At 64.7% G+C, this 57,671-nt stretch carries 50 protein-coding genes (2 of these 50 running past the window's edge); 35 read left to right on the top strand and 15 right to left on the bottom strand.

What is annotated here, in order from left to right; translation table 11 throughout:
• From J2X56_RS11350 to J2X56_RS11340, 3 genes are all read left to right on the top strand, one after another.
• Window positions 1-396, top strand: the 3' portion of a protein-coding gene (locus tag J2X56_RS11350) for a TetR/AcrR family transcriptional regulator (protein ID WP_039787399.1). It extends 204 nt beyond the left edge of the window; 396 of the gene's 600 nt are visible here — the last part of the coding sequence; the start codon falls outside the window, past its left edge; the stop codon is at window positions 394-396.
• Window positions 397-470: 74 nt separating this feature from the next.
• A complete protein-coding gene (locus tag J2X56_RS11345; RefSeq protein WP_039786989.1) occupies window positions 471-1,499 on the top strand; it encodes an NADP-dependent oxidoreductase in 1,029 nt (342 codons plus the stop codon).
• A 95-nt stretch (window positions 1,500-1,594) separates the two neighbouring features.
• On the top strand, window positions 1,595-2,605 hold the full coding sequence (locus tag J2X56_RS11340; RefSeq protein ID WP_134136597.1) for an LLM class flavin-dependent oxidoreductase: 1,011 nt from the start codon (window positions 1,595-1,597) through the stop codon (window positions 2,603-2,605).
• Between the two features lie 97 nt (window positions 2,606-2,702).
• Here J2X56_RS11340 and J2X56_RS11335 read toward each other — a convergent pair whose 3' ends face one another.
• The 4 genes from J2X56_RS11335 to J2X56_RS11320 are packed head-to-tail and all read right to left on the bottom strand — an operon-like array spanning window position 2,703 to window position 6,267.
• Window positions 2,703-3,545 carry a GntR family transcriptional regulator gene (locus J2X56_RS11335; protein WP_310160330.1) on the bottom strand — a complete coding sequence of 281 codons (843 nt, stop codon included), beginning with the start codon at window positions 3,543-3,545 and terminating at the stop codon, window positions 2,703-2,705.
• A gap of 31 nt (window positions 3,546-3,576) precedes the next feature.
• Window positions 3,577-4,809, bottom strand: a complete 1,233-nt coding sequence (locus tag J2X56_RS11330) for an amidase (RefSeq protein WP_310160327.1) — start codon at window positions 4,807-4,809, stop codon at window positions 3,577-3,579.
• A 27-nt stretch (window positions 4,810-4,836) separates the two neighbouring features.
• Entirely contained in the window at window positions 4,837-5,805 is a 969-nt protein-coding gene (locus tag J2X56_RS11325) for a polysaccharide deacetylase family protein (RefSeq protein WP_310160324.1), read from the bottom strand.
• Window positions 5,806-5,814: 9 nt separating this feature from the next.
• Window positions 5,815-6,267, bottom strand: coding sequence for a hypothetical protein (locus tag J2X56_RS11320; protein WP_051156467.1), 453 nt, complete (start codon window positions 6,265-6,267; stop codon window positions 5,815-5,817).
• 212 nt (window positions 6,268-6,479) lie between these two features.
• On the opposite strand from J2X56_RS11320, the gene J2X56_RS11315 reads away from it, so the two are divergent.
• The 12 genes from J2X56_RS11315 (at window position 6,480) to J2X56_RS11260 (ending at window position 24,439) form a co-directional block, all read left to right on the top strand.
• Window positions 6,480-7,664, top strand: coding sequence for an ABC transporter substrate-binding protein (locus J2X56_RS11315; RefSeq protein ID WP_034332429.1), 1,185 nt, complete (start codon window positions 6,480-6,482; stop codon window positions 7,662-7,664).
• A 68-nt stretch (window positions 7,665-7,732) separates the two neighbouring features.
• Window positions 7,733-8,611 (top strand): branched-chain amino acid ABC transporter permease, encoded by an 879-nt coding sequence (locus J2X56_RS11310; protein ID WP_034332430.1) that lies wholly within the window; start codon window positions 7,733-7,735, stop codon window positions 8,609-8,611.
• Window positions 8,608-11,187: a branched-chain amino acid ABC transporter ATP-binding protein/permease gene (locus J2X56_RS11305; RefSeq protein ID WP_209567567.1), complete on the top strand. Its 2,580-nt coding sequence runs from the start codon at window positions 8,608-8,610 to the stop codon at window positions 11,185-11,187. The genes J2X56_RS11310 and J2X56_RS11305 overlap by 4 nt, the downstream gene beginning before the upstream one ends.
• A 25-nt stretch (window positions 11,188-11,212) precedes the next feature.
• Window positions 11,213-11,626, top strand: coding sequence for an oxalurate catabolism protein HpxZ (gene hpxZ, locus J2X56_RS11300; protein ID WP_121043726.1), 414 nt, complete (start codon window positions 11,213-11,215; stop codon window positions 11,624-11,626).
• 71 nt (window positions 11,627-11,697) lie between these two features.
• Entirely contained in the window at window positions 11,698-13,281 is a 1,584-nt protein-coding gene (locus tag J2X56_RS11295; protein WP_310160312.1) for a gamma-glutamyltransferase, read from the top strand.
• A 340-nt stretch (window positions 13,282-13,621) separates the two neighbouring features.
• Window positions 13,622-15,772, top strand: coding sequence for a diguanylate cyclase domain-containing protein (locus J2X56_RS11290; protein WP_227022734.1), 2,151 nt, complete (start codon window positions 13,622-13,624; stop codon window positions 15,770-15,772).
• A 328-nt stretch (window positions 15,773-16,100) separates the two neighbouring features.
• Window positions 16,101-16,190: a K(+)-transporting ATPase subunit F gene (kdpF, locus tag J2X56_RS11285; RefSeq protein WP_017452361.1), complete on the top strand. Its 90-nt coding sequence runs from the start codon at window positions 16,101-16,103 to the stop codon at window positions 16,188-16,190.
• A 1-nt stretch (window position 16,191) separates the two neighbouring features.
• On the top strand, window positions 16,192-17,973 hold the full coding sequence (kdpA, locus tag J2X56_RS11280) for a potassium-transporting ATPase subunit KdpA (protein WP_039787004.1): 1,782 nt from the start codon (window positions 16,192-16,194) through the stop codon (window positions 17,971-17,973).
• Window positions 17,974-18,034: 61 nt separating this feature from the next.
• Window positions 18,035-20,230 (top strand): potassium-transporting ATPase subunit KdpB, encoded by a 2,196-nt coding sequence (kdpB, locus tag J2X56_RS11275; protein WP_310160305.1) that lies wholly within the window; start codon window positions 18,035-18,037, stop codon window positions 20,228-20,230.
• A 29-nt stretch (window positions 20,231-20,259) separates the two neighbouring features.
• Window positions 20,260-20,871 (top strand): potassium-transporting ATPase subunit KdpC, encoded by a 612-nt coding sequence (gene kdpC, locus J2X56_RS11270; RefSeq protein WP_121043713.1) that lies wholly within the window; start codon window positions 20,260-20,262, stop codon window positions 20,869-20,871.
• A 91-nt stretch (window positions 20,872-20,962) separates the two neighbouring features.
• Window positions 20,963-23,719: a sensor histidine kinase KdpD gene (locus tag J2X56_RS11265; RefSeq protein ID WP_310160301.1), complete on the top strand. Its 2,757-nt coding sequence runs from the start codon at window positions 20,963-20,965 to the stop codon at window positions 23,717-23,719.
• 9 nt (window positions 23,720-23,728) lie between these two features.
• Entirely contained in the window at window positions 23,729-24,439 is a 711-nt protein-coding gene (locus J2X56_RS11260) for a response regulator (protein ID WP_039787013.1), read from the top strand.
• Window positions 24,440-24,457: 18 nt separating this feature from the next.
• Here the strand turns inward: J2X56_RS11260 and J2X56_RS11255 are convergent, their stop codons facing one another.
• The 5 genes from J2X56_RS11255 to J2X56_RS11235 all read right to left on the bottom strand — a co-directional run bounded on the left by J2X56_RS11255 (window position 24,458) and on the right by J2X56_RS11235 (window position 28,174).
• Window positions 24,458-25,054, bottom strand: a complete 597-nt coding sequence (locus J2X56_RS11255) for a hypothetical protein (protein ID WP_227022735.1) — start codon at window positions 25,052-25,054, stop codon at window positions 24,458-24,460.
• A gap of 105 nt (window positions 25,055-25,159) precedes the next feature.
• Entirely contained in the window at window positions 25,160-25,567 is a 408-nt protein-coding gene (locus tag J2X56_RS11250) for a hypothetical protein (protein WP_310160296.1), read from the bottom strand.
• A 48-nt stretch (window positions 25,568-25,615) separates the two neighbouring features.
• Window positions 25,616-26,479, bottom strand: a complete 864-nt coding sequence (locus J2X56_RS11245; RefSeq protein ID WP_134136612.1) for a TorF family putative porin — start codon at window positions 26,477-26,479, stop codon at window positions 25,616-25,618.
• A gap of 109 nt (window positions 26,480-26,588) precedes the next feature.
• Window positions 26,589-27,371: an enoyl-CoA hydratase gene (locus J2X56_RS11240; protein ID WP_310160290.1), complete on the bottom strand. Its 783-nt coding sequence runs from the start codon at window positions 27,369-27,371 to the stop codon at window positions 26,589-26,591.
• A 38-nt stretch (window positions 27,372-27,409) separates the two neighbouring features.
• Entirely contained in the window at window positions 27,410-28,174 is a 765-nt protein-coding gene (locus J2X56_RS11235) for a GntR family transcriptional regulator (RefSeq protein WP_310160288.1), read from the bottom strand.
• Window positions 28,175-28,513: 339 nt separating this feature from the next.
• Here J2X56_RS11235 and J2X56_RS11230 point away from each other — a divergent pair, with 339 nt between their 5' ends.
• The 7 genes from J2X56_RS11230 to J2X56_RS11200 all read left to right on the top strand — a co-directional run bounded on the left by J2X56_RS11230 (window position 28,514) and on the right by J2X56_RS11200 (window position 36,556).
• Entirely contained in the window at window positions 28,514-29,554 is a 1,041-nt protein-coding gene (locus J2X56_RS11230; protein WP_051057365.1) for an ABC transporter substrate-binding protein, read from the top strand.
• A 32-nt stretch (window positions 29,555-29,586) separates the two neighbouring features.
• On the top strand, window positions 29,587-30,402 hold the full coding sequence (locus J2X56_RS11225; protein WP_034330553.1) for an ABC transporter permease: 816 nt from the start codon (window positions 29,587-29,589) through the stop codon (window positions 30,400-30,402).
• Window positions 30,403-30,433: 31 nt separating this feature from the next.
• Window positions 30,434-31,225 carry an ABC transporter ATP-binding protein gene (locus J2X56_RS11220; protein ID WP_310160284.1) on the top strand — a complete coding sequence of 264 codons (792 nt, stop codon included), beginning with the start codon at window positions 30,434-30,436 and terminating at the stop codon, window positions 31,223-31,225.
• Between the two features lie 11 nt (window positions 31,226-31,236).
• Entirely contained in the window at window positions 31,237-31,965 is a 729-nt protein-coding gene (locus tag J2X56_RS11215; protein WP_039787027.1) for an aspartate/glutamate racemase family protein, read from the top strand.
• Between the two features lie 126 nt (window positions 31,966-32,091).
• Window positions 32,092-33,516, top strand: coding sequence for a dihydropyrimidinase (hydA, locus tag J2X56_RS11210; protein ID WP_310160281.1), 1,425 nt, complete (start codon window positions 32,092-32,094; stop codon window positions 33,514-33,516).
• A gap of 192 nt (window positions 33,517-33,708) precedes the next feature.
• The gene (locus J2X56_RS11205; protein ID WP_134224171.1) at window positions 33,709-35,289 is read left to right on the top strand and encodes a methyl-accepting chemotaxis protein; all 1,581 of its coding nucleotides are present in this window, start codon (window positions 33,709-33,711) and stop codon (window positions 35,287-35,289) included.
• A gap of 307 nt (window positions 35,290-35,596) precedes the next feature.
• Entirely contained in the window at window positions 35,597-36,556 is a 960-nt protein-coding gene (locus J2X56_RS11200) for a DMT family transporter (protein ID WP_121043695.1), read from the top strand.
• Between the two features lie 10 nt (window positions 36,557-36,566).
• On the opposite strand, the gene J2X56_RS11195 is transcribed toward J2X56_RS11200, so the two are convergent.
• A complete protein-coding gene (locus J2X56_RS11195; RefSeq protein WP_134136618.1) occupies window positions 36,567-37,472 on the bottom strand; it encodes a LysR family transcriptional regulator in 906 nt (301 codons plus the stop codon).
• Window positions 37,473-37,678: 206 nt separating this feature from the next.
• On the opposite strand from J2X56_RS11195, the gene J2X56_RS11190 reads away from it, so the two are divergent.
• Window positions 37,679-38,332: an oxygen-insensitive NAD(P)H-dependent nitroreductase NfsB gene (locus tag J2X56_RS11190; protein WP_039787033.1), complete on the top strand. Its 654-nt coding sequence runs from the start codon at window positions 37,679-37,681 to the stop codon at window positions 38,330-38,332.
• Between the two features lie 21 nt (window positions 38,333-38,353).
• Here J2X56_RS11190 and J2X56_RS11185 read toward each other — a convergent pair whose 3' ends face one another.
• Window positions 38,354-39,166 (bottom strand): IclR family transcriptional regulator C-terminal domain-containing protein, encoded by an 813-nt coding sequence (locus tag J2X56_RS11185; protein WP_051156421.1) that lies wholly within the window; start codon window positions 39,164-39,166, stop codon window positions 38,354-38,356.
• Between the two features lie 25 nt (window positions 39,167-39,191).
• Window positions 39,192-39,974, bottom strand: a complete 783-nt coding sequence (locus tag J2X56_RS11180; protein ID WP_039787035.1) for an IclR family transcriptional regulator C-terminal domain-containing protein — start codon at window positions 39,972-39,974, stop codon at window positions 39,192-39,194.
• Window positions 39,975-40,103: 129 nt separating this feature from the next.
• On the opposite strand from J2X56_RS11180, the gene J2X56_RS11175 reads away from it, so the two are divergent.
• From J2X56_RS11175 to J2X56_RS11155, 5 genes are all read left to right on the top strand, one after another.
• Window positions 40,104-40,985 (top strand): 4-hydroxyphenylpyruvate dioxygenase, encoded by an 882-nt coding sequence (locus J2X56_RS11175; RefSeq protein WP_088755638.1) that lies wholly within the window; start codon window positions 40,104-40,106, stop codon window positions 40,983-40,985.
• Window positions 40,986-40,989: 4 nt separating this feature from the next.
• Window positions 40,990-41,835: a shikimate dehydrogenase gene (locus J2X56_RS11170; RefSeq protein WP_134136621.1), complete on the top strand. Its 846-nt coding sequence runs from the start codon at window positions 40,990-40,992 to the stop codon at window positions 41,833-41,835.
• A complete protein-coding gene (locus J2X56_RS11165) occupies window positions 41,832-42,704 on the top strand; it encodes a sugar phosphate isomerase/epimerase (protein WP_034330567.1) in 873 nt (290 codons plus the stop codon). Before J2X56_RS11170 ends, J2X56_RS11165 begins: the two co-directional genes overlap by 4 nt.
• Before the next feature lie 413 nt (window positions 42,705-43,117).
• Window positions 43,118-44,227, top strand: a complete 1,110-nt coding sequence (locus tag J2X56_RS11160; RefSeq protein WP_199725110.1) for a porin — start codon at window positions 43,118-43,120, stop codon at window positions 44,225-44,227.
• An 88-nt stretch (window positions 44,228-44,315) separates the two neighbouring features.
• Window positions 44,316-45,713: an MFS transporter gene (locus J2X56_RS11155; RefSeq protein WP_134136622.1), complete on the top strand. Its 1,398-nt coding sequence runs from the start codon at window positions 44,316-44,318 to the stop codon at window positions 45,711-45,713.
• A 79-nt stretch (window positions 45,714-45,792) separates the two neighbouring features.
• Here the strand turns inward: J2X56_RS11155 and J2X56_RS11150 are convergent, their stop codons facing one another.
• From J2X56_RS11150 to J2X56_RS11140, 3 genes are read right to left on the bottom strand one after another with little or no spacing between them, the layout of a single operon-like run.
• Window positions 45,793-47,286 carry a cytochrome c gene (locus J2X56_RS11150; RefSeq protein ID WP_310160263.1) on the bottom strand — a complete coding sequence of 498 codons (1,494 nt, stop codon included), beginning with the start codon at window positions 47,284-47,286 and terminating at the stop codon, window positions 45,793-45,795.
• 8 nt (window positions 47,287-47,294) lie between these two features.
• The gene (locus J2X56_RS11145) at window positions 47,295-48,926 is read right to left on the bottom strand and encodes a GMC family oxidoreductase (RefSeq protein ID WP_134136625.1); all 1,632 of its coding nucleotides are present in this window, start codon (window positions 48,924-48,926) and stop codon (window positions 47,295-47,297) included.
• A 27-nt stretch (window positions 48,927-48,953) separates the two neighbouring features.
• The gene (locus J2X56_RS11140; RefSeq protein WP_232729669.1) at window positions 48,954-49,457 is read right to left on the bottom strand and encodes a sorbitol dehydrogenase family protein; all 504 of its coding nucleotides are present in this window, start codon (window positions 49,455-49,457) and stop codon (window positions 48,954-48,956) included.
• A gap of 445 nt (window positions 49,458-49,902) precedes the next feature.
• Here J2X56_RS11140 and J2X56_RS11135 point away from each other — a divergent pair, with 445 nt between their 5' ends.
• The 7 genes from J2X56_RS11135 to J2X56_RS11105 form a co-directional block, all read left to right on the top strand.
• Window positions 49,903-51,453 carry a methyl-accepting chemotaxis protein gene (locus J2X56_RS11135; protein ID WP_121043994.1) on the top strand — a complete coding sequence of 517 codons (1,551 nt, stop codon included), beginning with the start codon at window positions 49,903-49,905 and terminating at the stop codon, window positions 51,451-51,453.
• Between the two features lie 254 nt (window positions 51,454-51,707).
• Window positions 51,708-53,183 (top strand): ATPase domain-containing protein, encoded by a 1,476-nt coding sequence (locus tag J2X56_RS11130; RefSeq protein ID WP_310160261.1) that lies wholly within the window; start codon window positions 51,708-51,710, stop codon window positions 53,181-53,183.
• A gap of 2 nt (window positions 53,184-53,185) precedes the next feature.
• Entirely contained in the window at window positions 53,186-53,581 is a 396-nt protein-coding gene (locus J2X56_RS11125; protein WP_134136627.1) for a response regulator, read from the top strand.
• A 248-nt stretch (window positions 53,582-53,829) separates the two neighbouring features.
• Entirely contained in the window at window positions 53,830-54,243 is a 414-nt protein-coding gene (locus J2X56_RS11120) for a response regulator (RefSeq protein WP_232729682.1), read from the top strand.
• Between the two features lie 166 nt (window positions 54,244-54,409).
• Window positions 54,410-55,120 (top strand): response regulator transcription factor, encoded by a 711-nt coding sequence (locus J2X56_RS11115; protein ID WP_034331370.1) that lies wholly within the window; start codon window positions 54,410-54,412, stop codon window positions 55,118-55,120.
• Window positions 55,121-55,583: 463 nt separating this feature from the next.
• Window positions 55,584-56,903 (top strand): MFS transporter, encoded by a 1,320-nt coding sequence (locus J2X56_RS11110; RefSeq protein WP_121043664.1) that lies wholly within the window; start codon window positions 55,584-55,586, stop codon window positions 56,901-56,903.
• Window positions 56,904-57,021: 118 nt separating this feature from the next.
• Window positions 57,022-57,671: the 5' portion of a DUF3142 domain-containing protein gene (locus J2X56_RS11105; protein ID WP_310160248.1), read on the top strand. 625 nt of this gene lie beyond the right edge of the window; the window shows 650 of its 1,275 coding nt (coding positions 1-650); its start codon is at window positions 57,022-57,024; its stop codon lies off the right edge, out of view.

Here is a 57,671-nt window from a genome sequence, read left to right as displayed (position 1 = left end):
CGGCTGGATCACGTCCTGTCCGACCGCAGCCAGGGCGGCAGCGCCCGCGAGCGCCTGCTGACCTACTGGGGATACTGGCTGGAAAGCCAGTGCTGCGAAGAAGCCGAGCAGCGTTGCCTGGTGGTCAAGCTCTCCGCCGAAGTGGCGGATCTCTCCGACGACATGCGCCAGGTATTGCACGGCGGCACGCAGCGTTTCATCGAACGCATCGCCGCCTGCATCGAGGAAGGCATCGCCGAAGGCTCGCTGCACACTGTGCTGCAACCGCTGGCCACGGCCACCATGCTGTACCAGCAGTGGCTGGGTGCCAGCCTGCTGTCCAAGCTGGGCCGAGACCGCGCACCGATGGAAGCGGCCATGCTGGTCACGCGGCACGTGCTGGTCGCACCGCAGTAATCAAGCCATATCAGGCCAGAAGGATTCGATGGCGCGCCGCGCCTCTCAATGAACCGAATACGGAAAGGATTTCCATGACTCAATTGCCCAAGACCAACCGCCGCATCGTCCTCGCTTCGCGTCCCGCTGCCGCTCCCACTGCAGAAAATTTCCGCCTGGAAGAAGTGGCCATTCCGGAAGTACAGGAAGGCCAGATGCTGCTGCGCGGTGAATGGCTCTCGCTGGACCCCTACATGCGCGGCCGCATGAGTGATGCGCCTTCCTACGCACCGCCGGTGGAAATCGATGGCGTCATGACCGGCGGCGTGGTGTCGCGCGTGGTCAGCTCGCGCCATCCCGATTTCAAGGAAGGCGACTTGGTCATGGCCTATACCGGCTGGCAGGAATACGCCATCTCCGACGGCAGCGGTGCCAACAAGCTGCCCGCCGATTTCGCCCATCCCTCGCATGCGCTGGGCGTGCTGGGCATGCCCGGCTACACCGCCTACGCCGGGCTGATCGACATCGGCCAGCCGCGCGCCGGCGAAACCGTGGTCGTGGCCGCCGCTACCGGTGCGGTCGGTTCGCTGGTCGGCCAGATCGCCAAGCAGCGCGGCTGCCACGTGGTCGGTATTGCGGGCGGCGCACAGAAGTGCGAATCGGCAGTCAAGGAACTGGGCTTCGATGCCTGTATCGACCACCGTGCACCTGACTTTGCCGAGCAATTGAAAGCGGCTTGCCCGCGCGGCATCGACGTGTATTTCGAAAACGTTGGCGGCGCCGTCCTCGATGCGGTTATCCCGCTGCTCAACATTCACGCCCGCGTACCGGTGTGCGGCCTGATCGCCCACTACAACGGCGGCGGCCTGGCCACCGAGAGCAGCGCCATCCTGCGCCGCTTGCTGACGCAGCGCATCCGCGTGCAGGGCTTCATCATCTTCGATTACTACGTCAATCGTCCCGACCTGTATGCGGCCTTCCAGAAGGAAGTCGGCACCTGGCTCAAGGAAGGCAAGCTGCACTACCGCGAAGACGTGGTGCAAGGCCTGGAGAAGGCCCCTGAAGCCTTCATGGGCCTGCTGCAAGGCAAGAACTTCGGCAAGCTGGTGGTGAAGCTGGACTGAGTCCGCGCACCGTCCACCGCACGCCTTTTCCGGGGAAGCTACCCGGCCACCGGCACGGCCTGCGAAGGCCGTGCCGACTCGACAAGGATTCCTGCATGATTCCGTTTTCCGTCCTAGATCTGTCGCCGATCAACCAGGGCAGCACCGCCGCCCAGGCCTTCAACAACAGCAAGGAACTGGCACAGCGCGCCGAAGCCCTGGGCTACAAACGCTACTGGCTGGCCGAGCACCACAACATGCCCGGCATCGCCAGCGCGGCCACGTCCCTGGTGATTTCGCACGTGGCAGCCAACACCAAAACCATCCGCGTCGGCTCGGGCGGCATCATGCTGCCCAACCACTCGCCGCTGGTCATCGCCGAGCAGTTCGGCACGCTGGAGTCGCTCTATCCCGGCCGCATCGACCTGGGCCTGGGCCGCGCGCCGGGTTCCGACCAGCGCACCGCGCGCGCCCTGCGCCGCCACATGGGCGGGGATACGGCAGACAACTTCCCGCAGGACGTCATCGAGCTGCAGGAATATTTCGACGAACCCTCGGACTACCAGAACCTGCGTGCCGTCCCGGGCAGCGGTCTCAAAGTGCCGATCTGGCTGCTGGGTTCCAGCATGTTCAGCGCCCAGTTGGCGGCCGAACTCGGTTTGCCGTTCGCCTTCGCGTCGCACTTTGCGCCGGGCTTCATGAAGTCGGCCGTGCAGATCTACCGCGAGCGCTTCAAGCCGTCGGCGACCTTGAAGAAGCCTTACGTGATGCTGGCCTTGAACGTCTTCGCCGCCGATACCCAGCGCGAAGCCGAGCGTCTCTTCACCTCGCTGCAGCAGCAGTTCCTCAATCTCATCCGGGGCACGCCCGGCCAGCTGCGCCCGCCGGTGGATGACATCGATGCGCTGTGGCAGCCGGGAGAACAGGCCCATGTCGAGCGCTCGCTCTCCTGCGCCGTGGTCGGTGACCGCGAAACCGTGGAAGAAGGCCTGCAAGCCTTCATCGATGAACATGCGCCCGATGAGCTCATCATCACCGCGCAGATCTACGATCACGCGGCGCGCCTGCACTCCTTCGAGATTGCAGCGCAAGCGCGCGAGGCATTGAAGGAATCGGTCACGATCTGATTGACGGTTTGCACGTAAAAATGGCGGCAGGGACTTCAGTCCTTGCCGCCATTTTTTTCATCCCTACAAAGCGACGCAGGTGATGCGGGTGATGACTTTATTCCATCCCCAGCATCCGCGCCAGGCTGTTGCCGCTCTTTTCGCTGACCAGGTGAATGTGTTCCTCCAGCGAGACCAGATGCGCTTCCATGGCGGCCACCGCACCCTCGCTGTCGCCGCGCTCGATCAGGTCGACGATATGCGTATGTTCATCGTGCTCGCAGGCCGCATACCCGGCCGGCTCATGCAGCGCCACGATCAGCGAGCAGCGTGAGACCAGTTCGCCCAGATAGCGCTGCAGCGTGGCATTGCGCGACAGCTCGGCCACCCGCATGTGGAAGGACGAGGCCAGGCGCGCCCAGTGGGTCTGCGCATAGCTGTGCATGACCTGGTGCTCTTCCTTGAGCTGGCGGCGCAGCTTGGCCAGGTCGGCGCGCGTCGCATTGCGCGCGGCCAGCCGCATGATGGCGCCTTCCAGTGCGCGCCGCGCCTCGAAGATCTCGCGGGTCTCTTCCGGTGTCGGCATGGCCACCACGGCACCGCGATTGGGCCGCAACTCGACGATGTGTTCGTGCGCCAGTTTCTGCAGCGCCTTCTGCACCACCGTGCGCCCCACGCCGAACAGTTCGCACAGCGCCGCCTCCGGCAGCTTGGTGCCAGGGGTGAGGCGCTGGCTCATCACGCTGTCGAAGACGGTCTGGTAGATGCGCACGATGATGTCCTCGCCCGCTTCGCCTTCCAGACCCAGGGGCGCGGTATCGGCCAGGTCGTCGTGCCGCACGCGCGGACGGCCGGCGCGGCTCTGGCGGGCCGGTGCCGGTGCGGGTTTGGTGGCGTGCTCCTGGGACTTGCCAGTGCGGGAAGTCGGCTTGGCCGTCTTGCGGGGAGAGAGGTCGCTCATCGTCTAGTCATGGGGTGGATCATGCCCGGTCTTACTGCGCTGCCTGCAGGCTGCGCCACAGGCGCGTCGCCAGCCCGATCAGGGCCAGGTCGCTGCCGGCCGGGCCGAGCAATGATACGCCGATCGGCAGCCCGGCGGGAGTGGTGAAGGGCATGCTCACCTGCGGCAAGCCCGCCAGTCCGGCCACGCAGGTCAGGCGGAAGGTGCGCGCACGCACCTGGTCGATCTCGGCGGCGCTGGCATCGCGCAAGGGCGCCACGCTGGATGCGGACGGCATCACCGCCACTCCGTCGGCGCCCAGCAGCGAGCGTACACGATGCCGCACCAGATCCTGTTTCTCGCGTGCCGCGCGGGCGGTCTCGGCGCTGATGTTCTGCGCCATGTCCCAGCGCGCCTGCACCGCAGGACCGAACACCGGACGCGCCGAACTGATCCACGCTCCGTGGCATTGCCAGGCATCGAAGGCCGAGGCATGGGTGTAGGCCTGACGCCATCGTTCCAGTTCGCCTTCGTCGCCCGACAGCCGCATGTGCTCGCCGGGCAGCTCGCTGCGCAGTGCGTCATAGACCCGCTGCACGACCGGATTGAAGTCGGCCTCGGCCAGTTCCAGCAGATCGAACGGCAGCAAGACCTTGCGCAGTTGCGCGGATCCGGTCTTGGGCAGCAGCACCTGTCCGACCCGTTCGAAGGTCCCCGCATCATGCGCCAGCCAGGTGGCCGTATCGAAGCTGGGGCACAGCGGCGCCATGCTGGCCGTGGAGAGCAAGCCGAAGCTGGTACGCAGGCCCCACACGCCGCAATAGCTGGCCGGTACGCGGGTCGAGCCGCCGGTGTCGGTGCCCAGCGCGAAGTCGCACAGGCGCGCCGCCACCGCTGCGGCCGAGCCGCTGGAGGAGCCGCCCGGCACGCGCTCCGGTGCGGCGCTGTTGACCGGCGTGCCGTAATGATGGTTGTCGCCGTGAATGCTGTAGGCCAGTTCATCGGTCAGGGTCTTGCCGACCAGCGTGGCGCCGGCCTGCAGCAACTGCTCCACCAGCGCATTGCTGCGCGTGGGGATGGGATGGCTGCGCAGCCAGTCCGGATTGCCGGCGCCGGTCGGGTGGCCAGCCACGTCGAACAAGTCCTTGGCAGCGAAGTGCAACCCGGCCAGCGGGCCGCTGGCAGCGCCCGGCAGGGTGAAGCGGCCATGCGGCACGAAGGCACCTACATGGTCATTGATTTCGAAGGCATTAGTGCGGGTGGCCGTGGCCTGGGCAGTGCTCAATTCATTCTCCTGGTGCGTCATGCCGGCTCAGAACGGCTGGCGTAATTGTTCGAGGCTGTCCACGTGGTCGCAGATCGCGCCGGGGGTGGTGAACCAGATCTCGCCGCGATCGCGCGCCGCCGCCAGGTGCTGCAGGGCGGTGCGCAGATGGCGCAGGCGATAAGGCTGGCCGACCAGGTAGGGATGCAGGGCAATGCCCATCACCAGTGGCTGGCGCAACGCCTGTTCGCGCATCTCGTCGAAGTTGTCCACGATCATGCGGGCGAAGTCGCGGCCATCCATCTGGCGCGCCACGATCATGGGGATGTCGTTCAATTCCTGCGGATAGGGAATCGACCACAGCGTCTCGCCGGTGCGGGTGCGCATGCGTACCGGCTGGTCGTCATGGGCCCAGTTCAGGTTGTAGCGATAGCCGGTTTCCTGCAGCAGGTCGGGCGTGACCAGGCTCTCCGAAATCCAGGGCGAGAGCCAGCCCGTGGGCTCTATCCCGCTCTCAGCCTGGATGCGGGTGCGGCAGTGGCGCAGCAGGGCCGCTTCGGCTTCCTCGTCCAGCGTGCCTTGCTGATGTGCATTGGTGTGGCCGTGGCCGATCAGTTCATCGCCGCGCGCGGCGAAGGCTTCCACCAGTTCCGGGCAATGATCGTAGAGCGCGGTGTTGATGAGCACGCCGGCCGGCAGGCCCAGTTGTTCGAACAGTTCCAGGCAGCGCCAGGCGCCGACACGGTTGCCGTATTCACGCCAGGCATAGTTGAGGACGTCGGGCTCCGGACAGACCGGCCCCAGCTTGGCACCCAACCCTTCACCGAAGGCAAAGTGCTCGATGTTGAAGCCCAGGTACACCGCCAGTCTGGCGCCATTGGGCCAGCAATAGTCGGGCCGGCGATGGATGGGCGAATAGCCGAAGCGGCCATGCGAGCGCAGCACGCCATAGGCATCCCGTCCATCATCATGGCCCAGCGCTTCGCCCGCATTGGGCGGCAGAATCGTCGCTTGCATGCCGCCTCCTTACAGCTCGGCCAAGCCGGCGCGCACCAGCAGGCGTTCGGCACTGTCGTTCCACACATCCATCTGCACGATCAGCCCGTGGCGGATCACGTAGCGGTCCACGTAGCGATTGCCTTCGAAGGCCTCGCCATCGGGCCACACGCCAAACAGCGTGCCACGGTTGTAGACGATGGCTTGTTCGACCGTGGCACCGGCTACCACTTCGGTGCCCTCGAAACGCTTCTTGACCCAGCCATAGCGCGTGGCGTTGAAGGCTGCGCATTGCGCCGGGTCGATCATTTCCCGGCCGCCGGTAAAGCGGATCTTCAGCTCCGGTGAGACGAAGCGGCGCGCGGCCACCGGGTCGGGAATCATCAGCACGCGCAGGTATTCGTCCACCAGGGCGGCCGGATCATAGGGCAGGGGAGGCAGGGTTGTTCCCTGTCCGGTGATTGATGATGGTGCGGCGTGCATCATTTTCTCCATGGTTTGCACAAGCATTGTGCATTATTGAATGCAAGTTAAATATCCAATCAGCAGCAATATGCCGTATTTAATGCCGCCACTATTAGAGAGATATTGTCGGCAAAAATTAATGCTTCCGGCTGCGCTTGGCATAGCCCTTGCATAAGTCATGCCGGGCAAAGCCACACACTCACTTCTCGCAAACCTTTGGAGGCAACACCATGATTCGCCTGACCCGCCGTACCCTCATCGCCGCCGCAGCCGCCACCCTCGCCGCCGCGCTGTCGCCGCTGGCACTGGCCGCCGACCCCATCAAGATCGGCCTGGTCACGGCCCTTTCCGGCCAGTCGGCCCAGGCCGGCGAAGCCTTGACGCGCGGCATGAGCATTGCCATCGACGAGATCAACGCCAAGGGCGGTCTGCTGGGCGGGCGCAAGCTGGAACTGGTACGCCGCGATGACGAAGGCAATCCGGCCAAGGGCGTGGTGGCCGCGCGCGAACTGATCTTCAAGGAAAAGGTGGCGGTGCTGTTCGGGGGCCTGGATACGCCGGTCTCGATGGCCATCGTGCCCATCATCAACCAGGAGAAAGTGCCCTTCGTCGGCCCCTGGGCAGCCGGCACCGGTGTGACGAAGAATGGTGCCAATCCCAACTACGCCTTCCGCGTGTCGGCAGTGGATGAACTGGTGGACAAGGCCATGCTCAACTACGCGCAGAAGACCTTCAAGAGCAGCAAGGCCGGGCTGATCCTGGTCAACAATCCTTGGGGCGAATCGAATGAAAAAGGCATCGTCGCCGCGCTCGCCGAGAAGGGCCTGAAGCCGGCCGGCATCGAGAAATTCGAAGCCAGCGACGTCGACGTGGTGCCGCAACTGAGCCGCTTGAAGGCGGCCGGTGCCGACACCCTCTATCTGGTTGGCAACGTCGGCCCCTCGGCCCAGGTGGTCAAGTCGCTCGACCGCATGGGCTGGAAGGTGCCGGTGGTCTCGCACTGGGGCCCGGCCGGCGGCCGCTTCACCGAACTGGCCGGACCGAACGCGAAGAACGTGCACTTCATCCAGACCTTCAGCTTCTTCGGCAAGCTCTCGCCGGTGGGCGAGAAGGTGGTGGCCGAACTGAAGGCCAAGTACCCCGCCATCAAGGGCCCGGACGACATCACCCCGGCCGTGGGTGTGGCCAATGCCTATGACGGCATGCAGCTGGCCGCACTGGCCATCGCCAAGGCCGGCTCCACCAACGGCGATGCGGTGCGCGAAGGCTTCTACAAGATCGATCGTTATGAAGGCCTGATCAAGACCTACGTCAAGCCCTTCAGCCCGACCGTGCATGACGCCCTGCAAGCCGATGACTACGTCTGGGCGCAATTCATCGACAACCGCATCCTGCCGGTTGGCCTGGCCCAGTAACACCTTTTGCAAAGACGATGCGCCGCCGCTGCCTGCATGAGCGGGCAGGGTGGCGCCAGGAGAACGCGATGCTGCTGTTGTCGGCACTGATCAGCGGATTCGGACTGGGCAGCATGTACGGTCTGATGGCGCTGGGTTTTTACATGACGTATGCCGTCTCCGGCACCGTCAATTTTGCGCAGGGCAGTTCCATGATGCTGGGGGCCGTGCTGTGCTTCACCTTCGCCCAGACGCTGGGCTGGCCGATGTGGCTGGCCATCGTGCTGGCGCTGGCCGCCTGCGCGCTCTACGGCATGCTGGTCGAGGTACTGGCCGTGCGTCCCTTCGCGCGCCAGGGCTCCAATGCCTGGCTGATGTCCACCGTGGCCCTGGGCATCGTGCTGGACAACCTGGTCATGCATACCTTCGGCAAGGAACCGCGCAGCCTGCCTTCGCCGCTGGCGCTGTCCTCCATCGAACTGGGCGGCATGGGGCTGGGCGTTTATCCGCTGCACCTTCTCATTCCCGCCATCGGCCTGGCGCTGGCCGCACTGCTGCACACCATCTCGCGCCGCACGCGCTGGGGCACGGCCCTGCTGGCCGTGGTGCAGAACCGTGATGCGGCGCGCCTGATGGGCATCCCGATCACGCGTGCCATCGCGGTCGCCTTCGCGCTCTCGACGCTGCTGGCCGGCGTGGCGGGCGTGCTGATTGCGCCGCTGTTCAACGTCAATGCCGACATGGGTACGCTGTTCGGCCTCAAGGCCTTTGCCGTGGCCATCCTCGGCGGCATCACCAGCGCCTGGGGCGTGATGATCGCGGGCCTGCTGTTTGGCATGGCCGAGGCGCTCATCACGGCCACCCTCGGTTCCGGCTATACCCAGATCATCACCTTCGCGCTGGTGATCGCGGTGCTGGCCATTCGTCCCAATGGCCTGTTCGGCCGCGCACAGGTGAAAAAGGTATGAATCGTTTACCCCATTCCATCGCCCGCAGCCTGCAGGCGGCGGCCCATCCGGCAGCGGCTCCTGCGCCAGGCAGGGTCAAGCTCGGGCTGGGCACGCCCGCTGCCCTGGCGTTTTCTGCCGTCGGCCTGATCGCGGCCATCACGCTGGCCTTGTCGATCAACAGCTACTACGTCTTCGTGCTGGCCGGCATCGCCCTGGTGGCCATCGTCGGCATCGGACTCAATGTGCTCATCGGGCTGACCGGCCAGGTTTCCTTCGGCCATGTCGGCTTCTACGCCGTCGGTGCCTATACGGTCGCCATCCTCACCACCAAGGCCGGACTCTCATTCTGGCTGGCCTGGCCGCTGGCGGCCGTGGTGGCGGGGGCGCTGGGCGTGCTGCTGGCCTTGCCGGCGCTGCGCGTGAAGGGGCCGTACCTGGCGATGATCACGATTGCCTTCAGCTTCATCATCCAGCACGCCATCATCGAACTGCGCGACCTGACCGGCGGACAGAACGGCATCATGGGCCTGGCTGCACCTGCCTTCCTGGGTTTGCAGGCCGAACGTGCGATTGCGGTGCTGGGACTGATCACCGCCGCCGTCGTGCTGGCTGCCTACTGCTGGCTCTCGCGCGGCAGCTGGGGCGCGGCCATGCGCGCGGTGCGCGACAGCGAGACGGCCGCCGAATCCATCGGCCTGAATCCGCTGGTCATCAAGACCGTGGCCTTTGCACTCTCGGCGGCACTGGCCGGTCTGGCCGGCGGTCTCTTCGCACCGCTCTCCACCTTCGTCACACCGGATACCTTCAGCTTCATGCAGTCCATCCTGTTCGTGCTGGTGGTGGTGCTGGGCGGCTCGGGCTCCATCCTCGGTCCGGTGATCGGTGCCGTCATCGTGGGGGCCTTGCCGGAATTGCTCTCCAGCCTGGAGGACTATCGGCTGCTGTTCTTCGGTGCCTTGCTGCTGCTGGTACTGTGGGTGGCACCCGATGGCGTGACCGGTCTGCTGGGCAAGCTGGCGGCACGCCTGCGCAAGCCGGTGGAGGCCGTCCCCGCTGCCGCCTTGCAGGAGGGTGCAGAAGAGGTCGCGCTGCCGGTACGCGCGCGCCGCACGCTGGCCGCCGATGGCCTGACCATGGTGTTCGGCGGTGTGCGGGCCGTCAGCGATCTCGGCTTCGAGGTCCCCGGCGGTGCCGTCACCAGCCTCATCGGTCCGAATGGTGCGGGCAAGACCACGGCGCTGAACATGCTCTCCGGTTTCTATCGTCCCAGCGCCGGACAGTTCACGCTGGGCCAGACGCCGCTGGCAGGGTTGCCCGCCTTCCGCATCGCGCGCCACGGCGTGGCCCGTACCTACCAGACTTCGCAATTGTTCGGCAGCCTCACGGTGGCCGACAACGTGGCCCTGGCCTGTGGCCGCGGGCGTCTGGGCGGACTGCTGTCGGCGCGGGGTTTCGTCTCTGGCGAAGTGCGTGCGCGTTGCCGCCAGCTGCTCGATTTTTGCGGCTATCGCGGTGCGCTCGATATTCCCAGCGCCGATCTGGCCCACGTTGACCGCCGTCTGGTGGAGATTGCGCGCGCGCTCGCGGCCGATCCCGATGTGCTGCTGCTCGACGAACCCGCTGCCGGTCTCTCGCGCGAAGACAAGACCCTGCTGGCGCAATTGCTGACCCGCATCGCCGAGGCCGGCATCAGCGTGGTGGTGGTCGAGCATGACATGGAACTGGTGATGCAGATTTCGCGCCGCATCGTCGTGCTTGATGCCGGCCAGCGCCTGGCCATCGGCACGCCGCAGGAAGTGCAGAACGATCCGGCGGTGCGCAAGGCCTATCTCGGCGAGGGCACCCAACAGGCCGTGGCGGCCGTGCGCAAGGCCGTCAGCGGCGCGGACGAATTGCTGGGCGTGGGCGAGCTGGTCACCGGCTATGGCGCCGAGCCGGTCCTGCACGGCATCAACCTGCAGGTGCGGCAGGGCGAGATGATTGCGCTGCTGGGCGCCAACGGTGCCGGCAAGTCCACCCTGATGCGCTCGCTGGCCGGGCTGCATCGGCCGGTGCAGGGTGGCATTCACGCCGGTGGCGTGAACCTCATGCACCTGCGCGCCGAACAGATCGTGCGCCACGGCGTAGTGCTGGTGCCGGAGGGACGGCAGGTGTTTCCCGAACTCTCGGTGCTGGACAATATCCGCCTCGGTGCCTTCCTCTATCCGCAGGATGTGGAGGCGCGCGTCGAAGACATGCTGGGCCGTTTCCCGCGCTTGCGCGAGCGCCTGCATCACCGTGCCGGGTTGCTCTCCGGTGGCGAGCAGCAGATGCTGGCCATTGCGCGCGGGCTGATGTCGCGTCCGCGCGTGCTGTTGCTGGATGAACCTTCGCTGGGCCTCGCCCCCAAGGTGATCGCCGAATTGTTTGCCGCCCTCGATCAACTGCGCCGCGAGAACATGACCATCGTGCTGGTGGACCAGATGGCGGCACTGGCGCTGTCACTGGCCGACCGCGCCTACGTCATCGAAGGCGGACGCGTGGTAGCGCAAGGTACGGCCGCCGAGATCGCCGCCAATGATGCGCTGGCCAAGGCCTATCTCGGCGCGCACTGACACTGAGTCACAGCAAGGATTGCACATGGAATCGACCCGGCCTTACGCCATCAACCTGCCCGACGTGGTGGCCGAAGTACGCCAAGCGTTTGCACGCTACGAAGTCGCGCTCACCACCAACCAGGTCGAGGTCCTCGATGAACTGTTTCTTGATGGCCCGCACACCGTGCGTTACGGTGCCACCGAGAATCTGGTCGGCACCGAGGCCATCCGCGCCTTCCGTCAGGGACGTTCACCGAAGAACCTGATGCGCAGCCTGCGCGCCACCGTCATCACCACATATGGCCGGGACTATGCGGTGGCCGATACCGAATTCACGCGCGAGGGTGAACCGCGCATCGGCCGCCAGAGCCACACCTGGCTGCGTTGCCCGCAAGGCTGGCGGATCGTGGCCGCGCACGTATCGTGGATGGATGCGCCCAAAGCGCCGGCCGCCTGAAAGCCCGGCCATCCGCAGGTATCATCCTCGCAGCAGTTTTTTCATCTCGACAAGAACATCAGGAGTCAGCCATGTTGTACAGCAAGACCTGTCTGGGCGGAATGGTCACCGCTCCCCATCACCTGGCCGCGCAGGCGGGCGCGCAGATCCTGCGCGAGGGTGGCAATGCGGTCGAGGCGATGGTTGCGGCTGCGGCCGCCATCGCCGTGGTCTATCCGCACATGAACGGCATCGGTGGCGATGGCTTCTGGGTCATCAGCGAACCTGGGCAGGAACCGGTGGCCATTCGCGCCTGCGGTCCCTCGGCGGCGCTGGCGACCAAGGAGTTCTATGCACAGCACGGCCACAGCGCCGTGCCCACGCGCGGGCCGCATGCGGCGCTGACGGTAGCCGGTGCGGTCGGTGGCTGGGCCGCGGCACTGGAGCACGCGCGCCGCTACGGCCGCGCGCTGCCGCTGCCGGTGCTGCTGGCCGATGCCATCCGCCATGCGAAGAACGGTGTGCCCATCACCCGCTCGCAACATGAACTGACCCGCGACAAGTGGGACGAGCTCAAAGGCCAGCCCGGCTTTGCCGCCACCTATGCCGCCGACGGCATCCCGGCCCAGGGCAAGGTGCTGAAACAGTCAGCCCTGGCGGATAGCCTGTCGCGCCTGGCCGAGGCCGGTCTGGATGATTTCTATCGCGGCGATCTCGCGCAACGCCTTGCTGCAGGCCTGGAAGCGGCTGGCAGCCCGGTGCGCCGCAGCGACCTGGAAGCCTTCCGCGCGCAAGTGGTCAAGCCGCTGATGGTGCAGTTAACGTCAGGCCGCGTCTACAACCTGCCACCGCCGACACAGGGCGTCTCGGCCCTGATGATCATCGGCCTGTTCGATCGTCTCGGCATCACGCAGGCCGAAGGCTTCGACCACATCCACGGTCTGGTGGAAGCCACCAAGCGCGCCTTCATTCTGCGCAACCAGCACGTCACCGATCCGGCCCACATGAGCGTGGATGCCGCGCACTGGCTGCTGGCCGAGGCGCTGGAGCAGGAGGCCGGACAGATCGACATGCAACGCGCCGCCCCCTGGCCGCATCCGGCCAAGCCGGGCGACACCATCTGGATGGGCGCCGCCGACGCGCAAGGCCGCGTGGTGAGCTACATCCAGAGCATCTTCTGGGAATTCGGCAGCGGCGTGGTGGTGCCCGGCACCGGCATCGTGTGGCAGAACCGGGGTGCCAGCTTCACCCTGGATGACGGGGCCAACCAGCTGCAACCGGGCAAGCTGCCCTTCCATACACTGAACCCCTCGCTGGCACGCCTCAACGATGGCCGCACCCTGGCCTACGGCACCATGGGCGGGGAAGGGCAGCCGCAGACCCAGGCAGCGGTCTTTACCCGCCACGTGCTGTTCGGCCAGAACCTGCAGGCGGCCGTGAGCGCACCGCGCTGGCTGCTGGGCCGCACCTGGGGCGATGTCTCCACCAACCTGAAGGTGGAAGGGCGGGTGCCGGCCGCCACCATCGACGCCCTGCGCCAGGCCGGCCATGAAGTGCAGGTGGTGGAGGACTACACCGACATGATGGGTCACGCCGGTGCCGTGTGCGTGCATCCGGACGGGCTGATCGAAGGGGCGACCGATCCGCGTGCCGATGGCGTGTGTGCCGGAGTCTGACGGGCTGCTCGTCCTTTCTGCATTGCCATCCTCTGCGCTCCCGGCACTACCGGTGTGTGCGCCGCTTCTCGCGGAGGGCGAAGATCCTCACCAAGACTCGCCCTCCGTTGTCTTTTTGCATTTCCCGTTTGACAGGAAATGACGCTTATTGCGCTCTTTTACCGCTTTTGTCTCCACTTTGAATCGAGAGGATTGATGAGTTTTTTGCCGTAGAAAAAAATTCTCGAAGTTTTTCTGGAAATGCGATGAAAAACCATAGCTGTTCTGGCAAGATGCCGTAAACCTATGCGGTTCACAGGGGAGCCGTCATGCATCAAGCCGCGTCGCAATTTTGTCTGAATTGAACAAGAATAAAGCCCCATCCCCGCCCAATCTGTCGTCGCTGATTACGCTGGGGGTGGTCATTACCGTGCTCATCACGACCGTGTCGGTACTGATCCTGGTGGATCAGTTCACGCGCGGCTATGCGCGTTCCGAAAGCGAAACGCGCATGAAGCAGCTGGCCTGGCAGATGCAGGATGCGCTGGAGCGCGGCATGAACGAGCGCGAAATCGACCTGCGCCTGCTGGTGCAGCGGCCGTCGGTCCGTTCCGGCCGCGATCTGCCGCGCATCCGCCGGGTCTTCAACGAACTGCAGGCCAACGTGCCGCATTACGCCTGGATCGGCCTGGCCAATCCCGAGGGCATCGTGCAGGTGGCCACCAACGGCTTGCTGGAAGGGGCCAGCGTGGCGCAGCGCCCCTGGTTCCAGGAAGGCAGCAAGGGCGAGTACAGCGCCGACTTCCATCCGGCCGTGCTGCTGGCGCAGAAGCTGCCGCCGCAATCCAATCCCTGGCGTTTCGTCGACCTCTCGGCCCCGGTGCATGATCTGAACGGCCATTACCTCGGCGTGGTCGGCCTGCATCTGTCGTGGTCCTGGGCGCGCGACATCGCCGCCAAGCTGCTGGACCCGGCCGGCAACCGCTATGACGTCGACGTCATCATCGTGCGCGACGATGGCACCGTCATCCTCGGCCCCAAGGGCATGGAAGAGACCAAGCTCGATACCGCCAGCGTGCGCGCTGCGCAAGGCAGCGACAATGGCGGCTCGCTGATCGAGACCTGGCCCGATGGCCGCCGCTACGTCAGCGGCTATGCCCGCACGGGCGTCAAGGGCGGCATGAAGCTGCACTGGAGCGTGATCGTACGCCAGCCCGAGACCGTGGCGCTGCAGGCCTTCCGTGATCTGGAAAAGCGGGTGATCGTGGTCGGTGCGCTCTCCGGGGCGATCCTGGTACTGCTGGCCTTCTTCCTCGCGCGTCGTCTGGTGGCCCCCATCAACGCGCTGTCGGCCGCGCTGGAGCAGCGTGCCGCGGGCCGTGGCGACGTGCCCATTCCGCAGGTGAACAGCTACCGCGAGATCCAGCTGCTGTCCTCGACCCTGGTCAACATGGTCGAGCGCGAAGAGACCTACCTGCGCGAAGTGCGCTCCCTCAACGAAAGCCTGGAGCAGCGCGTGGCCGAGCGCACCAGCCGCCTGCACGAGACCGCCAGTGCCTTGCAGGAAGCGCTGGACCAGCAGCAGGCCAACCAGATCCAGCTGGAAGAGAGCGCCGCCGAACTGCGCGCCATCCTGGAAAACGCCCAGGATGCCTTCATCGCCGCCGACGAACAGGGCCGCGTGGTCGAATGGAACCGCCAGGCCGAACTGCTGCTGGGCTGGCCGCGCGACCAGGCCATGGGACGCGACATGGCCGAACTGATCATTCCGCCGGACATGCGTGCGGCCCACAATCGCGGCATGGCGCAATTCCTCAAGGATGGCACCAGCGTCGTCATCAACAACCGCATCGAGCTGCAAGCCCAGCATCACGATGGCCACGAGCTGCCCATCGAGATCACGGTCGGCCACGTCAAGCGCCAGAGCGGCCACCTGTTCATCGCCTTCCTGCACGACATCACCGAGCGTCTGGCCTTCCGCGACCAGATGCGCGAGCTGGCCCTGACCGACGTGCTGACCAGCCTGCCCAACCGCCGCGCCTTCAGCGACCGCCTGCCCGAGGGCATGATGCGGGCGCGCCGGGCCGACCAGTTGCTGGCGTTGTTCTTCATGGACATCGATGGTTTCAAGGGCGTCAATGACCGCTACGGCCACGAGGCCGGCGACGAACTGCTGGTGGAGTTCGCACGCCGCCTGCAACGCTCGGTGCGCGATGTCGATACCGTGGCCCGCCTGGCCGGTGACGAATTCGTGGTGATCCTGGAAAACCTGCAGACCCAGGAAGACGCGCTGATGGTGGCGCAGAAGATCCTCAATACCATCCGCGAACCCTTCCAGCTGACGCACTCCACCGTCAACATCTCCAGCAGTATCGGCGTGGCGGTCTACCAGCCCAACCTGGACGGCGAAGTCGGCCCCGAGGAACTGCTGTCCATGGCCGACAAGGCCATGTACGCCGCCAAGCGCCTGGGCAAGAACCGCGTCGAGCTGGGACGCGCGGGCGACGTCTGATCCGCCGGGCGCGATCGCGCCCGGTTTCCGCTTTCCTTCCTTTCCCTTCTTTCTCTCTCCGGACTCGTCATTGCTGACGAGCCGCTCCGTCTCATTTACGGTTTGTTTACGCTCCTGCGCCAAACATTTACCGGGATTTGATGCTGCTTTCCCTATCGTTCGACTGTCTCGTTTTCCGTCCCTGGAAGCGAACAACAACGTCAACAATGGAGTGGGAAATGTTGCAAACGGATTTTCTCTACATAGGCATGCTGCTCGTCTGCGGCCTCTCGATGTGGGCCTTCATCGCCCTTTGCAGCCGTCTGGAACGGCAGGAAGGGGAGAAGAAATGAACCTCATGTATCTGCTGGGGCTGGTGGTCTCCATCGCCCTCCTGCTGTACCTGGTCTACGCCCTGATCAAGCCGGAGGATTTCTGACATGGACAGCAACAATTATTTCCAGCTCGGCCTCTACCTGGCCGTCCTGCTGGTCCTCTCCCTGCCGCTGGGCTGGTACATGGCCCGCGTGATGGAAGGCAAGTCACGCGTGAACCGTCTTTTCGGCGGCATCGAACGCGTCTTCTATCGCCTCTGCGGCATCAGCCGCGAGCACGAGATGGACTGGAAGCAGTACGCCATCGCGGCCGTGCTGTTCAATTTCCTGGGCCTGATCGTGGTCTACCTGCTGCAGCGCGTGCAGCAATGGCTGCCGCTGAACCCGGCTGCGCTGGCCAACGTCAGCCCTGACTCGTCCTTCAACACGGCGCTCAGTTTCGTCACCAACACCAACTGGCAGGGCTACGTGGGTGAAGCCACCATGAGCTACCTGACCCAGATGGCCGCACTGGCCGTGCAGAATTTCCTGTCGGCCGCCACCGGGATCGCCATCGCCTTCGCCCTGATCCGTGGCTTCGCCCGTCACAGCAGCAAGGGCATCGGCAACTTCTGGGTCGACATGACCCGCAGCACGCTGTACGTGCTGCTGCCGCTGTCGGTGGTGTTCGCGCTGGTACTGGTGCAGCAGGGCAGCATCCAGAACTTCCGTGCGTATCAGGACGTGAAGACGCTGGAAGTGACCAACTACACCGTGCCCAAGCTGGATGCCGCAGGCCAGCCCTTGAAGGATGCCAAGGGCGAGCCCGTGACCGAAGCGCAAAGCACCGACAAGCAGACCCTGCCCATGGGCCCGGTGGCCTCGCAGGAAGCCATCAAGATGATCGGTACCAACGGTGGTGGCTTCTTCAACGCCAACTCGGCGCACCCGTATGAGAACCCGACGCCGCTGACCAACTTCCTGCAGATGCTGGCCATCCTCATCATCCCGGCAGCACTGTGCACCAGCTTCGGTGTGCTGGTCGGCGACCGTCGCCAGGGCTGGGCCATCCTGGCCTCGATGACGATCCTGTTCGTGGTGTTGACGCTGGTGCTGATGTACGCCGAGTCGCAGCCCAATCCCATGCTGGCCTCGCTGCACGCCTCCGGCCCCGGCATGATGGAAGGCAAGGAAACCCGCTTCGGCATCCCGGCCTCGGCGCTGTTTGCCTCCATCACCACGGCCGCGTCCTGCGGTGCGGTCAATGCCATGCATGACTCGCTCTCGCCGCTGGGCGGACTGGTGCCGATGCTGCAGATGCAGCTGGGTGAAGTGGTGTTCGGCGGGGTCGGTTCGGGCCTGTACGGCATGCTGATCTTTGCGGTGCTGGCGGTGTTCATCGCGGGCCTGATGATCGGCCGTACGCCTGAATACCTGGGCAAGAAGATCGGCGTGTTCGACATGAAGATGATGTCCATCGCCATCCTCATGACCCCGGCGCTGGTGCTGATCTTCACGGCCCTGTCGGTGATGGTGGAAGCGGGCCTGGCCGGTATCGCCAACCCCGGTGCGCACGGTTTCTCGGAAATTCTTTACGCATTCAGCTCGGCCGCCAACAACAACGGCAGCGCCTTCGCCGGGCTCTCGGCCAACACGCCGTACTACAACATCACCACCGGCATCTGCACCTGGCTGGGCCGCTTCGGCATCATCGTGCCGGTGCTGGCCATGGCCGGTTCGCTGGCCGGCAAGAAGCGCCTGGCCGCCACCTCCGGCACCCTGCCCACGCATGGCCCGCTGTTCGTGGCGCTGCTGATCGGCGCGGTGATCCTGGTCGGTGCCCTGACCTATGTGCCGGCGCTGGCGCTGGGACCGGTGGTCGAGCACCTGCAGATGATGGCGATGTAAATGATTGGATGGATTCCGCCGGGCACTGCGCCCGGTGGAGCAACCCGCAACGGATACCCTTATGACTACCCCTTCCAGCAATACTCCGGCCAGCAGCACCCAAGCCGTGCCGGCCGATGCCATTCCTTCCGCCGCGCAGACTGCGCGCTGGATGTTCGATCCCAAGATCGTCAAGCCGGCCCTGGCCGATTCCTTCCGCAAGCTGTCGCCGCGCGTGCAATGGCGCAATCCGGTGATGTTCGTGGTCTACCTCGGCAGCATCCTGACCACGCTGCTGTTCATCCAGGCCATCACCGGCAAGGGTGAGGCCCCGGCTGGCTTCATCTTCGCCGTCGCTGCCTGGCTGTGGTTCACGGTGCTTTTCGCCAACTTCGCCGAGGCCCTGGCCGAAGGCCGCAGCAAGGCGCAAGCCGCCGCCCTGCGTGGCGTCAAGAAGAGCGTGATGGCCAAGAAGCTGCGCAGCAGCGACCAGACACGCGGTGGCGTCGCCGCTGCCGCCGCCCAGTGCGAAGTGGTCGAAGGCGGCAGCCTGCGCAAGGGTGACCTGGTGCTCATCGAAGCGGGCGATACGGTACCCGCCGATGGCGACGTCATCGAAGGCGTGGCCACTGTCGACGAGAGTGCCATCACCGGCGAATCGGCCCCGGTGATCCGCGAATCCGGCGGCGACTTTTCGGCCGTCACCGGCGGCACGCGCGTGCTGTCGGACTGGATCGTGGTGCGCGTCTCGGTCAATCCGGGTGAAGCTTTCCTGGATCGCATGATCGCCATGGTCGAAGGCGCACGTCGCCAGAAGACTCCCAACGAACTGGCGCTGACCCTGCTGCTGGTGGCACTGACGCTGGTGTTCCTGCTGGTGACGGTGACCCTGCTGCCGTTCTCGATCTTCTCGGTGACCGCCGCCGGTGCTGGCTCGCCAGTCACGGTCACGGCGCTGATCGCCCTGCTGGTGTGCCTGATCCCGACCACCATCGGCGGCCTGCTCTCGGCCATCGGCGTGGCCGGCATGAGCCGCATGATGCAGGCCAACGTGATCGCCACCTCCGGCCGTGCGGTGGAAGCCGCCGGTGACGTCGACGTGCTGCTGCTGGACAAGACCGGCACCATCACCCTCGGCAATCGCCAGGCCGCCGCCTTCATGCCGGCACCGGGCGTGGCCGAGCGCGAACTGGCCGATGTCGCCCAACTGGCCTCGCTGGCCGATGAAACGCCGGAAGGCCGCAGCATCGTGGTACTGGCCAAGAATCGATTCAACCTGCGCGAACGCGAGATGGCCAACCTGGGCGCGGAATTCATTCCCTTCTCGGCCCAGACCCGCGTGTCCGGCATCGACATCGGCAACCGCCGCATCCGCAAGGGCGCTGCCGACGCCATCCGCAAGCTGGTGCGCTCGGCCGACCAGTGCCTGCCGGCCCAGGTGGAAAGCGATGTGGAAGCCATCGCCCGCCGTGGCGGCACACCGCTGGTGGTGATCGAATGGAACAACGAGGCGGCCGTCATCAACCAGGGCGCACCGATCCGCATCCTCGGTACGGTGGAGCTGAAAGACATCGTCAAGGGCGGCATCAAGGAACGCTTCGGCGAACTGCGCCGCATGGGCATCAAGACCATCATGATCACCGGCGACAACCGCCTGACCGCCGCGGCCATCGCCGCTGAAGCCGGGGTCGATGACTTCCTCGCCGAAGCCACGCCGGAACAGAAGCTGGCCCTGATTCGCCAGCACCAGGCCGAAGGCAAGCTGGTGGCCATGACCGGCGACGGCACCAACGACGCCCCGGCGCTGGCCCAGGCCGACGTGGCCGTGGCCATGAACAGCGGCACCCAGGCGGCCAAGGAGGCCGGCAACATGGTCGACCTCGATTCCAATCCGACCAAGCTGATCGAGATCGTCGAGATCGGCAAGCAGATGCTGATGACGCGCGGCAGTCTCACCACCTTCAGCATCGCCAATGACGTGGCCAAGTACTTCGCCATCATCCCGGCCATGTTCGTGGCCAACTATCCGCAGCTGGGCGCGCTCAACGTGATGCGCCTGACCAGTCCCGATTCGGCCATCATGTCGGCGGTGATCTTCAATGCGCTGGTGATCGTGGGACTGATCCCGCTGGCCCTGCGCGGCGTGCGCTATCGCGCGCTGGGTGCGGCCGTGCTCCTGCGCCGCAACCTGCTGATCTATGGCGTGGGTGGCCTGCTGGTGCCGTTCGTGGGCATCAAGCTGATCGACCTGCTGCTGACCGCCTTCGGTCTGGTCTGAACCCGATTACGACTCTCAAGGAAAGTCACATGAAAACCTCGACTCCCCATCCGCTGCGTCCGGCCATCACGCTTTTCATCCTGTTGGGCGTGTTGCTGGGCGGCCTGTATCCGCTGCTGGTGACCGGTCTGGCGCAAGCGTTCTTCCCGCAGCAGGCCAATGGCAGCCTGATCGAACGCCAGGGCCAGGTGGTCGGCTCGGAGCTGATCGGCCAGAACTTCACCAGTCCGGCTTATTTCTGGGGCCGCCCCTCGGCCGCTGGTACCTTCCCCAACAATGGCATGGCCTCCGGCGGCAGCAACCTGGGCCCGACCAACCCGGCCCTGAAGCAGGCCGCTGAAGACCGCGCCAAGGCCTTGCAGGAAGCCGATCCGGACAACAAGGGTGCGATTCCCATTGATTTGCTGACGGCCTCGGCCAGCGGCCTGGATCCGCACATCAGCCCGGCCGCGGCCGAGTACCAGGCCGGTCGCGTCGCCCGTGCGCGTGGCATCACGGTGGAGCAGGTGCGTGCGCTGGTGCGCGTCAACAGCGAGGCACCGCAGTGGGGCCTGTTCGGTGAGCCACGCGTCAATGTGCTCAAGCTGAACCTGGCGCTGGATGCGGCCGCACCCATGCCCAAGACGGAAGCGGCCAAGTAAGCCCTTCGCTGTCTGCAGGATGGCCGGTGGCACGCAACCCGCGTGCCACCGGCTTTTTGCCACTACAATGCAGCAACCCTGAACGCCCGATATGAACACCCGCCCCGATCCCGATGACCTGCTGGAACGCGTGATGCGCGACGAAGAGCGCCAGGCGCGCGGCCGCCTGAAGATCTTCTTCGGCTTCTCGGCCGGTGTCGGCAAGACCTTCGCCATGCTGGAAGCCGCCCAGACGCTGGCTGCACAAGGCACGGATGTGATCGCCGGCGTGGTCGAGACCCATGGCCGCGCCGAGACAGAGGCCCAGCTTGCCGGCCTCGCGCGCCTGCCCATGCGCATGGTGCCCTACCGTGATCGCCAGCTGCCCGAGTTCGACCTGGATGCCGCACTGGAGCGCAAGCCCGGCGTGATCCTGGTCGACGAACTGGCGCACTCCAACGTGCCCGGCTCGCGCCATGCCAAGCGCTGGCAGGACATCGACGAACTGCTGCGTGCCGGCATCGATGTCTACACCACCCTCAACGTGCAACACATCGAAAGTCTCAACGACGTGGTCGGCCAGATCACCGGTATCCGCGTCTTCGAGACGGTGCCCGATCATGTCTTCGATGAAGCCGACGATGTCATGCTGGTGGATATTCCGCCCGATGAATTGCTGGCCCGCCTGCAGCAGGGCAAGGTCTACCTGCCGCAGCAGGCCGAGAAGGCCGGACGCCATTTTTTCCGCAAGGGCAACCTGATCGCGCTGCGCGAGATTGCCTTGCGCCGTACCGCGGACCGGGTCGACGCCGACATGCGCCAGTACCGCGCCGACCGCTCCATCGCCCAGCTGTGGCAGGCGCGCGAGCGCATCGTGGTGGCGGTCGGCAGCGGGGCCGGCGAGGAACGCCTGATCCGCGAAGCGGCCCGCCTGGCCGCCAAGCTGCAGGCCGAATGGCTGGCAGTCCACGTGGATCTGCCGGGCCAGCGCCAGGCGATGGAGGCGCGCGAACGCGTGGTCTCTTATCTGAAACTGGCGCAATCCCTGGGCGCGGAAACGGCCAGCATCAGCGGGGAGGAATTGTCCGCCGCGTTGCTGCAATTCGCCCGCAGCCGCAATGCCGGCAAGCTGGTGATCGGCCAGGAAGAGGGTGGCCTGCGCCAGCTGCTGCGCTGGCCGCGCGGCACCCTGGCCCAGCGCATCGCCCGCAGCGGCGGCGAGATCGACCTCTACACCATCGCCCGCAGCCGCACCCGCGTGCAGCAGGAACAGGCCCGCACCGACAGTGCGGCCAGCGCCGCCGAAGCCCTGCTCACGCGCCGCCGCCGCACGCGTGGCACGCTGTGGGCCGTGGCCAGTTGCATGGCCACCACGACGCTGGCCTTCGTGCTCGATGGCAAGCTGCATCCGGCCAACGTCATCATGCTCTACCTCGTGGGTGTGATGCTGGTGGCGATGCGCTATGGCCGCGCGGCTTCGGCGCTGGTATCGGTGCTGTCGGTGCTGTCCTTCGATTTCTTCTTCGTCGATCCGCGTTTTTCCATCACGGTGTCGGACGCGCAGTACCTGCTGACGCTGGCGGTGATGCTGGCGGTGTCGCTGTTCATCAGCTCGCTCACCGCGCGCCTGCGCCGCCAGGCCAGCGTGGCCATGCAGCGCGAAGGACGCGCCGCCAATCTCTACATGCTGGGCAAGGAATTGTCGGCGCTGCTGACGCTGGACCAGATCCTGGAAATCGGCCGCCGTCATCTGGCCGCCGTGTTCGGGGCGCGCATCGCCTTCTTCCTGCCCGACAGCGCCGACCAGCTGCGCCTGGCCGAGCCCGAGCAGGACAGCGGCGGTCCGCACGTCCTCAAAAGCGTGGACGCGGGCGTGGCGCAATGGGTCTACGACAACGGCCAGGCCGCCGGCAAGGGCACGGCCACCTTGCCCTCCGCAGCGGCGCTGTACCTGCCGCTGACGGCCACCATGCGCACGCGTGGCGTGCTGGCCTTTGCCATCGAAGGCGCCAGTGAAGAGGAGCGCCAGCTGGCTGCCGCGCAACTGGCCCTGCCCGAGAATCGCCAGATGCTGGAAATTTTCTGCTCGCAGATCGCCATGGCCATCGAGCGCCTGCACTATGCCGAGGTGGCCCAGGATGCGCTGGTGACCATGGAATCGGAACGCCTGCGCAATTCGCTGCTCTCGGCCATCTCGCATGACCTGCGCACGCCGCTGACCTCGCTGGTGGGCAGCGCCGACGTGCTGGCTGCCAACGAGCGCCTGGATGAGGATGCCCGCGCCATGGCGCGCACCATCAGCGAACAGTCGCAGAAGATGGTCGGGCTGATGAACAACCTGCTGGACATGGCGCGCCTGCAGGCAGGCGTGGTGACCTTGAATCGCCAATGGAATGCGCTGGAAGAATTGACCGGCTCGGCCCTGCGCCTGCTCTCCAAAGCATTGGAAGGGCGCCAGGTGGAAACGCGCATCGCGCCGGACCTGCCGCTCTTGCGCGTGGACGCGGTATTGCTGGAACGGGTGCTGGCCAACCTGGTGGAAAATGCCATCAAGTATTCGCCTGCCGGCAGCCCCATCGCCATCAGTGCGCACGTGGAAGACAGCGATGGCCAGCCCCAGGTCAAGGTCTGCGTGAGCGATCACGGGCGCGGCTTTCCGCCGGCCATGACGCAGCACGCCTTTGAAAAATTCACGCGCGGCGACAATGAATCGTCCACCCCCGGCGTCGGCCTGGGCCTGGCGATCTGCCGTGCCATCATCGAGGCGCATCAGGGCCGCATCTGGATCGCGCCGCAGGAAGCCGGGCAGGGTGCGACCGTCTGCTTCATGCTGCCGGTGGAAACGCAACCCGCCCTGCCGGAGGAATAAGGACACCCCATGCAAGAACACGCAGGCAACATCGTCTTCATCGAAGATGATCCGCACATCCGCAAACTGGTCAGGAGTGCGCTCGAACAGGAGGGCTTCATCGTCCACGAAGCCAAGAGCGCACGCGAAGGCGTCACCGAAGCGGGGACCCGCAAGCCTGACCTCATCATCCTCGACCTCGGTCTGCCCGATGGCGACGGCAAGCAGGTCATCAGCGAGATCCGCAACTGGAGCAGCGTGCCCATCGTGATCCTCTCGGCCCGCACGCAGGAGTCCGAGAAGGTGGAAGCGCTCGATGCCGGCGCCGACGACTACCTGGTCAAGCCCTTCGGCATGCCCGAGCTGCTGGCCCGCATGCGCGCGCAATTGCGCCGCCATGCGCGGGCGTCAGGCGCAGGGCAGTCCAGCGGCCGCTATCGTCTTGGGGATGTGGTGGTGGACCTGCCGGCCCGCAGCGTGAGCCGCAACGGCGAGGCGCTGCACCTGACGCAGATCGAATATCGTCTGCTGGCCACCCTGCTGCGCGATGCCGGGCGCGTCATCACGCACCGGCAATTGCTCGTGGCCGGATGGGGTCCTTCGCATGCGGAGGATGGCCACTACCTGCGCATCTACATGCAGCGCCTGCGCCAGAAACTGGAACGCGATGCGGCCCAGCCGGTGCACATCCTCACCGAAATCGGCGTGGGCTATCGGGTGGCCGATGTGGTGGCCGAATGAAACTGAAGTGAACCGGCCTCAGGGCCAGTTCAGCAGCGGCAGGGCCAGTACCACCATCACGATGCAGCCCAGATTGAGCAGCAGACGCTGGCGCTTGAGCACGAACGAGAGCAGCCACGCCCCGGCCAGAAAGACGATGAAGTTGGCCAGGTATTGCTTGCCCGCAGCGGCCACCGGCAGTTCCGGCGCATCGGCCAGTCCCGAGAATTTCCAGGCGCAGACCAGGGCCGCCAGCACGGCGCAGTTGAAATAGGTATTGACGGTCGGGAAGCTTTCTTCCAGATGATCGGAGACCTCCACGCTCTCGCAGCGGCCTTCGCGATAGAGCGCTTCCAGCCAGTGCCGTTCACCACGCCAGCGATAGAGCAGGGTGCCGTCTTCGCGCGTCTCCTGGGCATGCGGGGTGCCGAGCCGCGCGTTCATGAACTCAGGTGCGGTGTTGCGCCATTCGGCGGTCTGGGCGGCGCGGAAGCGTTGTTCCAGCGCGCGCGCCTTGCGGCGTCGGCCCAGTTGCTTCAGGGCCAGCTGGGCCAGGGCCAGGGAATTGAACAGGTAGATCCACTGCAGGATGGTGGCGTAGTCGGCTTGCATGGGCAGGTCGGTCAGTAGGGGCATCGATAAGGATGCCGCATCTTGCCGTCAGCCCGCCCGATTGTCCAGCCCGGCTGTGGATTCAGGACCGAAACGCCCGAGGGGCGGTGGTTCTAGCGTGATATGAACCTAAAGATCCCCCCAGATATCAATCTGGCGGCGGATCTGCCCGGTGCGTGCATCGCAGATGAAGAGTACTTCCCGCAGGGCATGGCGCACCACGTAGCGGAAGTATTCGTGGTCGGTGCGAGCCACGAATTCCTCGCTCTCGATCTTGCCGGGCATGAAGGCACTGATCTGCTGTCGGCACTCGCCGCGGTGCTGCAGGGCCTGCGGCGAGGGACCGTAGTCTTCCGGTGCGCGGTAGGGCGCAACGGCCTGGGTGAGCGGCGCGATGCTGGCGCAGAGCACGAAGATCAGCAGCGCCACCAGCACGCAGCGATAGCGCCGGCGCTGGGCGGTACGCAGGAACAGATGGCGCGGCGAGAGCGGGTGGAGGCGATCCTCGCCACGTTTCCAGTGCAGACGGCTACGCATGATGATGCACCTCCTTGTGATGTTCTCTTGTCAGAAGACGGACAGGGCTCAGAAGCTCTTGTTGACCGAAGCGATCCACTGGTTGCTGCCGATGTTCTTGCCACGCAGGGTGTAGCCGGCGTCGGGCGCATTGCTGCCGGTCCAGGCCAGCCCCAGCACGTAGCCGGAGAAGTCGCGCGTGAGGCCCAGCTTCCAGTCGGTATAAGAGAGGTTGGAAGCATTGGAGCCGGTATAGCGCTGGCGGCCGATGTGGGCCAGTCCGGTGATGCCGGCAAAGAGTTCATGCGTCACGGACAGGTCGGCATAGGTACTGCCGCGCGTATCGGCATTGCCGAAGGTATTGCCGGTGCTGTACGAATACTTGAAGGCGATCCACTTGGCATCCACGCCGAGGTAGACCTCGGTGGTATCGGGTTTGGTCATGCCGGCCGGATAGCTGCCGGGATAGGCGTAGTGCAGCACGCCGATGTCGCCGGTGAGCCAGTCGGTGAGCGCCGGTTTCCAACCGCCGTAGACATCGGCTTCGAGGCTGGCCGAGGCGGCCGGGTTGGTATCCGAGATCCAGCTGATGTTGGACATCCAGACACCGGCATACAGGCCATTGTCATGGGTCAGATCGAAGCCGCCTTGCAGGGCCGGTTTCTGGTTGGTCTGGGTGGTGCCGCGGAAGACGTACTGGCTGACGATGCCGATGTTGCCGGCCAGGTGCAGCGGAGAGGCGTTGGCATCGGGGGTGGCCGGTGCGGCTTCCTGCGCCTGGGCCGGTGCGATCACGGCGATGGCCAGCAGCGCGCCGGCGGCGGCCAGGGTAGCCAGACCGGCCAGTTGCGCATTGCGCAGGCGGCGCTGGCCCAGCGGTGCCATGTCTTGCTGTGCGGGATCCTGGATGTGTTGTTGGGTGCGGCGATTCATGATGCTGGTGGCTCCGTGGGTTGAAGAGCCGCAAGCTTAGAATCGCCGGCGTTTAATCCTGGTAAAACTTGAACCCGGTCCCGTAAACTTCACATAAAGAAGCGCCAGCTCATTCCCACTGCGGCGGCCGCTTCTCCAGAAACGCCTGTATCCCCTCCATCGCCTCCGCATCCATGATGTTGCAGGCCATCACCTCGGCTGCATGCGCATAGGCATCGGGCAGCGCCATCATCTGCTGGCGGTACACCATGGCCTTGCCGCGCGCAATCGAGATGGCAGGCTTGCTGCAGATCTCGCGCGCCAGCGCTTCGGTGGCCGCATCGAGTTCATCCGCACGCACCGCCTGGTTGATGAGTCCCCATTGCGCGGCGGTGTCGGCATCGATGAATTTGCCGGTCACCAGCATCTCGAAGGCGCGCTTGATCGGCAGGTTGCGCGTCAAGGCCACCGCCGGGGTGGAACAGAACAAACCGACGTTGATGCCCGAGACCGCAAAGCGCGCAGCCTCGCTGGCCACTGCCAGGTCGCAGGCCGCCACCAGCTGGCAGCCGGCTGCCGTGGCCAGTCCCTGTACCTTGGCGATGACCGGCACCGGCAGCGCGCGCAAGGACTGCATCAGGCGGCTGCAACGATCAAACAATTGCTGGTAATACGCCTGCTCGGGCGTGGCGCGCATCTCGCGCAGGTCATGGCCGGCGCAGAAGGCGCGGCCGTTGGCGGCCAGGATCACGCAGCGTACCTGCGGGTCCTGCGCCAGTGCATCGAGCTGCGCCTGCAAGGCCTCCAGCATCGCTTCGGAGAGCGCATTGAATTGCGCCGGCCGGTTCAGGGTGAGGGTGGTGATGCCCTGGACGTCATGGCGCAGCAACAGGTTCTGGCTTGCGTCTTGCATGGTGTCTCCTCCATTGGTGATGGGCGCCGTGTGTTGCCTTACACCATGCCCAGCAATGTTTCCAGATCTTCGTCCTCGCCCTGCGGCGCGGACATGTCGAGCACGCTTTCAATGTGATGCAGGTGCGCCAGCATGGTCGCCACGGCGTCTTCGGTGCGGCCGGCGGAGATGGCGTCGATGATGTCGCCATGGTCGTCGTGGGTGCAGGCCGGCACCGTCGGCGAATCGTACAGCACGATGATGAGACAGGTCAGCGATGCCAGCTCGCGCATCATCTTGCTCATCACCGGGTTGTCCACCATGTCGGCGATACGGATGTGGAATTCGCCCGAGAGCCGGATGATGGCGCGCCGGTCATTGCTGGCGCGGGCCTGCGCTTCTTCGGCCACGTGGGCACGCAACAGCGCGATGTGCTCGGGCCGCGTGTGCTCGCACAGGTGGCGCAGCAGCGCCGGTTCCAGCAGGCGGCGCGCGGCAAAGATGTTGCGCGCCTCTTCCGGCGTCGGGCTGGCCACGAAGGCGCCGCGATTGGGGATGGTCGTGATCAGGCCCTCATGCGCCAGCCGCGCCAGCACCTCGCGCACCCGCGTGCGGTTCACGCTGAAGATGCCGGCCAGCTTCTCCTCGACCAGCTTGGTGCCCGGCGTGAGGCGGTGTTCCATGATGGCCCCGACGATGCGCTCATAGATGGCGTCGCCGGCCAGCGGGCGCACGCTGAAGGCCTGGCCGGGCAGGGGGCTGGTGTCCGGATGCTCGTGCTTGCTGGTTTTCTTGCGGGGGCTGCTGGCGGAAGTCGGGCGCATGGGTCTCTGTGATGACATGGGTTTGCCCGCCATGATAGCGGAAAATTGTGGGAATAGATTGTCACAAAATAGGGTGATGAATGTTGCACTCTTGCGGGGCGGATTTGTGCTCCGGCTTGGCTGGATTGGATTGCTTTGGTGCGTGCGCTCTCGTTTCTCGTCGGCAATTGAAGTCGGAAAATTCTATGGAAAAGCCCGTTGCAAAAGGGATTTGGGACGATTTCCCAAACCGTGCGACAGGCGTTTTTCAAGCTGGCACAGGCTTTGCATAAACGGTGGCAATAGAAAACAGGATTGTCACAAAATAATTCGTTCCGATTGTCCACCTGGGAGAAAACCATGCAACAGCAAGTCCGCAAGTCCCCCTCCGGCCTGTTCTTCAAGGCGCTTGCCCTGGCCGGCCTCGTGGCCTGCAGTACATTGGGCGCCGGTTCGGCCATGGCCCAGGCCAAGCCCAAGATCAAGCTGGCCTATGCCAAGTGTGCGCATTGCATGTCCATGGCCATGGTGCCGGGGCTGGCGCAGAACGTGGAGATCGAAGGCATCAACTTCACCGCCGGCAGCGATGCGCTGACTGCGCTGGTCTCCAAGAGCGTGGACATCGCCCAGGTCACCTACCTGGCCTACGTCAGCGGTCTGGACAAGGGCTTTGATCTGGTGGCCGTGTCGGGCCAGGTCAACGGCGGTTCGGAGATGCTGGTCGGCAAGGACAGCAAGCTGGCCTCGGATGACTGGGCCGGCCTCAAGAAGCTGATCGCGCAATACAAGGCCGAAGGCAAGCCCTTCCGCATCGCCGCCTCGCGCGGCAATGCGCAGGACCTGCACATGCGGGGCGAACTGGCCGGCCACGGCATCGATCCGTCCAAGGACGTGCAGTTCGTCAACATCCCCAATCCCTCGGACCACGCCGCCGCACTCTCGCGCGGCGAGGTGGAACTGATCTGCTCGGTCGAACCCTTCGCGTCGCAGATCCGCATGACCGGGGTTGGCAAGCATTTTGCGTATCCGTATGACCAGGCGGCGGGGCGTCTGACCAACCTGATCGTCACCCGTTCGGATGTCATCAAGGAGCATCCGGCCGAGGTCAAGGAAACCGTGGCCGCCGTAGTCAGGCTGGTGGATGGCCTGCAGAAGGACAAGCAGGGCTGGATCAACAGCATCGTCAAGGGCACCGGCCTCGATCCCAAGATCGCCACCGAAGCCCTCAACAATGCCTATCCCGACTACCGCATGTACCGCACGCAAACCAAGGCCATCGCCGGGATGATGAAGGATCTGAAATACGTTTCTACCGACGTGTCTGCGCTGGCCGAGAAGAACATGGACTACAGCTTTCTGATGAGCGTGACCGGCAAGCCCAAGACCGAACTCGGTTATTGATTCAAGACGACACTAGCCCCCAAGGAAAGATCATGAGCGGATGGAAGCAATCCCTGTCGGAAGCCAAGTGGCGCTTTGCGGTGCCGCTGTTGCTGGTGCTGTTCTGGGAGGCCTTCTCCCGCTCGGGCGTGATTCCGGCGTCGCTGCTGCCGGCACCCTCGCGGGTGTTCGCCACCTGGATGGACTGGATCTTCGGCATCAATGAAGCGGCCCAGGACAGCAGCGGCAAATGGATCTACGACGCCATGGCCAGCTGCCTGCGCGTGACCGCCGGCTACCTCATCGCGGCGCTCTCGGGCATCGCCCTGGGCGTGGCCATCGGCTGGTGGCGCTGGGTCGAGCGCACCATCGAACCGACGGTGCAGATGCTGCGGCCGATTCCGCCGGTGTCGTGGATTCCGCTGGCCATCATCTGGTTCGGCATCGCCAACAAGCCGGCCATCTTCCTGGTGTTCCTGGGGGCCTTCTTCCCGATCCTGATGAATACCGTCCACGGCGTCAAAACCGCCGACCGCAATCTGCTGCGCGCAGCCGCCATGGCCGGTGCAAAGCAGAGCCAGTTGCTGCGTTTCGTGATCCTGCCGGCCGCCATGCCCAGCATCTTTGCGGGCCTGCGCATCGGCATCGGCAGCGCCTGGATGCTCACTGTCACCGCCGAGATGGTGGCCGTCAAGAGCGGGCTCGGCTATGCGCTGTGGGATTCGTATTACTTCCTGCGCTATGACCTGGTGATCGCGGCCATGATCAGCATCGGCCTGCTGGGTTTCCTGGCCGACTGGATCCTCAAGCAGATCATGCATTCCATGCTGCGCTGGCAGCACGTGGCCACCGTGCAGGGCAAGGCCTGAGCACGCATTCAACCATCAAGGACATCGCATCATGGCATTCATCGAATTGAACGATATCGTCAAGGTCTTCAAGGACCGCAAGCGCGGCACCGACATGCTGGCCATCGACCACGTGAGCCTGCGTCTGGAGAAGAAGGAATTCCTCTGCCTGCTCGGCCCCTCCGGTTGCGGCAAGTCCACGCTGCTGAACATGATCGCCGGTTTTGAATTCCCGACCACCGGCGTGGTCACGGTGGCCGGCAAGCCCATCACCGGCCCCGGCGCGGATCGCGGCATGGTGTTCCAGCAGGCCAACCTCATGCCCTGGCTGCCGGTGTGGGACAACGTCGCCTTCTCGCTCAAGCTGCAGGGCAAGAGTGCGGCCGAGCGGCGCGCGGCGGCCCAGCCCTTCATCGAGACGGTCAAGCTCAAGGGCTTCGAGAACCACTATCCGAGCGAACTCTCGGGCGGCATGGCGCAGCGGGTTGGCATTGCCCGCGCGCTGTTGCAGAACCCCTCGGTGATCCTGATGGACGAACCCTTCGCCGCCCTCGATGCGCAGACCAAGATGGAGATGCAGGAAGAACTGGTGGCCCTGTGGCAGCGCTACGAGGGCACCATCGTCTTCGTCACCCACAGCGTCGACGAAGCCCTGATCCTGGCCACCAAGGTGGCGGTGATGACGCATCGTCCGGGTCGCATGCGCGAGCTGATCGACATCGACCTGCCGCGTCCGCGCGATACCACCACGCCCGAATTCAACCAGTACAAACGCCACGTGCTGAGCCTGATCCGCGAGGAATCGGCGCTGGCCCATGCCGACGCTGCACTGCTGGCAGCCTGAAAGGAAACAAGATGATCCCACGCACCCTGCTCGGCATGCTCACGCCGTCCTCCAACACCACGCTGGAGCCCGTCACCACGGCCATGCTGGCCGATATCCCGGAAGCCAGCGCCCACTTTGGCCGCTTCCGCGTGACCGAGATCGCGCTGTCCAACCAGGCGCTGGCGCAGTTCGACGATAGTGAAATCCTGCGCGCCGCCGAACTGCTCTCGCATGCCAAGGTCGGCAGCATCGCGTGGAATGGCACGTCCTCGGGCTGGCTGGGTTTCGATGCCGATGAACGCCTGTGCCGCCGCATCACCGAAGCCACCGGCATTCCGGCCTGCACCTCGGTGCTGGCCCTGAACGAAATCTTCGATCTCACCGGGGTGAAACGCTTCGGGCTGGTCACGCCTTACCTGGACGACGTGCAGGCCGCCATCATCAAGAACTATGCGGCCTCGGGCCTGGAGTGCGTCTCCGAACGCCACCTGCGCAAGCAGGACAATTTCTCCTTCTCCGAAGTGGGGGCGCAAGAGCTGCGCGCCATGGTGCATGAGGTGGCCAAAGACAAACCGCAGGCCATCACCATCTTCTGCACCAACTTGCGCGGTGCGCCGCTGGTGGAAGAACTGGAGCGCGAGGTCGGCATCCCGATCTACGACACCATCTCCACCGTGGTGTGGAAATCGCTGCAGCAGGCCGGTGCCGATCCCTCGCGCATTCGCGGCTGGGGCAGCCTGTTCCGCGACGTGCGCTAACGCTCACGCTGGCGCGGGCACCGGCACCGGCCGCATCGGCGGCCTCTTCCATTTTCATCTTCAGTCTCACGCCCCGGCGCATGCCGGCGGCGCGGGGTGAACCACGCTTGTTCGAAAGGAATACGGATGGACAGCTTTGACCTGGTGATCCGCAACGGCACTGTTGCAACGGCCTCCGACATCATGCAATGCGACGTCGGCATCAAGGACGGCAAGGTCGCCATGCTGGGACGGGGCCTGCCGCCCGGCCGCGAGGAGATCGATGCCAGCGGCAAGCTGGTGCTGCCCGGCGGCGTGGATGCGCATTGCCACCTGGACCAGCCGATGGAAGAGGGCCTGCGCATGGCCGACGATTTCCGCAGCGGCACCATCTCGGCCGCCTGCGGCGGCACCACCACGGTGATCCCGTTTGCGGCCCAGGCCAAGGGCGGCTCGCTGCGCGCGGCGGTGGAGGATTATCATCGCCGCGCCGAGGGCAAGGCGGTGATCGACTATGCCTTCCACATGATCGTCAGCGACCCCAGCGAAGAGGTGCTCAAGAACGAACTGCCGCAACTGGTGCGCGAGGGCTATACCTCCTTCAAGATCTACATGACCTATGACGATCTCAAGCTCAATGACCGCCAGATCCTCGACCTGCTGGCGCTGGCGCGGCGGGAAGGCGCGCTGGTCATGGTGCATGCGGAAAACGCCGACTGCATCGGCTGGCTCACCGAGCAGCTGGAAGAGGCCGGCCTGACCGCGCCCAAATATCACGCCCACTCGCGCCCGATGATGGTGGAGCGCGAAGCCACCCATCGCGCCATTGCGCTCTCGGAGCTGGTGGATGTGCCCATCCTGATCGTGCATGTCTCCGGCCGCGAGGCCATCGAACAGATCCGCTGGGCGCACGGCCACGGCCTGCGCATCCACGCCGAGACCTGCCCGCAATACCTGGTGCTGACGGCGGATCACCTCGATGACGGCTACCACGGTGCCAAGTGCGTCTGCAGCCCGCCGCCGCGCGACAAGGCCAACCAGCAATATGTCTGGGATGGCCTGGCCAGCGGGCTGTTCACGGTGTTCTCTTCGGACCATGCGCCCTTCCGCTATGAAGATCCGCAAGGCAAGAAGCCGGGCGGCAAGGAGGTGCCGTTCCGCTACATCCCCAATGGCACGCCGGGACTGGAGACGCGCATGCCCATCCTGTTCTCCGAAGGCGTGGGCAAGGGCCGCATCGATCTCAACCGCTTCGTGGCCCTGACCGCCACCGACCCGGCCAAGATGTATGGCCTTTATCCGCGCAAGGGCACCATTGCCATCGGCAGCGATGCCGACATCGCCGTCTGGGATCCGCATCGCCAGGTCACGGTCAGCAACAGCATGCTCCATCACGACGTCGACTACACCCCCTATGAAGGCATGCAGCTGACGGGCTGGCCGGTGCTCACGCTCTCACGCGGCGAGATTGTCTGGCGCGATGGTGAGGCACTGGGCACACCGGGGCGCGGGCAATTCCTCCCCTGCGGCTTGCCGGATCCGGCCCGGCCCAAGGTGCAGATTCCTGACTAACAGGAATTTATAAATAATTTATCGATTAATTGTCAGTTTGGCCTTTAGCGCGCGTGTTGCAAGCCGTAATCTGCATGGGGGGAGGATCGCCATGCATTGCCTGGCGGCAAGCTGGGGCCGCGTGGTCGTGTCATTCCCGCCAATGACGTTCCGTTCGACATTTCCGACAACGACCACGCCTCCACGCCCATGATGAATCGACTCTCGCTGAAGAAAAAACTCTGGCTACCCCTGGTGTTTTCCTGGATAGCCTTGCTGTTCCTCTCCGTCTGGCACGCCTACCAGACTCGTGACCTGCAGATCGCCGAACGCCAGCGCGGCCTGGAGGACGTGACCGAAATGGCCTATACCACCGTGGCCGGCTTCGCCAAGCTGGAGGCCGACGGCAAGCTCTCCCGCGCCGAGGCGCAGCAAGGCGCCATCGCCCGCGTGCGCGACCAGCGCTATACCGGCGACGGCTACGCCACCCTGGTGGGTGCGGACTCCACCATCGTCATGCATCCCATCAACACCAAGCTCGATGGCCGCAACATGCTCTCCTTCAAGGATGCCAAGGGCAACGAGCTCTACAAGATGATCGCCGCAGCCGGTGCCTCGCCGGCCGGCAAGGGTTTCCTCGAATACTGGTGGCCGCGCCCCGGCAGCGACAAGCCGAGTCCCAAGATGGGCTTCGTCAAGCGTTTCAAGCCTTGGAATTGGGACCTGATCTGCAGCGTCTATTCCGATGACATCGAGGCCGACTTCCGCCGCGCCCTGGTACAGGCCGTCGTGGTACTGGTGGCCTTGGGCGTGCTGCTGTCCATCATCGCCGGACTGGTCTCGCGCAACATCTTCCGCTCCATCGGCGGCGAGCCCGCCGAAGCCGCCGAGATGGCCCGCAAGATCGCCGGCGGCGACCTCACCGGCACCATCCGCACCAGCGGCGGCGACCAGCACAGCCTGGTGGCGGCCGTGGCCTACACGCGTGACCGCCTGGTCGATACCGTGCAGGGCATCCAGGGCGCGACCACCTCCATCAAGACCTCGGTCGATGAAATCGCCAACGGCAACATGGACCTCTCCAACCGCACCGAGCAGCAGGCCGGTTCGCTGGAGGAGACTGCCTCCGCGATGGAAGAGCTGACCTCCACCGTCAAGCAGAACGCCGCCAATGCCCAGCACGCCAACGAGCTGGCCTCGGGGGCTGCCAAGGTGGCGATCCAGGGCGGCGAAGTGGTGGGGCAGGTGGTGCAGACCATGGCCTCCATCAATGCCTCCTCGCGCAAGATCGTGGACATCATCAGCGTCATCGACGGCATCGCCTTCCAGACCAATATCCTGGCCCTGAATGCCGCCGTGGAAGCGGCGCGCGCCGGTGAGCAGGGGCGCGGCTTTGCCGTCGTCGCTTCCGAAGTGCGCTCGCTGGCCCAGCGTTCGGCCGCAGCTGCCAAGGAGATCAAGCAGCTGATCGATGACTCGGTCGGCAAGGTCGATGCCGGTACCCACCTGGTGCAGCAGGCCGGGCAGACCATGCAGGAAGTGGTGGCCAGCATCCAGGGCGTCTCCACGGTCGTCAGCGAGATCGCCACCGCCAGCCACGAGCAGAGCGCCGGCATCGAACAGGTCGGTGAAGCCATCACCCAGATGGATGAAACCACCCAGCAGAATGCCGCCCTGGTGGAACAGGCCGCCGCCGCCGCGCAGTCGCTGCAGGAGCAGGCCGACAAGCTGGTCAATCTGGTCGGCGTCTTCACCCTGGATCGACAGGGGCAGGGGGGCTTGGCCGTGCGCTGAGGCTGGGCGGCCGCCTGGCCGCTTTTTCCTTCACATCGACCAAAAGCGGGGCGGTTGCTGCGGGACGGCAGGCCGCCCTTTTTACATGGGGCGCTCGCCGGCCCGCAGTGGTGCATGCTGCACCAAATGCGTTATCGCGGATAAATAATTTTCAAAAACACGATTTGGCAGCAGGAAGTGCTGCCAGGAGCGTTTCCTGCCATCAAACACGGCAGCACTATTGGCCGCCTCTTCTCTACCATGGGAGCCGTTTGGATGCGCTGCAGCATGCCTGCTGCAACGCGCCGTTTCCCCTCTGGAGCCCCTGATGTCCACCGCCATTGCCGCACCCGCCCGATCCGCCAGCCCCGCTTCCTCCCGGCCGCAGCCGATGAGCCGGCTGTTCCTGGTGTGCGTGGTGGTGGCGATCTGCATCTGGGGCGGCAACTGGCCGGTGATGAAGTTCGGCAGCCAGTTCATCCCGCCGCTGTGGTTTGCGGCCAGCCGTTTCCTGTCGGCGGCCATCCTCAGTTTCATCATCGCCGCAGCCCTCGGCAAGCTGCGCCTGCCCACCCGCCAGGAGTGGCCGGTGGTGGCCGGGGTGGGCGTGCTGCAGATGGGCCTGTTCACGGCGCTGGTGACCGGCGCGCTGCACTTCGTCATGCCGGGCCGCGCTTCGCTGATCGCCTATGCCACCTCGATCTGGGTGGTGCCGGGCGCAGCCCTGGTGTTGAAGCACAAGCTGAGCACCCAGCAATCGCTGGCCACCGTCTGCAGCTATGCGGGCATGGCCGTGATCGTGCTGCCGGCACTGCTGCATGCGGACATGCACAGCATGATCGGCTACCTGATGCTGGGCGCGGCGTCGCTGTCCTGGGCCATGAACATCCTGCAGATCAAGATGACGCCGGGCGTGAAGCTGGACTTCGACCTGCTGCCCTGGCAGACCCTGGTGGCCGCCGTGCCGCTGTGCGTGCTGGCGCTGCTGGTGGACGGTGCACCGACCTTCCTGGCCGATCCGCACTCCTGGGGCGTGATTGCCTACACCGGTCCGCTGGCTACTGCGCTGACCTTCCTGATCGTGCTGCAGATGACCCAGCGCCTCTCGCCGGTGACGGTGTCGGTGTGCATGCTTGGGGTGCCGGTGGTGGGCCTGACGCTGTCCTCGCTGATCTTCGGCGAGACGCTCTCGGCGGACCTGCTGCTGGGCATGGGCCTGCTGTGCCTGGGCCTGGTGTTGCCGGCGCTGCCGTCGCTGGGTTTGCGCCGCGTGCTCAGCAAGGCTTGATGTTTTCTGACTAGCGATCGGTGAGATAACGCGCAACGCGCTCACCGAGCAATTCACGCAGGGCACGCACGGTGGGCGAGAGGCTCATCCGGTGCGTGCACACCAGATTCAGCGGCGAGGCCTCGCCCTGGTAATCCTCCATCAACGCTTCCAGTTTTCCGTTGCGCAGGTCGGCCAGCACGTCCAGCCGCGACTTGTAGGCAATGCCCCGGCCCTCCACGGCCCAGCGGTGTACCAGTTCGCCATCGTCGCAGACGCGGTCGCCGCTGACCTGCACTTGTACCGGCGCACCGTCCTTGAAGAAGGTCCATTGCGAATGCAGCATGTCCGACAGCAGATAGCGCAGGCAATTGTGCTGGCGCAGGTCGGCCGGCGTGCGCGGGCGGCCGTGGCGAGCCAGGTAATCGGGCGAGGCGCACAGCACGCGGCGGTTGTCCGGGGCCAGGGGCAGGGCCACCAGGCTGGAATCTTCCGGCGGGCTGTAGCGGATGGCTACTTCCACCGGCTGGCGGAACATGTCAGCCACGCGGTCGCTGATGCGTACCTGCAGGCTCACTGCCGGATGCTGGGCGAGGAATTCATCGAGCCACTGGCACATCAGGTTGCGCCCGAGATCGGAGGGCACCGACAGTGACAGGTTGCCGCCGACCACGCGCCGGCCATGGGCCACGGCATCGCGTCCGGCATTGACTTCCGCCAGCACGTTGCGGGCGTATTGCAGGTAGCGTTCGCCATCGGGTGTCAGGCGCAGGCTGCGGGTGGAGCGCGCCAGCAGGCGTGCGCCAAGTTCGCCTTCGAGGCGCTTCATGGCGGCACTGGCCACGGCCGGGGTGACATCGTGCTGGCGGGCAGCGGCGGAGAGGCTGCCGTTGTCGGCGGCACAGACGAAGATGGCGAGGTCTTCCAGGCGGATCATGAGCGGGAACGATGAAGAAGACGAATCAAAGCGCTCATTCTACTTTCAATTTATTTTTGAAAATGTTTCTGCCACGCTCCGCTTTTTTGAAACCGCATCCTGCCCGATGATGTCATTCAAGCCGCAGTCGATCATTGATGCGCATTTCAGAGCATTAAGCAAAATTGAATGCTCAACGCCAACACCATTAAACGCAAGGAACCCCCATGAGCCTGCTCCACGCCGCCCGCAAACGCCACTCCACCAAGGCCTTCGATCCCAGCCGCAAGGTTCCCGAGAACATCATCGCCGAACTGCGCGAGCTGCTGCGCCTGGCCCCGTCTTCGGTGAATTCGCAGCCCTGGCATTTCGTGGTGGCTTCCAGCGATGCCGCCAAGGCCCGCATCGGCAAGGCCGCCGAAGCCGGTTATCCCTACAACCTGCCCAAGATCCTTAACGCCTCGCACGTGCTGGTGCTGTGCGCCCGCACCGGCATCAGCGAACCGCACCTGGAAGCCCTGCTGGAAAAGGAAGAAGCCGACGGCCGTTTCGTCAACGCCGAGGCCAAGGCCGGCCAGCGCGGCTCGCGCCTGCTCTACAGCAACCTGCATCGCTATGAACTGAAGGATGCCCAGCACTGGATGGAAAAGCAGGTCTACCTGGCCCTGGGCACGCTGCTGCTGGGCGCGGCCGAACTGGAAGTGGATGCGGTGCCGATGGAAGGTTTCAATGCCAAGGTGCTGGACGAAGAACTGGGCCTGCGCGAAAAGGGCTTCACCAGTGTCGTGCTGGTGAGCCTGGGCTACAGCGGTGCCGATGACTTCAACGCCAAGCTGCCGAAGTCGCGCCTGGCGGCCGAGACCGTCTTCACCGACCTGTAATCGGCAGCACGCGCTGGTCCCTCACACCTGATGGATCAGCGCATTGGCTGCCTGCTGCAAAGCGGGCAGCACGCGCGCCAGTGTTTGTTCCTGCGATTCCACTGCCAGCGGGAAGCTCAGACTGAGCGCGCCCACCACCTTGGCATGCCGATTCTTGAGCGGCACCGCAATGCCACGCACACCGGTCTGCAATTGCTGCTCCACCAGCGCATAACCCTGCTGGCGTGCCTGTGCGATCAATTCGTAGAGGCGATCCGGATCGGTGATGGTGTGGGGCGTGAAGGGCGTCATGGCACAGGTGGCCAGCCACTCGCGCACCTGCTGCTCGGGCAGCGCACCCAGCATCACGATGCCGGGTGAAGCCAGTTGCGCCGGCACCCGTGCGCCCAGCACGAAGCCGGTGGTCATCACGCGTGATGTGCCATTGCGCGCGATGAAGACCAGGTCCCAGCCATCGAGCACGCTGGCATAGACGGCCTCGCCGGTCTGCCCGGTGATCTGCTGCAGGTGCGGTTGCAGGATGCGCGGCAGCGGTGCCGAATCGAAATACGACCAGCCCACTTTCAGCACCCTGGGCGTCAGGGCGAAGGTCTTGCCTTCGCTGTGCAGGTAGCCCAGGTGTTCCAGCGTGAGCAGGTAGCGCCGCGCGGCCGTGCGCGAAAGCCCGGTGCGGGCCGCGACTTGCGCCGAGGTCATGCGCTGGTTGTCGTAGTCGAAGGCTTCCAGGATCAGCAATCCCTTCTCCAGTCCGGCGATCCAGTCGCGCCGGGCCAGGCCGCCTTCGCCGGCCTCGCTGCCATCTTCCGGCGCGTCGATTTTCTCCACATCGCTCATCGCGGATTCCTCTTGTGCATGGTCCTCATACCCACATCATCAGCGTGTTGGCCGTGGTCTGCAGGGCCGGCACGCCGCGCGCGATGGCGTCCTCGCGCGAGCAGGCGGCGATGTTGGAGGTCACGCTCAGGGCGCCGATGACGCGGCCATTGCGGTTCTTCACCGGGATGGCGATGCCGCGCATGCCCATCTCGAACTGGTTCTCGGTAATGCCGTAACCCTGCTTGCGCATGGTGACGATCTCGGCAAAGAGCGCGGCCTTGTCGGTCATGGCCATGTGGGTGTGCGGGATCAGGGTCACGCGGTCGAGATAGGCGGTGATCTCGGCATCCTCGCGCATGCCCAGCAGCACCCGGCCGGCCGTGGTGGTGTAGGCCGGCAGGCGCGTGCCGGGTTCGAAACCGGCATTGACCAGCTGCGCGGCCGTGACGCGGGTGACGTAGACGATCTCGTCGCCATCGAGCAGCGAGAAGTTGGTGGACTCCTGCAGCTGCTGCGTCAGTCGCTGCAGGAAGGGCACCACCGCGCGCGGCACGCGGGCCGATTCCAGATAGGACTGGCCCAGGTTCAACAGGCGCGGCATGAGCCAGAATTTCTTGCCGTCCGAGGCCGCCATGCCGGTATGCACCAGCGTCAGGAGATAGCGGCGCGCAGCGCTGCGGGTCAGGCCCACGCGCTCGGCCACTTCGCTGGCGGTCAGCTGCGGCGACTCGCTGGTGAAGGCCGTGATGACGTCAAAACCCTTCATCAATCCTTCGATCAGGTCTCGCTTCTGGATGTCCAGTTCTACCGAGTTTTGGTCGATCATCGTAAAAAAAGTCCAAAAATGAGTGATTGGCGAACAAGTTGCGCGATTATCGCACGCTTTGCTTCATATCGGCCTTTTTGCAGGGGGTGGGCTTGGCTATACTCGGCTCCGAGACAAATCATCGGGATCATGATGAACACCATAGAAAACAATCCTGTCCCCACCAATCCGCTGGGCATCGATGGCATCGAGTTCATCGAATACGCCACCACCGAGCCGCTGGCGCTGGGTGCCGTGCTGGAGCGCATGGGCTTCGAACAGGTCGGCCGCCATCGCTCGCGCGAAGTGGTGCTCTACACGCAAGGCGAGATGAACGTGATCGTCAACGCCGACGTGTCGGCCTGGTCCGGTTTCGACCATGAGGTGCAGGCCACCAACCTGAGCGCCATCGCGCTGCGGGTGCGCGATGCCAACGAGGCCTATCGCCGCGTGACCGAACTGGGGGCCTGGCCCATTCCCACCCGCGCCGGGGCGATGGAACTGAACATCCCGGGCGTGCATGGCTGTGGCGACTCCATCATCTACTTCGTCGACCGCTATCGCGACTTCTCCATCTACGACGTCGACTTCAAGCCCTCCAGCCAGGAGCGGCGCAAGACCACGGCGCTGTCGGGCATGCATTTCTTCGGCCTGGTGCAGGCCGTGGGGCCGGAGCGCACGCGTGAATGGATCGACTTCTATTCCTCGTTGATGGGATTTTCGGTGCTGCCCGAGGGGCAGTTCTTCGGCATCCTGCCCAAGGGCAACCTGCTGGCCAGCCCCTGCCGCCAGTTCTACATCCAGCTGGTGGAACCCCCGGAAGGCACCGAAGACATCCAGTGGGAAGAAGAGTGGCTGCGTCTCGGCCTGGGCACGCCCGACGTGCTGCAGGCGGTGCGGCAATTGCAGGAGCGCGGCGTGATCTTCGTCGACCGCGCGCCTACCCAGATCAGCGAGCGCGGTGCGCTCACCCAGCTTTACAAGGGCGGCGTCAGTTTTGAACTGGTCCGCAGCCAGAAAGACAAGAACTGAGACCATGAAGGAAATCACAGGCACGACCCGCATCTTCCCCGTCATCGGCTGGCCGGTGGAACAGGTGAAGGCACCGACTCTGTTCAACGCGTATTTCAAGCGCCACGGGCTGGATGCGCGCGTGATCCCGTTCAAGATCGAACCGGAGCGCTACTGCGAGGCCGTGCGCATGTTCATGAAGACGGAAAACGTGGGCGGCATCTTCGTCTCCATTCCGCACAAGCCCATGACCCTGGAGGCGGTCGAACAGGCCACCCTGCGCGCCCGTGTGGCCGGTGCCTGCAATGCGGTCTATCGCGATGCCGAGGGTGTGGTCTGGGGCGACCTGATCGACGGCGAAGGCTTCATCCGCGCACTGGCGCGCACCGCCGCCGACCGTCCGCTGGTGTGGAACAGGACGCGCGCCCTGGTGGTCGGTACCGGCGGTGTCGGTTGCGCCATCGTCGCCTCGCTGGCGGCGCAGGGCATCGCCGAGATCAGCGTCTTCGATACCAATCGCGCCGGGGCCGAAGCCTTGCTGGCGCGCGTGGAGGCGGCCTATCCGGCGACCCGCGTGCGCTTTGCGCAGCCCGACGCCAGCGGTGTCGACCTGCTGGTGAACTGCACGCCACTGGGCATGCACGTGGGCGACCCGATGCCCTTCGCGCTGGAAGGTGTGAGTACGGAGGCCATCGTCGCCGACTGCGGCATGAAGATCGAGATGAGCCAGTTGCTGGTGCAGGCGCAGGCCAAGGGCTGCCGCATCCAGAAGGGCAAGGAGATGCTCATCGAGCAGGCGCCGCTGTATCTCGAACTGTTCGGCTGGCCGGGTGTGGCCGCGGACGACTTCCGTCATCTGGAGGCATTGTGAACCTCGACAATTTCGGCATGGATACCATCACCCTGCCGGGTGGACTGGAATCCAAACTGGCCGCCTCCAAGGCGGCTGGTTTCTCGCAGCTCATGCTGTGGTCCAAGGACCTGGTCGGCTATCCCGGCGGGCTGGAGGCGGCCGTCAAGCTGGTGCGCGAAAGCGGCGTGCGCGTCACCGGCATCCAGGTCATGCGCGATTACGAAGGCCTGCAGGGCAGCCTGCACGACTACAAGGTGGACGTGGCCCGCAACCTGCTGCAGATCTGCAAGGCGGTCGGTGCGCCGCTGCTGATGGTGTGCTCCTCGACCTCGCAACACGCCAGCGGCGACACCCGCCACATCGCGCGCGACCTGGCCAAGCTGGCCAACCTGGCGGTGCCGCTGGGTATCCGCGTGGGCTTCGAGGCCTTGTCCTGGGGACGTCACATCAATCAGTACATGCAAGCCTGGGAAGTGGTGGAGATGGCCGATCACGCCAATCTCGGCGTGGTCATCGATTCCTTCCACATCCTCGCCAATCGCGGCGCGCTGGAAGACCTGGATGCCATTCCCGGCCGCCGCATCGTGATGGTCCAGCTGTCCGATTTCATGTGGCGCGAGATCCGTACGCCCGAAGAACGGCTGGAGACGGCGCGCCATCTGCGCGTCTTCCCCGGTGAGGGCGAGCATTCGCTGGAACTCTCCGACATGGTGCGCCGCCTGCATCGCGGCGGTTATCGCGGTGACTACAGCTTCGAAGTGTTCAATGACGATTACCTGCAGATGTCGCCGGCCGTGGTGGCCGAACGCGCGCGCCGCTCGGCCAAGTGGGTGACCGATCAGGTGCTGCGGCGCGGCCTGCGGGTGCGTGAAGCGGTGGCGGCGTAAACGCACAAAGCGATCCTTAACCTGCAGTCAACAATCAGCATCAGCAATCAGCATCAGCAATCAACATGAGCAGCACCACCGGCTCGCCACAACAAAACCATAGCGAGCGGGTTTGACGATGCGACACCGTCCCTTCAGGGGGCGGGCCGCATGATCACAACAGAGGAGACCCCATGACACCGCAGCGTCCTTCATCCTGATCCACCGGCCCCTTCCCTGAACACGCCAGGGTGCAGCGGGCCCACCGTTTCCTCCCGTTCGGAACATGCCGCGCAGCGCGCCGGCAGGGGACGCATTGCGTGTGCCGGGAGTCACGCTCCACCACCATCACCACAACCACAAACACAACAGAGATCCGAGACATGACACCACGATCCACCCGCCCGACAAGCGCACTGCGCACGCCCGTCGCCATGGGCCTGCTGCTGGCCGCCTCCACCACGGCCCTGGCGCAGAGCACCAGCAACGTCACCCTGTATGGCACGGTCGACCAGTACCTGGGCTACATGCACAGCAGCAGCGGCAAGAGCCTGTGGGCGCTCAACGATGGCGCGATCCTGCGCAGCCGCATCGGCCTCAAAGGCTATGAGGATCTGGGCGGTGGCTATGCCGCCACCTTCACGCTGGAAAACGGATTCGCCGGCGACACCGGCGGCCTGGCCGACAGCACGCGCCTGTTCGACCGCCAGTCCTGGGTCGGCATCAAGACCCCGGCCGCAGGGGAATTCCGCGTGGGCCGCCAGAACAGCGTGCCCTTCTTCATCGGCGGTGCCATCGACTATACCGAGCGCACCACCTACGGCTCCATCATCAATACCTTCGGCGTGCCGTCGCGCTTCGACAATGACCTGTCGTGGAAGTCGCCGCGCTGGGCCGGCTTCCAGTTCGATATCCACTACGCCATGCCGGAGACCGCAGGCGAGGGACTGGGCCGCCGTGGTGTCTATCAGTTCGGTCTGGATTACACTAACGGCCCGTATCGCGCAGGCTATGCCGGTCTGGTGGCAAAACCCAATGCCGGCGGCCTGTACAGCAATACGGTGCAATACCATAACGTGTATGCCGACTACGACTATGGCCCGGGCAAGATCTACCTGGCCTACGTACGGAGCAACAACACCACCGCCAACGCCAATGGCAACAATGCCGCGACCATCCTCAACAATGTCAGCAATCCCAACAATTTCTTTGCCGGTAACGATCCGAATATCCAGCGTTTCTACAACGTCTACCAGGTCTCGGCGGACTATCGCCTGACGCCGCAGCTGCGCATCGGCGCGCTGTATGGCGTGATGGTCGACACCTCCCACAAGGATGGTGGTGCACAGGGCGGCAACGTGGGCGCCTACTATGACCTCTCCAAGCGGACCACGCTCTATGGATTCGCCAACTACATGAAGAACCAGGCCAATGCCGGCTGGCGCTTCAGCGGCTCGGCCGGACCGGGCAGCAACCTGGCCGGGGCCGACATCAATGGCAAGAGCCTGATCGGACTGCAGATGGGCATCCTGCATCGCTTCTGAGTTCGCCCCCGAGCCAGCCATTTCTTAATATCGGCAGGCCGTCATCGCATCAGCATGACGGCCTGCCCGGCAACACCACGGAGACACCATGCAATCCTCTCATTCCAGCGATCACTCGCAGCAGAGCAAGAAGGCCGCCGCCAGCGGCTGGATCGGCTCGGCGCTCGAATACTATGACTTCTTCATCTACGCCACGGCTGCTTCGCTGATTTTCCCGCAGCTGTTCTTCCCCAAGGGCGATCCGACCACCGCCATCATCGCCTCGCTGGCCACCTATGGCGTGGGCTATGTGGCGCGTCCCATCGGCGCCTTCGTGCTGGGCCACCTGGGCGACACCCACGGCCGCAAGAAGGTGCTGCTGTGGTGCATGTTCCTGATGGGTTTTTCCACCATCGGGGTCGGGCTGTTGCCGACCTATGACCAGGTCGGCCTGTGGGCACCTGCACTGCTGGTCATCATGCGCCTGGCCCAGGGCTTTGCCGTGGCTGGTGAAATCTCCGGGGCCAGTTCCATGATCCTGGAGCACTCGCCCTTCGGACGGCGCGGCTACTACTCCAGCTTTACCCTGCAAGGGGTGCAGGCCGGGCAGATCCTGGCGGCCGCGGTGTTCCTGCCGCTGGCGCATTACATGCCGGCCGAGCAGTTCAATGTGTGGGGCTGGCGCATTCCCTTCCTGCTCAGCTTCCTGGTCATCATCGCCGGCTGGATCATCCGCCGCACCGTGGATGAGACCCCGCTGTTCAAGGCCACCGACAAGAATGAACTGAAGCGCCGCTCGCCGGTGGTGGAAGCCTTCCGCGACAGTTCGCCCAACATGCTGCGCGTGGTCTGCATGGCGCTCATGAACGTGATCCCGGTGGTGGCCACCATCTTCGGCGCGGCCTATGCGGTGCAGCCGGCCTATGGCATCGGCTTCGCCAAGGATGTCTACCTGTGGATTCCGGTGGTCGGCAATATCGTGGCGGTGCTGGTGATTCCCTATGTGGGCAAGCTGTCGGATCGCATCGGCCGCCGTCCGCCCATCATCGTCGGTTCCTTGCTGGCGGGCCTGTTCGCCTTCGCTTACCTGTATGCGATCAGCATCCGCAACGTCGAACTGGCTTTCGTGATGTCGATCCTGATGTGGGGCGTGGTCTACCAGGGTTACAACGCGGTCTTCCCCAGCTTCTATCCGGAACTGTTCCCGGCCCGTTCGCGCGTCTCGGCCATGGCCATCGCGCAGAACGTGGGCACCGCCATCACGGCCATGCTGCCGGCGCTGTTCACCGCCGTGGCACCTCCGGGCTCCAGCAATATCTGGCTGACCGTGGGCGGCATCGCCTTCGGCATCACCATCGTGTCGGCACTGGCAGCGCTGTCCGCCCGCGAGACCTATCGCATCCCGCTGGAAAAACTGGGCGAGCGTGATGCCCAGCCGATGCCGCTCAACGAGTATGAGCGTCTGCGTGCGCAGGCTGATCTGGAAGGACGTTACGCCAAGTCCTGATCCGGTCTGGCTGTAGAAAAGAAGTAAAAAAAGCGCTGTTCCTTGTGAGGGGAACAGCGCTTTTTGTATGGCAGGTAAATTATTTCCAGTCGTGCTCGGGATCGATGCGCTTGCGTCGCAACAGCATCAGTGTGCCCAGCAACAGCAGCAATACCACCACCACCGCGCCCACTCCCATGCCGATGCGCGCCACCAGCAGCAGCGGCGAACGCGGGCCGCCCTCGCGGATCACGGCCACGTCCTCGGGTTTTACCTTGAGCTCAGGGTTGCCGTAATACTTCAGCAGATAATTCGACAGCGCTGCCACATCCTCGTTGGAGAGTTTGTTGAGCGCATTGGGCTGGTCGCCGAAGGGCGGCATGAAGACATGGCCGCCGTCTTCAGTCTCGCGCTCCACGCCATAGAGGATGGTGGCGATCAGGTTGTTGGCATTCACGCCCGCCGTGGCCGAGTTGTGGAACAGCGAAGGATAGTAGCCATCGCGCGTACCTTGTCCGTTGTAGCCGTGGCAGGAAGCGCAGCTGGCCGAGAACAGGCGCGCACCGCGGATCTCCTCGGGACTGTCGGCGCCCAGTGTGCGGCCACGGAACTGCGCCAGCGCATTGCCGGCCTTGCCCTGTTCGAAGCGCGTGCCCAGCGTGGGCGGCGTCGACGAATCCGGGCCGATGGCCGGGGTCTCCTTGAGGTAGACGGCGATGGCGCGCAGGTCCTCGTCGGTCAGTTTGGAGAAGCTGTGCGTGATCGCCTCGGCCATGCTGCCGGCGGCCTGGGCACGGCCTTCCACGCGGCCGGTCTTGAGATAGGCGACCAGCTCATCCTGGCTCCAGGTGCCGATGCCGGCCGTGGGATGCGGCGTGATGTTGGGCGCATACCAGGGGCCGACCTGGGCACCGGAGAGCGCGAGATTGGTTTTCTCCTGCATCAGGAAGCCGCGCGGTGTATGGCAGCTGCTGCAATGCGCCGGGCCTTCGGCCAGGTAGCGTCCGCGCAGCCATTGCGGAGAACGCTGCGGGGCCGGGGCCAGCGGCTGGTCCTTCAGGAACAGCGCATTCCACACCTTCATCGACGCCCGGATATTCATCGGGAAGGGCAGGGCGGTCTCGCGGGTGGCGGTATCCACCGGTGCCACGCCCTTCATGAAATACGCATACAGGGCATGCACGTCAGCATCGTTCAATGCGGCATACGCGGTGTACGGCATGGCCGGATACAGGTTGGCGCCATCGGCGCGCACGCCGCGCCGCAGGGCGGCGGCGAATTGCGCTTCGCTGTAGTTGCCGATGCCGTGCGACTTGGAGGGCGTGATGTTGGTCGCGATGATCTCACCGACCGGCGAGGCGATGGCCAGGCCACCGGCCATGGGTTTGCCGCGCGGCGCGGTGTGGCAGGCGATGCAGTCGGAGGCCACCGCCAGGTAGCGGCCGCGCTCGATCAGTGCCGCTTCGGGCGAGACGGCCGGGGCCGGTGCTGCGGCGGGTACATCAGGTGGCGCGCTCGCCGGCTCGGGTGTCTGCGCCATTGCAGACGTGGCCAGCAGGGCAGCGGCGAGGGCGAGGAGGTTCAATGGTCGCATGCTCGTCCTCAGGCTTTCTGCAGTTGACGCACGATGGCATCGGCCGCCTTCAGGCCCAGTGCCGCCATGCTCAGGGTGCTGTTGCCGCAGGCGGTGCTGGGCATGGCCCCGCCACCGGGCAGGAACAGGTTGTCGTGATCGTGCGCGCGGCAGTCGGGATCGACTACCGAATTGGCCGCATCCAGTCCCATGATGGTGCCGCCCATGATGTGCTTGCTCTGCGCAAAGGCGGGGCTGACCTTGATGTCGGTGGCGCCCATGGCTTGCGCGATCTTGCGGCCGATGGGCAGCGAATACTGTTCGGCCGACTTGCGGGTATAGTCGCCCACGTCGTAATGGATGGACGGACGCGGCAGGCCCAGCCAGTCCTTCTTGGCCGAGAGCGTGAGGCGGTTGTCGGCATCGGGCAGCACTTCATGCGCCAGCACGACGTCGGCGGTGCAGGCGGTCATGCGGCGGATTTCCTCGTCCAGCGCCTGGCCGACCAGTCCCTTCTTCAAGGCGGCGAACGTGACGAAACGATTGCGCGCGAAATTGTTGTAGCGGAAGTAGGCGCCCGCATGTTCGGAACGGAAGCTGCCCTGCGAGGTTTCCATGATGCCGCTGTTGACCACCGGACCGACACCGGACCAGTAGGGTTCGGACAGCGTGAGCGTCATGGTCAGTTGCGGATGGTCCATCATGTTGCGGCCGACCTGGTCGGAGCTGTTGGCCAGTCCGTGCGGGTTGCGGCTGTTGGCCGACATCAGCAGCAGCTTGGGCGTTTCGATGCCGTTGCAGGCCAGCACGAAGATCTTGCCGGTGACGCGATGGCTGACCTTGTTGGCATCGAAGTAGTTGACTGCGTTCACGCGGTTGGCCTCATCGGTCTCGACCCGGTACACCACGGCATCGGTGAGGATGGTGGCACCCTTGGATTCGAGGCGCGCCAGTGCGGTGGCGGCGTCGTACTTGGCACCGACCGGGCAGACCGGCACGCAGTTGTTGTTGGCGCAGCAGGCCGGGCGCTCATCGTAGGGCATGCCGCTGTTGCGCGCCTGGGCCGTCGGGATGTTGTGGTAACCCAGTTCCCGGACCACGTCGGTGAAGCGTTGCTCGCCCGGGCTGAAGGGCAGGGCCGGCATGGGGTAGGGCGCCGAGCGTTGCGGCGGCCATTGCAGGGCCGGGTCGGACGGACCGCAGATGCCCAGCTTGTGTTCGACGCGGGTGTAATACGGTTCCAGCACGTCGTAGCCGAAGGCCCAGTCGCGGCCCACGCCGTAGAGCGTGTGCAGCTGCATGTCTTCCGGCGTCAGGCGCCAGCAGGTGCCGGCCCAGTGCCAGGTGGAGCCGCCGGCATAGCGGATGAAGGTCTGGGCGTATTTGTCGGGACCGGAGAGTTCCAGGTAGTGATCGTCCGGATTCTCGCTGGAGGGCATGGGATGCGGTGCCCACGGGCGCGGCGGATAGCAGGAGGAAGGATCGCCCTTGAGCGCCAGCGGCAGGTTGCGGAAATTTTCCACCACCTCGGCGCGCGCCACGCGCGGGCCGGCTTCCAGCATCAGTACGGGGATGCCGGCATCCAGCAGTTGTTCGGCGATGAGCACGCCCACCACGCCGGTGCCGACGATGACCACCTCGGCCTTGTTGTTGCTGTTCATACGTTGATTTTCCACAGGTTGCAGGGATCAGAAGCGCGGCATGTCGGCCAGCGGCACCGTGACCTGGCGCCAGCGGTTGGGACCGCTGATGCCGTAGGAGGGGATGGCGACCACGTCCAGCGTGGTCTGGTAGGTCAGCGCTTCTTCATAAGTGAAGACCGTGGCATTGCGCTTGGGCGAAGAGCAGCCGGTATACCAGGCGAAGATGATCCAGTAGGCCAGCGTCTGCTGCGGGCCGGCGGGGATATCGGCGAAGAAGTCTTCCACCTTGCGGGCCTGCTTCTGTTCGGCGATGGCCAGCAACTGGCGCATCAGGGTGTCGAGGTCGGCGTGTTCGCGCGCGGCCACTTCCAGCATGCGCGCACCCACCGCCGGATTGAGGCGGTGATTGACCAGCAGCGCGGACAGGCGCATGAAGGGGGCCAGTTGCGGGCTGTCAGGCTGCGGGATGGCCCAGGAAGGCAGGCTGGACAAGGCGACGTAGCTGCCCAGCAGGCTCACGCCGGTCAGCAGCAGGCTGCGCCGGGACATGGTGACTTGACGGGGAAATCGGTTCATTGGCGGCGTTGGCATGTGCCTGGTGCGAGGAGGGCCCGAAGGCGGCGGCCTCGATGGCCAGGACGATGCGGTTTGTGGTGGAGGATGCGTGCAGCTGTCTTTCAGCTGTATTGCTGGTGGTTTGCTACTGTATCGGTGCTGTATTGGTGCTTCGTTGCGACTGTATTGCTCACTGATGCCTGACTGTTTGCTGACGTGATGCTGCAGCATGAACGCTGCGCATGTTAACAGGGTTTGCCCCGGCGTGCAGGAAGGTGTTGCAGCAAGGCATCTGCGCCATAAAAGCGCTTCTCTTCCGGCGATTGGTGCAGGGGAGATTTCGTGATAATTCTCGCGGGGAACGGTGCGCCACTCAGAAGAACAACAGGCGCGCCGTTGCGACATGGGTGACATTCAATTCGATCAGGGGCGGGTGATGATGGGGTGGTTCAAGAATCTGAAGATTGCCAGGAAACTGCAGCTGGCATTCCTGGCGGTGCTGGTGCTGATGGCCATACTGGGGATCTTTTCGATCAAGCAGCTGGCCAAGGTCAAGAATGCGTCTTCTGAAATCTCGCGCGACTGGATGCCGGCACAGAAGAAGCTGGGCGACATCAAGCTGTATTTCGTGCGCCTGCGCGGCACCGAATCGCAACTGGCGATCTACGACGGCGATGTCGAGGCGATGAATGGCCTGGTCTCGCGCAGCCAGGCCATCCTGACCGGTCTGGACAAGACCATGAAGGATTACGCCGCCACCCTCGATACCCCGCAGGAGCGCGAGATCTATCCCAAGGTCGCGGCGCAGATAGCGGAATTCCTGGCCGAGCACAAGAAGATCGTGGCCGCCTTCCTGGCCAAGGACAATGCGCAGGGGCGCGATCTCTTCCTCGGCTACTCCAACAAGCTCTATCCGCAGATCCTCGCTGATCTGGAAAAGCTCATCAAGATCAACCAGGAGGGCGGCGATGCCGCCACCGCCGGTGCCGATGACACCTTCAGCCAGTCGCGTGTGGGCGTGCTGGGACTGCTGATCGCGGCCCTGGCCATCGGCATGGGCCTGGCGATCACCATGGGGCGCATCATCGCCGCCCCCTTGCAGGATGCCGTGGGCATCGCCCGCCGCGTGGCCGGGGGTGACCTGGGGGCCGAGATCAGCGTGCACAGCAAGGATGAAACCGGCCAGCTGCTGCAAGCCCTGCAGACCATGAACGAGGGCTTGCGCCAGGTGGTGGGCCAGGTGCGCAATGGCACCGACAGCATCGCCACCGCCTCCACCGAGATCGCCACCGGCAACCTGGACCTGTCGCGCCGTACCGAGCAGCAGGCCACTGCCCTCGAAGAAACCGCGTCGGCCCTCGAAGAACTGACCTCCACCGTCAAGCAGAATACCGACAACGCCCGCCAGGCCAACCAGCTGGCCATGGCCGCCTCGGGCGTGGCCGCGCGTGGCGGCGGCGTGGTGGGCGAGGTGGTGCAGACCATGGAAGCGATCAACGATGCCTCCAACCGCATCGTCGAAATCATCAGCGTGATCGATGGCATTGCCTTCCAGACCAACATCCTGGCCCTGAACGCCGCCGTGGAAGCGGCCCGCGCCGGCGAGCAGGGGCGCGGTTTTGCGGTGGTGGCCTCCGAAGTCCGTTCGCTGGCCCAGCGTTCCGCTTCCGCTGCCAAGGAGATCAAGCAGCTCATTGACGATTCGGTCAGCAAGGTCGGGGCTGGTACCACGCTGGTGCGCCAGGCCGGGTCGACCATGTCGGAAGTGGTGGAGAGCGTCAAGCGCGTGACCGATGTGGTCTCCGAGATCTCGGCGGCCAGTACCGAACAGAGCGTGGGGATCGACGAGATCAACCGCGCCGTGTCGCAGATGGACGAAGTCACGCAACAGAACGCGGCCCTGGTGGAGCAGGCCGCCGCCGCCGCGCAATCCATGCAGGAACAGGCGGCCGGCCTGGCCAATACGGTCAGCGTCTTCAAGCTGCGCTGATTCCCCGCAGTCCGTGGCCGGGCCTGGCTGGCCGGCCACGCGTACGGATGAGCTTGCGGCCAGCCCCTCTACCTCCCGCCGCCTTCCCGGCCCCTGCGGCCTTCCTTCCGCGCCTGCGCGCGGCGCAGGTATTTACCTCCCCAAGGTGCAACTTTTGCGGTGTATGACAACCTTAGTCATACCGTGGGCAATCGTATAATGACGAAAAACTCATTAAATCTTTGCACAATAATAAGCACCGAGCCTTCATCCACATGAGCCATCTCCCGCAGTCTCCCTTACCTGCTGCCGCTGCGACGCTGCGGCCCAGCCGCATTTCGTTGATCAGCACGGGCATTGCCGGTTTCGACGAAATCCTGGGCGGCGGCCTGCCGGCGGGCAGCCTCTATCTGATCCAGGGACTGGCCGGGAGCGGCAAGACCACGCTGGCCTCGCAGGTCGGTTTTGCGCAGGCTCGCAGCGGCAACAAGGTGATGCTGCTGACGCTGATCGCCGAATCGCACGCCAAGATGCTCAATCATGTGAGCAATTTTGACTTTTTCAATGAGAGCCTGGTCGGCGACCAGATGCAGATGTTGAGCGGCTACGGTGCGCTGGCCAGCGAAGGCCTGCGCGGCCTGCTGCGCCTGATCAGTGCCGAACTGAATCGCCATCGCCCGGCCATGCTGATCATCGACGGGTTCCGCTCGGTGCGGGATTCCGGTCCGTCGGACCTGAACCTGTCCGAATTCATGCATTCCCTGAATGCGCTGGTATTCACCATGAATTGCACCACCTTGCTGCTGTCGCCGGTGGAAGGCAACATGCCCGAGTCCGAAAACACCCTGGTCGATGGCGTCATCGAACTGAGCCAGCACGAGTCCGGCATGCAGCTGGAGCGCGAGATCAAGGTCTTCAAGCTGCGTGGAGCCAATCACCTGCTGGGCAAGCACGTCTTCGAGATCAACCAGAGCGGGGTCGAGATCTTCCCCCGCTTCGAAGCCACCGCCACCCGCGCCGGCAAGGTGCCGGGTACCTCGGATCGTTATGTCAGCGTCGGTATCCCGTCCTGGGACAAGTGCATCGGCGGCGGCGTGGTCAGCGGTTCGCTGACCTGTCTGCTGGGCAGCCCCGGCGTGGGCAAGACGCTCATGGGGCTGCACTTCATCGAACAAGGCTTGAAGGACGGCCAGCAATGCCTGATCCTGGGCTTCTACGAATCCCCCGAACGCCTGCTGGCCAAGGCCCGCAAGGCCGGCATGCAGCTTGACGAACATATCGACAGCGGCGCGCTGCAGGTGATGTGGCAGCTGCCGCTGGAAATGCTGTGCGACGACCTCGCCAAGCGCATGCTGGACAACATCGCGCGCCGTGGCGTGACGCGCCTGTTGATCGATGGCGTGGATGGCCTGCGCAGCATCGTGGTGCAGCAGCAGCGCATGCGTCCCTTCCTGGTGGCGCTGACCAATGAACTGCGCGCGCGCGGCGTGACCACCTTCATCACCGAGCAACTGCCGTACTTCCGCGAATCGCAGCCCCAGGTCGACCCCAATTCCTCGCAGCTGTACGAAAACATGATGCTGCTGGAATACGTGGTGAAGGACAGCGTCAACCGCCGCCAGATTTCCGTGATGAAACTGCGCGAAAACGGCTACGACGGTGCCAGCCGCCTGATGAACATTTCGGATGCCGGCATCGAGATCGATGGCCTGGTGACCCCACTTGCCGCGCCGGTTGCGGATGGACGTTGACCATGTCCGGAGCGTCACCCCCACAGCAGGCGGCACTGCCCCTGCTCCTGATCGTCGACGATGAGATCGATATCACCGATACCTATGCCATGCTGCTGGAGCTGCATGGCTATCGGGTGGTGACCGCCGTGCACGGGGCCGACGCGCTGGCCAAGGCGCAGCAGGCCTGGCCGGACCTGGTCATCTCGGACTGCATGATGCCGGTGATGAACGGGCTGGAGCTGTGTGCGGCCCTGCGCGCGTTGCCGGGAGGCGCCACGCTGCCCATCATCCTGTGCAGTGGTGCCCCGGAACGTCACGATCTGTCGCAATCCAGTCACAACCTGTTCCTGCGCAAGCCGGTCTTCTTCGAGCAAATGCTGGCCGAAATCCAGCGCCTGCTGACCGCACGCCCCTGATCCATCCCCCCGTCTGAGTCCGCCTGCAGCCAAGCTCTGCCTTGGCCGGGCGCGGCCTTGCGTCTTGCTTCCCTTCGCTTTTGCCCGCACGCCCCTGGCTGCGTGCCGGCCCCGCTTGTGCCTTGCGTTTGCGCAATGTTGTCCAAGTTTCAGGAATTTCCTGATATCGCGTTTTGTCGCCAACCATCACCATCAGTCACAACAAGTCACCGTGACATCTGGTGCGGGACAGAGGGCAGGAGGGAGACGTGGTGGCAACTATCAGCAAGGCACCGACCGTGATGGTCGTGGAAGATCATCCCGAGTCGCGCGAGATGCTGTGCGGCATCTTGCAGCAGGGCGGACTGCAGGTGGTGGCGGCGGCCGATGGCGTGGATGCCATCGCGCAGATGCAGGAGCAGGCCCCCAGCCTGGTGCTGACTGACCTGCGCATGCCGCGCATGGATGGCATGGAGCTGGCGCGCTACATCAAGTCGCATGAACGTTTTTCCCCGATTCCGGTGGTGCTGATCAGCGCCCACCTGCCGGCGGCCAGTGCGCGCATTCCCACGATCGCCGCTTTCCTGCTCAAACCCTGTTCGGTCGACCACCTGCTCGGGACGGTCACCGGCCTCTTGCGCCAACACGCGCAAAGCCAGGCCCAGTGGAGTTTTCAGGTGTAAGGCATCTGCGAGTTTTTATGATTTTATCCGCAGATATTTTCTGTATAACGTTGTGATTATGGAAAGCATTTCCACGCCTGCAGCTGGCTCCGGGGTCAGGTTCCGGAGGGGGAGCGGGGATGCTCCGGCAGTCATAAAAACAGGTTTCGTCCGGAACACAAGAGTGATGAAAGTACTTATCGTAGAAAGCGATCTCGACTGGCGTAACACGTTGAGCGCACATGTGGGGGAATTGGGTTACGAGATCTCGGTCTGCTCGGCACTGGGCCAGGCCAGGGACATCCTCAAGAGTCGTCAGCCCGACATCCTGTTATCCGACATCGGCTTGCCAGACGGCAGCCTGCTGCCCGAACTGGCATCGTTGCGGCAGAATTTCCCGTCCATGGGCATCATCATCCTGACCGCTGCTACCCGCAGCGAGGAACGGGTGCGCTGCATGAGCGACGGGGCCGATTATTACCTGGTCAAGCCGGTCAAGCTGGAAGAAGTCTCGGCCACGCTGACGGCCCTGGCGCGCCGCATGAAGACCGCGCCGCACCAGAGTTCGCCCCAGTCGGAGAAATGGGCCTTCAACCGCCGCTCGGGACGCCTCTCCAGCAATGGCTCGGTGGCACTGCAATTCACCGACAAGGAAAGCACTGCCCTGGCGGCGTTGCTGCAAAGCCCCAACTATCCGGTCTCGCACGCGCAATTGTTCGACCTGCTGCGTTCCGGCGGCGAGGAATACGATGCGCATCGCATCGATGCCCTGATCTACCGCGTGCGCCAGAAATTGCGCTCGCTGGAGGAAGCGCCCATGCAAATCCGCAACATCTATGGCGAAGGCTTCCTGATGCTGCGCCGGTCCTCGGCGGTCGATATCGTGCTGGAATCCTGAGGCTGCGCTGCCGCTGCCGGCTCGCATGTGCGGGGGCGGGCAGGGCGCTCCCGGATTTTGGTCAGTTGCTTCACATTGTCATGAAGCTCGCTTTGCAGCAGTGGCTGCCTGGCGGGCTTCTTTGCTTTTCCAGGTCAGGAAACTTCATATCGGCCCGGAACCGGCAGGGATGCTGCCAGTGCCTGCCCGGGCAGCAAGAAATGCTGCGTTGCGGAAGCTTTGCCGGTTTTTGGGGTATCATTAAGCAAGTTTCGACGCTAAATCGTATTTCTTCGCTTTACGTTTTCCGCTGAATCTGTCCTTCGCAGACATGTCCTGATCTTTCCTGGCATGCCCTCTGCGGCCACCCGAACGAACAAGTTGAAGCAGGCCATCCGGCCCGCTGCGGCATTGCCATGGGCGTCATTGTCCCGGGGCGATGTGGCGGCGGACCGGGTCGCCGCTTTGCCGTTAGTGAACCATCATGACCACTTCCGCTGAATCTGCTGAATTTACCGGGGCTCTGAACGAGTCCCAGCACCGACCGCTCACTTCCTCCGACTACCGCACCCTGGGGCTGTCCGCCCTGGGCGGCACGCTGGAGTTCTACGACTTCGTCATCTACGTGTTCTTCGCGGCGGTGGTCGGCAAGCTGTTCTTCCCGGCCGACATGCCGGAATGGCTGCGCATGCTGCAGACCTTCGGCATCTTCGCCGCCGGTTACCTGGCGCGTCCGGTGGGCGGCATCATCATCGCCCACTACGGCGACGTGATCGGCCGCAAGCGCATGTTCACGCTGTCCATCTTCCTGATGGCGGTGCCGACGCTGGTCATTGGCCTGTTGCCGACCTACGCCAGCATCGGCGTGGCCGCACCCATCCTGCTGCTGTTGATGCGTACCCTGCAGGGCGCTGCCATCGGCGGTGAAATGCCCGGTGCCTGGGTCTTCGTGGCCGAACACGTGCCGGCCAACCGCTACAGTTTCGGCGTCGGTTCGCTGACCGCCGGCATCACCGGCGGCATCCTGCTGGGTTCGCTGATGGGCATCTTCATCAACAGCGTCTACGCACCGGCTGAAGTGGCGGGCTACGCCTGGCGCATTCCCTTCATCCTGGGCGGCGTGTTCGGACTGGTCTCGGTCTACCTGCGCCGCTATCTGGAAGAGACCCCGGTGTTCCGCGAGCTGGCGGCGCGCCGCAAGGAATCCAATGAACTGCCGCTCAAGACCGTGTTGCGCGAACACCGCGCCGCCAGCGTCCTGACCGCGGGCATGACCTGGTGCCTGTCGGGCGCGGTGGTGGTGGTGATCCTGATGACGCCGTCCTACCTGCAGACCGTACACCACCTGCCGGCCAAGCTGGTGATGCAGGCCAATTGCGCCGGCACCCTGATGCTGACCATCGGCTGCCTGGCCATCGGCTGGCTGTGCGACCGCATCGGTACCCGCGCCAGCATGATCATCGGCTGGGGTGGCCTGGGCCTGTCGACCTGGTGGTTCTACGGCCAGCTGCCGGGTTCGCCCGAGTCGCTGATCTGGGGCTATGCACTGGTGGGCCTGTTCGTGGGCAGCATCTCGCTGACCCCCATCGTCTCGACCCGCGCCTTCCCGCCGCCGGTGCGCTTTACCGGCCTGTCCTTCGCCTACAACATGGCCTATGCCGTCTTCGGCGGACTGACGCCGGTGCTGATCTCGCTGTGGATCAAGGCTGACCCGCAAGGGCCGGCGCTGTACGTGATCGGCCTGTCCATCCTGGGCGTGCTGCTGGCCTTCGTGCCGATGAGCAGCAAGGGCTACAAGGCCTGATCGCGCCCCGCCTGCAAGGCTGACCAGGCCCGGTGACCGCAAGGTGCCGGGCCTTGGTTTTTTGGGCGTCGGCTCGCGTACAATGCCGGCCAACCGGAACTCCACCTCGCCGACGACCATGCCCCTCGCCTTCCTGCCCGCGCGCTTTGCCAGGCGCAGTTGCCTGTGTCTGACCTGGGTGCTGCTGGCTGTATTGCTGGCGGCGTGTTCCCGCCATCCTGTCCCTGCCGAAAAGCTCTCCCAGGACGTCTACATCTGGCAGCGCCAGTGGACTCCGTCACTGCGCACGGCGCTCTCTGCTTCCAATGCCCAGGTGGCGCGCTGGCACGTGCTGGCGGCCGAACTGGGGGCCTCCGGCCGCTGGATCGACATCACGCCCGACGCCGAGGCGCTGGCCAATACCGGCCGCCCGCTGCTGATGACGGTGCGCATCAACGGCCAGCTGGCGCGCTTCGATGCGGCCGCGATCCAGGATCATCTGCTCGCACTGCTGGCCGCCTGGCGCCAGCGCGGCCTGCAACCGGCTGCGCTGGAAATCGACTACGACTGCGCCACGGCGCGCCTGCCCGAATACACCGCCTTCCTGCGCAGCCTCAAGGCCCGGATTGCACCGACGGATCTGACCGTGACGGCCTTGCCGACCTGGCTGGCCAGCCCGCAGCTGGCGCCACTACTGGCCGTGGCCGATGCTTCCACGCTGCAGGTCCACGCCGTGCTCGATCCGCGCCTGGGCCTCTTCGATGGCGAGCGCGCCCGCGACTGGATGCG

Origin of the sequence: Herbaspirillum sp. 1173 (assembly GCF_031455335.1) — a bacterium.
Classification (GTDB): domain Bacteria; phylum Pseudomonadota; class Gammaproteobacteria; order Burkholderiales; family Burkholderiaceae_D; genus Herbaspirillum; species Herbaspirillum huttiense.
This window is presented reverse-complemented; position numbering and strand designations above follow the sequence as displayed.

Excerpts from the sequence above, each read along its gene's own strand:
- J2X56_RS11345 (WP_039786989.1), top strand. The coding sequence starts at position 471 with ATGACTCAATTGCCCAAGACCAACCGCCGCATCGTCCTCGCTTCGCGT.
- J2X56_RS11340 (WP_134136597.1), top strand. The coding sequence starts at position 1,595 with ATGATTCCGTTTTCCGTCCTAGATCTGTCGCCGATCAACCAGGGCAGC.
- J2X56_RS11335 (WP_310160330.1), bottom strand. The coding sequence starts at position 3,545 with ATGAGCGACCTCTCTCCCCGCAAGACGGCCAAGCCGACTTCCCGCACT.
- J2X56_RS11325 (WP_310160324.1), bottom strand. The coding sequence starts at position 5,805 with ATGCAAGCGACGATTCTGCCGCCCAATGCGGGCGAAGCGCTGGGCCAT.
- J2X56_RS11320 (WP_051156467.1), bottom strand. The coding sequence starts at position 6,267 with ATGCACGCCGCACCATCATCAATCACCGGACAGGGAACAACCCTGCCT.
- J2X56_RS11315 (WP_034332429.1), top strand. The coding sequence starts at position 6,480 with ATGATTCGCCTGACCCGCCGTACCCTCATCGCCGCCGCAGCCGCCACC.
- J2X56_RS11310 (WP_034332430.1), top strand. The coding sequence starts at position 7,733 with ATGCTGCTGTTGTCGGCACTGATCAGCGGATTCGGACTGGGCAGCATG.
- J2X56_RS11305 (WP_209567567.1), top strand. The coding sequence starts at position 8,608 with ATGAATCGTTTACCCCATTCCATCGCCCGCAGCCTGCAGGCGGCGGCC.
- hpxZ (WP_121043726.1), top strand. The coding sequence starts at position 11,213 with ATGGAATCGACCCGGCCTTACGCCATCAACCTGCCCGACGTGGTGGCC.
- J2X56_RS11295 (WP_310160312.1), top strand. The coding sequence starts at position 11,698 with ATGTTGTACAGCAAGACCTGTCTGGGCGGAATGGTCACCGCTCCCCAT.
- kdpF (WP_017452361.1), top strand. The coding sequence starts at position 16,101 with ATGAACCTCATGTATCTGCTGGGGCTGGTGGTCTCCATCGCCCTCCTG.
- kdpA (WP_039787004.1), top strand. The coding sequence starts at position 16,192 with ATGGACAGCAACAATTATTTCCAGCTCGGCCTCTACCTGGCCGTCCTG.
- kdpB (WP_310160305.1), top strand. The coding sequence starts at position 18,035 with ATGACTACCCCTTCCAGCAATACTCCGGCCAGCAGCACCCAAGCCGTG.
- kdpC (WP_121043713.1), top strand. The coding sequence starts at position 20,260 with ATGAAAACCTCGACTCCCCATCCGCTGCGTCCGGCCATCACGCTTTTC.
- J2X56_RS11265 (WP_310160301.1), top strand. The coding sequence starts at position 20,963 with ATGAACACCCGCCCCGATCCCGATGACCTGCTGGAACGCGTGATGCGC.
- J2X56_RS11260 (WP_039787013.1), top strand. The coding sequence starts at position 23,729 with ATGCAAGAACACGCAGGCAACATCGTCTTCATCGAAGATGATCCGCAC.
- J2X56_RS11255 (WP_227022735.1), bottom strand. The coding sequence starts at position 25,054 with ATGCCCCTACTGACCGACCTGCCCATGCAAGCCGACTACGCCACCATC.
- J2X56_RS11250 (WP_310160296.1), bottom strand. The coding sequence starts at position 25,567 with ATGCGTAGCCGTCTGCACTGGAAACGTGGCGAGGATCGCCTCCACCCG.
- J2X56_RS11245 (WP_134136612.1), bottom strand. The coding sequence starts at position 26,479 with ATGAATCGCCGCACCCAACAACACATCCAGGATCCCGCACAGCAAGAC.
- J2X56_RS11240 (WP_310160290.1), bottom strand. The coding sequence starts at position 27,371 with ATGCAAGACGCAAGCCAGAACCTGTTGCTGCGCCATGACGTCCAGGGC.
- J2X56_RS11235 (WP_310160288.1), bottom strand. The coding sequence starts at position 28,174 with ATGCGCCCGACTTCCGCCAGCAGCCCCCGCAAGAAAACCAGCAAGCAC.
- J2X56_RS11230 (WP_051057365.1), top strand. The coding sequence starts at position 28,514 with ATGCAACAGCAAGTCCGCAAGTCCCCCTCCGGCCTGTTCTTCAAGGCG.
- J2X56_RS11225 (WP_034330553.1), top strand. The coding sequence starts at position 29,587 with ATGAGCGGATGGAAGCAATCCCTGTCGGAAGCCAAGTGGCGCTTTGCG.
- J2X56_RS11220 (WP_310160284.1), top strand. The coding sequence starts at position 30,434 with ATGGCATTCATCGAATTGAACGATATCGTCAAGGTCTTCAAGGACCGC.
- J2X56_RS11215 (WP_039787027.1), top strand. The coding sequence starts at position 31,237 with ATGATCCCACGCACCCTGCTCGGCATGCTCACGCCGTCCTCCAACACC.
- hydA (WP_310160281.1), top strand. The coding sequence starts at position 32,092 with ATGGACAGCTTTGACCTGGTGATCCGCAACGGCACTGTTGCAACGGCC.
- J2X56_RS11205 (WP_134224171.1), top strand. The coding sequence starts at position 33,709 with ATGAATCGACTCTCGCTGAAGAAAAAACTCTGGCTACCCCTGGTGTTT.
- J2X56_RS11200 (WP_121043695.1), top strand. The coding sequence starts at position 35,597 with ATGTCCACCGCCATTGCCGCACCCGCCCGATCCGCCAGCCCCGCTTCC.
- J2X56_RS11195 (WP_134136618.1), bottom strand. The coding sequence starts at position 37,472 with ATGATCCGCCTGGAAGACCTCGCCATCTTCGTCTGTGCCGCCGACAAC.
- J2X56_RS11190 (WP_039787033.1), top strand. The coding sequence starts at position 37,679 with ATGAGCCTGCTCCACGCCGCCCGCAAACGCCACTCCACCAAGGCCTTC.
- J2X56_RS11185 (WP_051156421.1), bottom strand. The coding sequence starts at position 39,166 with ATGAGCGATGTGGAGAAAATCGACGCGCCGGAAGATGGCAGCGAGGCC.
- J2X56_RS11180 (WP_039787035.1), bottom strand. The coding sequence starts at position 39,974 with ATGATCGACCAAAACTCGGTAGAACTGGACATCCAGAAGCGAGACCTG.
- J2X56_RS11175 (WP_088755638.1), top strand. The coding sequence starts at position 40,104 with ATGATGAACACCATAGAAAACAATCCTGTCCCCACCAATCCGCTGGGC.
- J2X56_RS11170 (WP_134136621.1), top strand. The coding sequence starts at position 40,990 with ATGAAGGAAATCACAGGCACGACCCGCATCTTCCCCGTCATCGGCTGG.
- J2X56_RS11160 (WP_199725110.1), top strand. The coding sequence starts at position 43,118 with ATGGGCCTGCTGCTGGCCGCCTCCACCACGGCCCTGGCGCAGAGCACC.
- J2X56_RS11155 (WP_134136622.1), top strand. The coding sequence starts at position 44,316 with ATGCAATCCTCTCATTCCAGCGATCACTCGCAGCAGAGCAAGAAGGCC.
- J2X56_RS11150 (WP_310160263.1), bottom strand. The coding sequence starts at position 47,286 with ATGCGACCATTGAACCTCCTCGCCCTCGCCGCTGCCCTGCTGGCCACG.
- J2X56_RS11145 (WP_134136625.1), bottom strand. The coding sequence starts at position 48,926 with ATGAACAGCAACAACAAGGCCGAGGTGGTCATCGTCGGCACCGGCGTG.
- J2X56_RS11140 (WP_232729669.1), bottom strand. The coding sequence starts at position 49,457 with ATGTCCCGGCGCAGCCTGCTGCTGACCGGCGTGAGCCTGCTGGGCAGC.
- J2X56_RS11135 (WP_121043994.1), top strand. The coding sequence starts at position 49,903 with ATGGGGTGGTTCAAGAATCTGAAGATTGCCAGGAAACTGCAGCTGGCA.
- J2X56_RS11130 (WP_310160261.1), top strand. The coding sequence starts at position 51,708 with ATGAGCCATCTCCCGCAGTCTCCCTTACCTGCTGCCGCTGCGACGCTG.
- J2X56_RS11125 (WP_134136627.1), top strand. The coding sequence starts at position 53,186 with ATGTCCGGAGCGTCACCCCCACAGCAGGCGGCACTGCCCCTGCTCCTG.
- J2X56_RS11115 (WP_034331370.1), top strand. The coding sequence starts at position 54,410 with ATGAAAGTACTTATCGTAGAAAGCGATCTCGACTGGCGTAACACGTTG.
- J2X56_RS11110 (WP_121043664.1), top strand. The coding sequence starts at position 55,584 with ATGACCACTTCCGCTGAATCTGCTGAATTTACCGGGGCTCTGAACGAG.